The 56,777-nt window shown below is 74.5% G+C and carries 49 protein-coding genes (1 of these 49 cut by a window edge); 25 read left to right on the top strand and 24 right to left on the bottom strand.

Going from position 1 to position 56,777, the window contains the following annotated elements:
- From ACZ7BZ_RS05865 to ACZ7BZ_RS05845, 5 genes are all read left to right on the top strand, one after another.
- On the top strand, positions 1-377 hold the 3' portion of the coding sequence (locus ACZ7BZ_RS05865) for an ATP-binding cassette domain-containing protein (protein WP_470357281.1). Its footprint begins 436 nt before the window's first position; only the last 377 of its 813 coding nucleotides appear in the window; its start codon lies off the left edge, out of view; its stop codon occupies positions 375-377.
- Entirely contained in the window at positions 374-1,480 is a 1,107-nt protein-coding gene (locus ACZ7BZ_RS05860) for an ROK family glucokinase (protein ID WP_380456399.1), read from the top strand. Before ACZ7BZ_RS05865 ends, ACZ7BZ_RS05860 begins: the two co-directional genes overlap by 4 nt.
- 257 nt (positions 1,481-1,737) lie before the next feature.
- A complete protein-coding gene (ggt, locus tag ACZ7BZ_RS05855; protein WP_470357280.1) occupies positions 1,738-3,525 on the top strand; it encodes a gamma-glutamyltransferase in 1,788 nt (595 codons plus the stop codon).
- 192 nt (positions 3,526-3,717) lie between these two features.
- Positions 3,718-4,521, top strand: coding sequence for an exodeoxyribonuclease III (locus ACZ7BZ_RS05850; protein ID WP_470357279.1), 804 nt, complete (start codon positions 3,718-3,720; stop codon positions 4,519-4,521).
- A gap of 168 nt (positions 4,522-4,689) precedes the next feature.
- Complete coding sequence (locus ACZ7BZ_RS05845) at positions 4,690-5,277, top strand: hypothetical protein (RefSeq protein WP_470357278.1); 588 nt, start codon at positions 4,690-4,692, stop codon at positions 5,275-5,277.
- 71 nt (positions 5,278-5,348) lie between these two features.
- Here ACZ7BZ_RS05845 and ACZ7BZ_RS05840 read toward each other — a convergent pair whose 3' ends face one another.
- The gene (locus tag ACZ7BZ_RS05840) at positions 5,349-6,074 is read right to left on the bottom strand and encodes a lysoplasmalogenase (protein ID WP_470357277.1); all 726 of its coding nucleotides are present in this window, start codon (positions 6,072-6,074) and stop codon (positions 5,349-5,351) included.
- Positions 6,075-6,304: 230 nt separating this feature from the next.
- Between ACZ7BZ_RS05840 and ACZ7BZ_RS05835 the strand changes: the two genes are divergently transcribed.
- A complete protein-coding gene (locus ACZ7BZ_RS05835; protein ID WP_470357276.1) occupies positions 6,305-8,104 on the top strand; it encodes a DUF2398 family protein in 1,800 nt (599 codons plus the stop codon).
- A gap of 53 nt (positions 8,105-8,157) precedes the next feature.
- Here ACZ7BZ_RS05835 and ACZ7BZ_RS05830 read toward each other — a convergent pair whose 3' ends face one another.
- The 5 genes from ACZ7BZ_RS05830 to ACZ7BZ_RS05810 form a co-directional block, all read right to left on the bottom strand.
- Positions 8,158-9,531 (bottom strand): NAD(P)/FAD-dependent oxidoreductase, encoded by a 1,374-nt coding sequence (locus tag ACZ7BZ_RS05830; RefSeq protein WP_470357275.1) that lies wholly within the window; start codon positions 9,529-9,531, stop codon positions 8,158-8,160.
- A 185-nt stretch (positions 9,532-9,716) separates the two neighbouring features.
- A complete protein-coding gene (locus tag ACZ7BZ_RS05825) occupies positions 9,717-9,896 on the bottom strand; it encodes a hypothetical protein (RefSeq protein ID WP_380456412.1) in 180 nt (59 codons plus the stop codon).
- A 157-nt stretch (positions 9,897-10,053) separates the two neighbouring features.
- Positions 10,054-11,706, bottom strand: coding sequence for a BCCT family transporter (locus tag ACZ7BZ_RS05820; protein WP_470357274.1), 1,653 nt, complete (start codon positions 11,704-11,706; stop codon positions 10,054-10,056).
- Positions 11,707-11,832: 126 nt separating this feature from the next.
- Positions 11,833-12,204 (bottom strand): MerR family transcriptional regulator, encoded by a 372-nt coding sequence (locus tag ACZ7BZ_RS05815; protein ID WP_470357273.1) that lies wholly within the window; start codon positions 12,202-12,204, stop codon positions 11,833-11,835.
- 97 nt (positions 12,205-12,301) lie between these two features.
- A complete protein-coding gene (locus ACZ7BZ_RS05810; protein ID WP_470357272.1) occupies positions 12,302-13,084 on the bottom strand; it encodes an alpha/beta fold hydrolase in 783 nt (260 codons plus the stop codon).
- 180 nt (positions 13,085-13,264) lie between these two features.
- On the opposite strand from ACZ7BZ_RS05810, the gene ACZ7BZ_RS05805 reads away from it, so the two are divergent.
- Positions 13,265-14,491 (top strand): sulfite oxidase, encoded by a 1,227-nt coding sequence (locus ACZ7BZ_RS05805; RefSeq protein WP_470357271.1) that lies wholly within the window; start codon positions 13,265-13,267, stop codon positions 14,489-14,491.
- Between the two features lie 16 nt (positions 14,492-14,507).
- Here the strand turns inward: ACZ7BZ_RS05805 and ACZ7BZ_RS05800 are convergent, their stop codons facing one another.
- Both ACZ7BZ_RS05800 and ACZ7BZ_RS05795 read right to left on the bottom strand, forming a co-directional pair.
- Positions 14,508-15,188, bottom strand: coding sequence for a TetR/AcrR family transcriptional regulator (locus ACZ7BZ_RS05800; protein WP_380456420.1), 681 nt, complete (start codon positions 15,186-15,188; stop codon positions 14,508-14,510).
- A 159-nt stretch (positions 15,189-15,347) separates the two neighbouring features.
- Positions 15,348-16,259, bottom strand: a complete 912-nt coding sequence (locus tag ACZ7BZ_RS05795) for an acyl-CoA thioesterase (protein WP_470357270.1) — start codon at positions 16,257-16,259, stop codon at positions 15,348-15,350.
- A 261-nt stretch (positions 16,260-16,520) separates the two neighbouring features.
- On the opposite strand from ACZ7BZ_RS05795, the gene ACZ7BZ_RS05790 reads away from it, so the two are divergent.
- Entirely contained in the window at positions 16,521-17,477 is a 957-nt protein-coding gene (locus ACZ7BZ_RS05790; protein ID WP_470357269.1) for a DUF389 domain-containing protein, read from the top strand.
- Between the two features lie 61 nt (positions 17,478-17,538).
- On the opposite strand, the gene ACZ7BZ_RS05785 is transcribed toward ACZ7BZ_RS05790, so the two are convergent.
- From ACZ7BZ_RS05785 to ACZ7BZ_RS05775, 3 genes are all read right to left on the bottom strand, one after another.
- On the bottom strand, positions 17,539-18,717 hold the full coding sequence (locus ACZ7BZ_RS05785) for an MBL fold metallo-hydrolase (RefSeq protein ID WP_470357542.1): 1,179 nt from the start codon (positions 18,715-18,717) through the stop codon (positions 17,539-17,541).
- Positions 18,718-19,111: 394 nt separating this feature from the next.
- Complete coding sequence (locus ACZ7BZ_RS05780) at positions 19,112-19,564, bottom strand: MaoC family dehydratase (RefSeq protein WP_465747718.1); 453 nt, start codon at positions 19,562-19,564, stop codon at positions 19,112-19,114.
- Positions 19,565-19,714: 150 nt separating this feature from the next.
- Positions 19,715-20,188, bottom strand: a complete 474-nt coding sequence (locus tag ACZ7BZ_RS05775) for a pyridoxamine 5'-phosphate oxidase family protein (protein ID WP_470357268.1) — start codon at positions 20,186-20,188, stop codon at positions 19,715-19,717.
- Between the two features lie 149 nt (positions 20,189-20,337).
- Between ACZ7BZ_RS05775 and ACZ7BZ_RS05770 the strand changes: the two genes are divergently transcribed.
- The 13 genes from ACZ7BZ_RS05770 to ACZ7BZ_RS05710 all read left to right on the top strand — a co-directional run bounded on the left by ACZ7BZ_RS05770 (position 20,338) and on the right by ACZ7BZ_RS05710 (position 34,763).
- Positions 20,338-21,207, top strand: a complete 870-nt coding sequence (locus tag ACZ7BZ_RS05770; protein WP_470357267.1) for a hypothetical protein — start codon at positions 20,338-20,340, stop codon at positions 21,205-21,207.
- 282 nt (positions 21,208-21,489) lie between these two features.
- Positions 21,490-21,969: a hypothetical protein gene (locus tag ACZ7BZ_RS05765; protein ID WP_470357266.1), complete on the top strand. Its 480-nt coding sequence runs from the start codon at positions 21,490-21,492 to the stop codon at positions 21,967-21,969.
- Positions 21,963-22,895 carry a hypothetical protein gene (locus tag ACZ7BZ_RS05760; RefSeq protein ID WP_470357265.1) on the top strand — a complete coding sequence of 311 codons (933 nt, stop codon included), beginning with the start codon at positions 21,963-21,965 and terminating at the stop codon, positions 22,893-22,895. The genes ACZ7BZ_RS05765 and ACZ7BZ_RS05760 overlap by 7 nt, the downstream gene beginning before the upstream one ends.
- A gap of 119 nt (positions 22,896-23,014) precedes the next feature.
- Positions 23,015-23,818, top strand: coding sequence for an SAF domain-containing protein (locus ACZ7BZ_RS05755; RefSeq protein ID WP_470357264.1), 804 nt, complete (start codon positions 23,015-23,017; stop codon positions 23,816-23,818).
- Positions 23,818-25,266 carry a CpaE-like family protein gene (locus ACZ7BZ_RS05750; RefSeq protein WP_470357263.1) on the top strand — a complete coding sequence of 483 codons (1,449 nt, stop codon included), beginning with the start codon at positions 23,818-23,820 and terminating at the stop codon, positions 25,264-25,266. The genes ACZ7BZ_RS05755 and ACZ7BZ_RS05750 overlap by 1 nt, the downstream gene beginning before the upstream one ends.
- On the top strand, positions 25,256-26,893 hold the full coding sequence (locus ACZ7BZ_RS05745) for a CpaF family protein (protein WP_470357262.1): 1,638 nt from the start codon (positions 25,256-25,258) through the stop codon (positions 26,891-26,893). The genes ACZ7BZ_RS05750 and ACZ7BZ_RS05745 overlap by 11 nt, the downstream gene beginning before the upstream one ends.
- A complete protein-coding gene (locus ACZ7BZ_RS05740; protein ID WP_470357261.1) occupies positions 26,893-27,867 on the top strand; it encodes a type II secretion system F family protein in 975 nt (324 codons plus the stop codon). The genes ACZ7BZ_RS05745 and ACZ7BZ_RS05740 overlap by 1 nt, the downstream gene beginning before the upstream one ends.
- Positions 27,864-28,742: a hypothetical protein gene (locus ACZ7BZ_RS05735; RefSeq protein WP_470357259.1), complete on the top strand. Its 879-nt coding sequence runs from the start codon at positions 27,864-27,866 to the stop codon at positions 28,740-28,742. The genes ACZ7BZ_RS05740 and ACZ7BZ_RS05735 overlap by 4 nt, the downstream gene beginning before the upstream one ends.
- A gap of 49 nt (positions 28,743-28,791) precedes the next feature.
- Positions 28,792-29,076: a hypothetical protein gene (locus ACZ7BZ_RS05730; RefSeq protein WP_470357258.1), complete on the top strand. Its 285-nt coding sequence runs from the start codon at positions 28,792-28,794 to the stop codon at positions 29,074-29,076.
- Positions 29,073-29,495, top strand: a complete 423-nt coding sequence (locus ACZ7BZ_RS05725) for a TadE/TadG family type IV pilus assembly protein (RefSeq protein WP_470357257.1) — start codon at positions 29,073-29,075, stop codon at positions 29,493-29,495. The genes ACZ7BZ_RS05730 and ACZ7BZ_RS05725 overlap by 4 nt, the downstream gene beginning before the upstream one ends.
- A gap of 182 nt (positions 29,496-29,677) precedes the next feature.
- Positions 29,678-30,106, top strand: coding sequence for a TadE/TadG family type IV pilus assembly protein (locus ACZ7BZ_RS05720; protein ID WP_470357256.1), 429 nt, complete (start codon positions 29,678-29,680; stop codon positions 30,104-30,106).
- Between the two features lie 173 nt (positions 30,107-30,279).
- Entirely contained in the window at positions 30,280-30,738 is a 459-nt protein-coding gene (locus ACZ7BZ_RS05715) for a TadE/TadG family type IV pilus assembly protein (protein WP_470357255.1), read from the top strand.
- Positions 30,738-34,763 (top strand): LysM peptidoglycan-binding domain-containing protein, encoded by a 4,026-nt coding sequence (locus tag ACZ7BZ_RS05710; protein WP_470357254.1) that lies wholly within the window; start codon positions 30,738-30,740, stop codon positions 34,761-34,763. Before ACZ7BZ_RS05715 ends, ACZ7BZ_RS05710 begins: the two co-directional genes overlap by 1 nt.
- A gap of 113 nt (positions 34,764-34,876) precedes the next feature.
- On the opposite strand, the gene ACZ7BZ_RS05705 is transcribed toward ACZ7BZ_RS05710, so the two are convergent.
- On the bottom strand, positions 34,877-35,401 hold the full coding sequence (locus ACZ7BZ_RS05705; protein ID WP_470357253.1) for an HAD domain-containing protein: 525 nt from the start codon (positions 35,399-35,401) through the stop codon (positions 34,877-34,879).
- A gap of 171 nt (positions 35,402-35,572) precedes the next feature.
- Between ACZ7BZ_RS05705 and ACZ7BZ_RS05700 the strand changes: the two genes are divergently transcribed.
- Positions 35,573-37,789: a hypothetical protein gene (locus ACZ7BZ_RS05700; RefSeq protein ID WP_470357252.1), complete on the top strand. Its 2,217-nt coding sequence runs from the start codon at positions 35,573-35,575 to the stop codon at positions 37,787-37,789.
- Between the two features lie 258 nt (positions 37,790-38,047).
- Here ACZ7BZ_RS05700 and ACZ7BZ_RS05695 read toward each other — a convergent pair whose 3' ends face one another.
- From ACZ7BZ_RS05695 to ACZ7BZ_RS05680, 4 genes are all read right to left on the bottom strand, one after another.
- Positions 38,048-39,454 carry a S53 family peptidase gene (locus ACZ7BZ_RS05695; RefSeq protein WP_380456455.1) on the bottom strand — a complete coding sequence of 469 codons (1,407 nt, stop codon included), beginning with the start codon at positions 39,452-39,454 and terminating at the stop codon, positions 38,048-38,050.
- Positions 39,455-39,732: 278 nt separating this feature from the next.
- Entirely contained in the window at positions 39,733-40,491 is a 759-nt protein-coding gene (gene fabG / locus ACZ7BZ_RS05690; protein WP_470357251.1) for a 3-oxoacyl-ACP reductase FabG, read from the bottom strand.
- Between the two features lie 110 nt (positions 40,492-40,601).
- The gene (locus ACZ7BZ_RS05685) at positions 40,602-41,801 is read right to left on the bottom strand and encodes a thiolase family protein (protein ID WP_470357250.1); all 1,200 of its coding nucleotides are present in this window, start codon (positions 41,799-41,801) and stop codon (positions 40,602-40,604) included.
- A gap of 28 nt (positions 41,802-41,829) precedes the next feature.
- Complete coding sequence (locus tag ACZ7BZ_RS05680) at positions 41,830-42,993, bottom strand: acyl-CoA dehydrogenase family protein (protein WP_470357541.1); 1,164 nt, start codon at positions 42,991-42,993, stop codon at positions 41,830-41,832.
- Between the two features lie 126 nt (positions 42,994-43,119).
- Between ACZ7BZ_RS05680 and ACZ7BZ_RS05675 the strand changes: the two genes are divergently transcribed.
- Positions 43,120-43,764, top strand: coding sequence for a TetR/AcrR family transcriptional regulator (locus ACZ7BZ_RS05675; protein WP_470357249.1), 645 nt, complete (start codon positions 43,120-43,122; stop codon positions 43,762-43,764).
- A 97-nt stretch (positions 43,765-43,861) separates the two neighbouring features.
- On the opposite strand, the gene ACZ7BZ_RS05670 is transcribed toward ACZ7BZ_RS05675, so the two are convergent.
- From ACZ7BZ_RS05670 to ACZ7BZ_RS05635, 8 genes are all read right to left on the bottom strand, one after another.
- Positions 43,862-44,977, bottom strand: coding sequence for a nitric oxide synthase oxygenase (locus tag ACZ7BZ_RS05670; protein ID WP_470357540.1), 1,116 nt, complete (start codon positions 44,975-44,977; stop codon positions 43,862-43,864).
- Positions 44,978-45,317: 340 nt separating this feature from the next.
- On the bottom strand, positions 45,318-46,742 hold the full coding sequence (locus ACZ7BZ_RS05665; protein ID WP_470357248.1) for a sugar porter family MFS transporter: 1,425 nt from the start codon (positions 46,740-46,742) through the stop codon (positions 45,318-45,320).
- A 188-nt stretch (positions 46,743-46,930) separates the two neighbouring features.
- The gene (gene egtD / locus ACZ7BZ_RS05660) at positions 46,931-47,902 is read right to left on the bottom strand and encodes an L-histidine N(alpha)-methyltransferase (RefSeq protein ID WP_470357247.1); all 972 of its coding nucleotides are present in this window, start codon (positions 47,900-47,902) and stop codon (positions 46,931-46,933) included.
- Between the two features lie 45 nt (positions 47,903-47,947).
- Positions 47,948-48,697, bottom strand: coding sequence for an ergothioneine biosynthesis protein EgtC (egtC, locus tag ACZ7BZ_RS05655; protein WP_470357246.1), 750 nt, complete (start codon positions 48,695-48,697; stop codon positions 47,948-47,950).
- Complete coding sequence (gene egtB / locus ACZ7BZ_RS05650) at positions 48,697-50,073, bottom strand: ergothioneine biosynthesis protein EgtB (RefSeq protein WP_470357245.1); 1,377 nt, start codon at positions 50,071-50,073, stop codon at positions 48,697-48,699. Before egtB ends, egtC begins: the two co-directional genes overlap by 1 nt.
- Entirely contained in the window at positions 50,070-51,356 is a 1,287-nt protein-coding gene (gene egtA / locus ACZ7BZ_RS05645) for an ergothioneine biosynthesis glutamate--cysteine ligase EgtA (protein ID WP_470357539.1), read from the bottom strand. The genes egtB and egtA overlap by 4 nt, the downstream gene beginning before the upstream one ends.
- A gap of 264 nt (positions 51,357-51,620) precedes the next feature.
- Positions 51,621-52,880: an aminotransferase class I/II-fold pyridoxal phosphate-dependent enzyme gene (locus ACZ7BZ_RS05640; protein ID WP_470357244.1), complete on the bottom strand. Its 1,260-nt coding sequence runs from the start codon at positions 52,878-52,880 to the stop codon at positions 51,621-51,623.
- Positions 52,877-53,359: an SRPBCC family protein gene (locus ACZ7BZ_RS05635; protein ID WP_470357243.1), complete on the bottom strand. Its 483-nt coding sequence runs from the start codon at positions 53,357-53,359 to the stop codon at positions 52,877-52,879. The genes ACZ7BZ_RS05640 and ACZ7BZ_RS05635 overlap by 4 nt, the downstream gene beginning before the upstream one ends.
- Positions 53,360-53,629: 270 nt before the next feature.
- Here ACZ7BZ_RS05635 and ACZ7BZ_RS05630 point away from each other — a divergent pair, with 270 nt between their 5' ends.
- Together ACZ7BZ_RS05630 and ACZ7BZ_RS05625 are read left to right on the top strand one after the other, a co-directional pair.
- On the top strand, positions 53,630-54,436 hold the full coding sequence (locus ACZ7BZ_RS05630) for an SAM-dependent methyltransferase (protein ID WP_470357242.1): 807 nt from the start codon (positions 53,630-53,632) through the stop codon (positions 54,434-54,436).
- Positions 54,437-54,608: 172 nt separating this feature from the next.
- Positions 54,609-56,729, top strand: a complete 2,121-nt coding sequence (locus tag ACZ7BZ_RS05625) for a putative bifunctional diguanylate cyclase/phosphodiesterase (RefSeq protein ID WP_470357241.1) — start codon at positions 54,609-54,611, stop codon at positions 56,727-56,729.
- The last annotated feature ends 48 nt before the right edge of the window (positions 56,730-56,777 follow it).

Genomic DNA, 56,777 nt, shown 5'->3' with positions numbered 1-56,777 from the left:
CCCTCTCCGGCGGGCAGCGCCAGTGCGTGGCCATCGCCCGGGCCGTGCACTTCGGCGCCAAGGTGCTCATCCTGGACGAGCCGACGGCGGCGCTCGGCGTCAAGCAGTCCGGGGTGGTGCTCAAGTACGTCACCGCGGCCCGTGACGCCGGGCTCGGGGTCGTCCTGATCACCCACAACCCGCACCACGCCTACCTGGTCGGCGACCACTTCACCCTGCTGAAGCGGGGGCGGATGGCCGGCAGCCACCCGCGCGACGCGATCAGCCTCGAACAGCTCACCACCGAGATGGCCGGCGGCTCCGACCTCGCCGAGCTCTCGCACGAGCTGGCCCGTCCGAACACCACCATCTCCCGTGAGGAGCGTCCGCAGCCGTGAACAGCCCCCAAGGCAGCACTCGGCCGGCCGTCCTGCCCACCCTGCTCGGCCTCGGCCCGCGCGCCGAGCGCCGCCGCCGCGCCCTGCCCGCGGGGATACTGCGGCTGCCCACCATCGGCGTCGACATCGGCGGCACCAAGGTGGTCGCCGGGGTCGTCGACGGCGAGGGCAAGGTGCTGGAGAAGCTGCGCACCGACACCCCGCACAAGAGCAAGAGCGCCAAGGTCGTCGAGGACGTGATCGTCGAGCTGGTGCTCCAGCTCGCCGACCGGCACGACGTCCACGCGGTCGGCATCGGCGCGGCCGGCTGGGTCGACGCCGAGCGCTCCAGGGTGCTCTTCGCCCCCCACCTCAACTGGCGCAACGAGCCGCTCCAGCAGGCGCTCAGCGAGCGGCTGCGCTTCCCGGTGATCGTCGAGAACGACGCCAACGCGGCCGCCTGGGCCGAGTGGCGCTTCGGCGCCGGGCGCGGCGAGGACCACATGGTGATGCTCACCCTGGGCACCGGCATCGGCGGCGCGGTCGTCCGGGACGGCTACGTCGACCGCGGCAAGTACGGCCTGGCGGGCGAGTTCGGGCACATGCAGGTGGTGCCCGGCGGCCACCGCTGCCCGTGCGGCAACCGGGGCTGCTGGGAGCAGTACTCCTCCGGCAACGCGCTGGTGCGCGACGCCCGGGAGTTGGTCGCCGAGGAGTCCCCGGTGGTGCAGCCGCTGCTGGCCCGGGCCGGTGGCACGGTCGAGGGCATCACCGGGCCGCTGGTCACCGAGGCGGCCCAGGACGGCGACCCGACCGCGACCGAGCTGCTCTACGAGGTCGGCACCTGGCTGGGCGTCGGCATGGCCAACCTGGCGGCCGCCCTGGACCCGGGGCGCTTCGTCATCGGCGGCGGCGTCTCGGAGGCCGGCGACCTGCTGATCGGCCCGGCCCGGGACACCTTCCGCCGCACCCTGACCGGGCGCGGCTTCCGGCCCGAGGCCACCATCGTCCACGCCGCCCTCGGCAACGAGGCCGGGCTGGTCGGGGCGGCGGACCTCGCGCGGCAGGTGGCGCGGCGGTTCCGCACCATCAAGCGGCGGCGGGTGGAGCGCAGCGCGCTGTAGCGGGGGGCGGGGGACGGCTTCCGGCTGACAGGTTTCAGCAAACAGATTTCGTTATCTGTTTTCTGAAACCTGTCAGCTGTTTTCTGTTCGCTGCTCTCCGTTCGCTGGCTTGTGTTCGCCGCCGCCCGGCCGCCCGCCGCCCGCCCGCCGCGCCTTCCCCCGTCGCGTCAACTACCCATTGGTAGCCGCGCGGTGTGGTTGTCGGATTCATACCTCCTGTGGAACAACTGACATGACGTCGACTCAGGAGGACTCGGATGAGAGCTCTGACTCGCTTAGCGCCATCACTGCTGCTCGCCACCGCACTGGTCTGGGCCACCACCGGACCAGCCGGGGCAGCGACGCCGCCGCCGAAGGCGCCGGAGGCGGTGGGGTGGGGCGGAGCGGTGGCGTCCGTGGACGCCGACGCCACCGCCGCCGGGATCGAGGTGCTGCGCAAGGGCGGCAACGCCGTGGACGCGGCCGTGGCCGCCGCCGCGGCGCTCGGGGTGACCGAGCCCTACTCCTCCGGGATCGGCGGCGGCGGGTACTTCGTCTACTACGACCACGCCACCGGCCGGGTGCACACCATCGACGGCCGCGAGACGGCCGGTCACACCGCCGACACCGGACTGTTCCTGGAGGACGGCAAGCCGCTCGCCTTCGCCGACGCCGTCACCAGCGGACTGTCCGTCGGCGTCCCCGGCACCCCTGCCACCTGGGACTCCGCACTGCGGCAGTGGGGCACCCGCTCCCTCGGGCAGAACCTCGAACCCGCCGAGCGGATCGCCGAGAACGGCTTCGTCGTCGACGGCACCTTCCGCGGCCAGACCTCCGACAACTACAACCGGTTCAAGGACTTCCCGGCCACCGCCAAGATCTACCTGCCGGGCGGCAAGCTCCCCGAGGTCGGTTCCGTCCTGCGCAACCCCGACCTCGCCGCGACCTACGAGCTGCTCGCCAAGGACGGCGTGAAGGCCTTCTACCAGGGCGAGTTGGCCAAGGACATCGTCAACACCCTGCAGCACCCGCCGGTCGACCCGGCCTCCGGCCGCAACGCCCGCCCCGGGAAGGTCGACACCGCCGACCTGGCCGCCTACCGGGTCCGCGACCAGGCGCCCACCCACGTCGCCTACCGCGACTACGACGTCTACTCGATGGCCCCCTCCAGCTCCGGCGGCACCACCGTCGGCGAGGCGCTGCACATCCTGGAGGACGGAGACCTCTCCGGGGACAGCGGCACCCAGTACTACCACCACTTCCTGGAGGCCTCGCGGATCGCCTTCGCCGACCGCAACCGCTGGGTCGGCGACCCGGCCTTCGAGGACGTCCCGACCAAGCAGCTGCTCTCCGAGCGCTACGCCGCCTCCCGGGCCTGCCTGATCAGCCCCGACCACGCGCTCACCAGCCCGCTCGCCCCCGGCGACCCGCGCCACCCGGCCGACTGCGCCGACACCGGCCAGGCCGTCCCCGAGCCGTACGAGGGCCCCAACACCACCCACCTGACGGTGGCGGACCGCTGGGGCAACATCGTCTCCTACACCCTCACCATCGAGCAGACCGGCGGCAGCGGCATCACCGTCCCCGGCCGGGGCTTCCTGCTCAACAACGAGCTGACCGACTTCGACTTCACCCCGCTCGCGGCCGGCGTCCCGGACCCCAACCTGCCCGGCCCGGGCAAGCGGCCGCGCTCCTCGATGTCCCCGACCGTCGTGCTGCGCGACGGCGAGCCGCTGCTGGCCACCGGCAGCCCGGGCGGCGCGACCATCATCACCACCACCCTCCAGGTGCTGCTCGGGCGGCTGGACCGGGGGCTGAGCCTGGAGCAGGCCATCGCCGCGCCGCGGGCCAGCCAGCGCAACAACGCCGTCACCCAGGCCGAGCCCGGCTTCCTGGCGCTGCCGGAGCGGGCCGCCCTGGAGGCGCTCGGGCACACCTTCGCCGACGGCGGCGAGATCGGCGCCGCCACCGGCGTGGAACGGCTGCCGGACGGCCGCTGGGTGGCCGCCGCCGAACCGGTGCGGCGCGGCGGCGGCTCGGCCGCGGTGGTCCGGCCCACCGGCTGAGGCTCGGCCGCAGTACCCGTCGTGGCGCCGCCCGTGGCACCGGCCGCAGTGCCGGTCGGGGCACTGGCCGTGGCACCGGCCGCAGTGCCGGTCGGGCCGGGTTGTCGGTGCCGGACGGTATGTTCGGGGTGGGCCTCCCCAGGGGGCCCACCCCCGTCCGCACCGACCGAACCACCGGGAAGGCCGCCCGCCGTGACCGTCCGCATCGCCACCTGGAACATCAACTCCGTCACCGCCCGGCTGCCCAAGCTCCTGGAGTGGCTGGAGAGCGCCAAGCCCGACGTGCTCTGCCTCCAGGAGCTCAAGTGCGCGGCCGACGCCTTCCCGTACGAGCAGGTCCGCGAGCTCGGCTACGAGACGGCCGCGCACGGCACCGGCCGCTGGAACGGCGTCGCGGTCGTCTCCCGGCTCGGCCTGGAGGACGTCGTGCGCGGACTGCCCGGCCAGCCCGGCTACCTCGCCGACGGCGCCCTGCTGCCCGAACTCGAGCCGCGCGCCATCGCCGCCACCTGCGGCCCGGTCCGGGTCTGGTCGGTCTACGTGCCCAACGGCCGCGAGGTCGACCACGCCCACTACCGCTACAAGCTGGAGTGGCTGGAGGCGCTGCGCAAGGCCGCCGCCGAGGACGCGGCCGGGCCGCGCCCCTTCGCCGTCCTGGGGGACTTCAACATCGCCCCCACCGACGAGGACGTCTTCGACGTCGCCGCCTTCGAGGGCCTCACCCACGTCACCCCCGTCGAGCGCGCCGCCCTGGCGGCCCTCGACGAGATCGGCCTGCACGACGTGGTGCCGCGCCCGCTGAAGTACGACCGTCCCTACACCTACTGGGACTACCGCCAGCTGGCCTTCCCGAAGAACCGGGGCATGCGGATCGACCTCACCTACGCCAACAAGCCCTTCGCCGACGCCGTCACCGACAGTTATGTGGACCGCGAGGCCCGCAAGGGCAAGGGCACCTCGGACCACGCCCCGGTCGTGGTCGACCTGGACCTCTGAGCCCTCAGGCGAGCCTTCACGCTGGGTGACGGGCCGTCGCTCGAACGGTCCTGAGCGGTGGCCGGGCCGCGGGCTCCTGCCTACCGTCGGTGAATGACCGGGTGCAGTTGACACACCACGTGGACATGGGAGTCCCCGGCTGCGCCCGAGAATCCCGGAGGTTCCGGCATGCGCCCCATGCGTACGGCCGCCGCCGCCCTGATCGGCGCGACGGTACTGACCGGTCTGACGGCCCCCCTCGCATCCGCCAGGGACGGCGCGGCCTCGGTCAGCCCGTCCCAGGCCGCACCGGGCCAGACCGTGACGGTCACGGTCTCCTGCGAGAAGTCGGACAAGCCCGACGCCAAGACCATCACCGCCCACTCCGCCGCCTTCGAGGGCGGCCCCGCGACCCTCACCCTGGGATCCGACGGCAAGCACAGCGGCTCCGCCCGGCTGGCCTCCCAGCACGGAGGGGACAGCAAGGTCGACGGCACCTGCCCGGACGGCGGCGCCTTCTCGACCACCGTCAAGGTGACCACCGTGGCCGCCGCCGGCTCCGACAAGGGCCTCGGCGACTGGGGCAAGGCGGCGGGGGAGTGGGCCGGCTCACTCGGCCAGTCCGGTGCCGGCAGCCAGCAGGTCGCCCCGCACGGCGCGGTGAAGACCGGCCTCGGCGGCTCGGTCGCGGCGGACCCGGCGGAACTGGCCGGAGGGCTGGCCCTGGTGGCCGGCGGCGTCGGCGGTTTCTGGCTGCTCCGGCGGCGAGGTGCCTGACGGGCCCCGCACCCTCCCCAGCCGCGCCCCGCACCGCCGGACCCCGACCGGACCGGCGGTGCGGTGGTGCGTCAGACGGCCGCCGGCTCCAGCCACTCCCGGTGCTCCGGCCGCTCCTCGTGCCGGAGGGTGCCGCTGGCCAGCAGGTACTGGGCCAGTACGTACGTCGCCATGATCCAGAACTGATGCCCCGGCAGCTCGCGCCACTTCGCGATCTGGGTGGCGATCAGCGTGTCGGAGAGCAGGAACAGCGCCCCGCCCAGCCCGGTCCGCCAGTTCAGCCCGGCCGCGGTGACGGCCGTCGAGGTCAGCAGCAGGCTGTAGCCGGCCACCGGTACCTGGAGGTCCCCGAGGTCCGGCCAGAGCTGACTGACCAGGCCCGCCCAGGCCGTCGCGTACGCGGCCGCGACCACCAGGGCACGACGGCGGTCGGTGAGCGCCCCGCGCTGGACGAACATCGTGACGTAGCAGACGTGCGCGGCCGCGAACGAGCCCATGCCGGCCAGGAACGCGGTGTCGTTCTTCAGCTGGAGCAGCACGTCCCCGCCCGCGCTCGCCAGCAGCGCCGGGGCCAGCAGCTTCGGCGCCTCGCGCTCGGCGCGGGCCGCCGCCGCCACGCTGTGCGCGGCCAGCAGCGGCATCAGGGCCGGCTTGGTGGCGTTCTGCAGGACGGACGCGCCGGACAGGATCGAGCCCAGGTGCGCCGCCGAGGTGGCCGCGAAGCCGCCGAGCAGGCCGGTGGCCGAACGCAGGCGCCCGGTGAGGCCGGTGGCGCGGGTGGTCGTACGGATACTCATGCGGCGTGTGCCTCCGCAGTCGTTCGGGGTGGGGAGACCGACCCTATGGGAGCCGACCGGGCGGCGGAAGACCGGGTTACCGGCGCGTAACCCGGTCGGGCGGCGGGGAGTGACGGCGCGGCCGGGGGAGCGGAGCGCGGGCGACCGCTTCGGCGGCTCCTGCGGAGAGTTCCTCAGGAGGGCGGTAGCTGCCACCGGGTGACCGGTCACCGTCTAGTCTGGATCCCGACATGGAGCAGCAGGACTACGCGGTCGGCGCCACCCGGGTGGCCACCGGCAGGCCGGACGGATGTACGGGCGGGGCAGGACGGGGAACCGCCGACGCCGCCCTCGCCGTACGTGGAGCCGAACCGGCCGCCGATGCCGAAGCCCACGTCGGGACCGATGCCGCAGCCGCCGCCGAAGCGGCTGTCGCAGCCGATGCCGGAGCCGATGCCGGAGCCGATGTCGGAGCCGATGTCGGAGCCGTGGCCGGGTGCGGTACTGACGGCCCGCAGGCGCCCGCCCAGAGGCTCTCCCCCGACCCTGGGCTGCTGCGGCTCGCCCACTGGTTCGCCGCCGCCACCCCCGGCGCCGCCGACGACCTGTGCACCGCCTCCTTCGGCCTCTACCCCGCCCGGCACCTCGGCACCGCCGCCGAGCCCGCCGACCCCGCCGTCAGCTGGTGGCACGGCCCGACCGCCCACGCCGCCGCCGCGCCGCGAACCCGCGAGGCCCGTACCGAGGGCGGTCTGCGCCGGGCCCGGCGGGACGCCGCCGCACTGCCCGTCGTCCGGTCGGGCGCCAAGCCCGGCGGGCCCGGCAAGCACCGCCGGCCGGAGCACGGCCGGGCGCTCCCGGAGGTGGCCCGCGAGGTGCAGGATCGTTCCGGTGCGGAACTCCTGGACGCCGAACGCCGGATCGCCGCCCGGCTGTTGCTCGCCCACCCGCTGGTCACCGCCTCCGGCCCGCACGCCGACGGCTTCCCGCTGATCCGCCGTCACCGCGACTGGCTCATCGAGCGCTTCGACACCCTGCTCGGCTACCGCCTGGTCGTCGGTCCGTGGCACGCCCGGCTCTGCAAGGCCGGCCTCGGCCGCGGCGCCGCCCGCCGCCTCGAACACCCCACCACCGGCGCCCCGTTCACCCCGGCTGGCTACGCCAGGCTCGCGCTCGCGCTGGCCCTGCTCGTCGACGCCCCCGAGCAACTCCGGTACGGGCGGCTGCTCGACGCGATGCGCGAGGCCGCACCCGACCTCGCGGCCGACCCGGCCGCCCTCGGGATGGCGCTCGCCGCGCTGGCCGACTGGCAGGTGCTGGGCGACCTGCCGGCCGACCCGGCCGACACCGCCTTCGTGCTGACCGTCGACCGCGAACTCGCCCGCGCCGTCCCGGCCGGCCCCCCCGCGCTCGCCGACGACGCCGCCGACCTGATCCACCGCGCCGCCGAGGCCGAACCCGGCACCGCCGTTCGCCGGCTGCTCGCCGAGACGCCCGCCGTCCTCGCCGCCGACCTCCCCGAGGACCACCGGGCATGGCTGGAGGAGCACCGGCTCAGCGGCCCGGCCGCGCTCGCCGAGTTCCTCGGGCTGGAGGCCGAAGTGCGCGCCGAGGGCGTCGCTCTGCTCGACCCGGCCGCCGAACTCACCGACCTCGCCCTCCCCGGCACCGGCACCCTGGCCCAGGCCGCCCAACTGCTGGTCGAGCGCCTGGTCGAGGAGGTCCGCCCGCTGCCCGGCGAGAGCGCCGAGGGTGACGTCCCGATCTCCGACGCCCTGATAGACGGCCTGCTCGGCGACATCGCCGACGACCACGGCCTTCCCGCGCGCTACCTCGCCGACCGCACCGCGCTGCGCCGCGACGCCCTCGCCCTGCTGCACGGCCTCGGCCTGATCACCCCCACCCCCCGCACCACCTGGCTGCTGCGCCCCCCGGCGGCCCGCTACGCCCCGGCCCCCGACCTCCTCCCCACCCCGGGCACCGGCCGGCACTCCCGCCCCGCCGTCCCGCCGCCGGCCCCCGCCCCGGCCCGCGAGGGCCTCCGGGCGTAGGGCCTGTCCGGCGGACCTTGCCCCGGTGGCCGGGAGGCGGGCCGGGATGAGGTTCAGGCCGGGATGAGCGCGTCCCACTGGGCGCGGGTCGGGCCGTCGTGCTGCGGGCTGAAGTCCGGGTTGGCGGCCAGCCAGGCGGTGACGGCCTGGTCGATCTCCTCGGTGCCGTAGGCCTCCTTGGCCGGCCGGACGAGGTGGCGGGTCTGGGCGCGGGCGCGCATGACCACGGGGTCGTCGAAGGCGCTGGCGGCGAGGGCGGCCGCGCGGAGCTCGGGGAGCGGTGAACTGCCCTTGAGGCGCTGCTCGTTGGCGCGGTCGGCGGCCACCTGCTCGTCGAACAGCGGCCGGAGGTTCCGGGCGGTCCAGGTGTGGTAGCCGGTGGGGTCCGCGGCGACCTGGTCGGCGTGGGCGGCGAGGTACTGGGCGGTGCGCAGGCCGAGGGCCACGCCGTGGCCGAGGGTGGGGTTGGTGTGGATGAGGCTGTCGCCGGTGTTGACCAGGCCGGTGACGACGGGCCCGGCGTCGTCGGCGAGGGAGGTCCAGCGGTTGTCCAGGCCGGCCATCGGCAGGACGGCCGACCGGGGTTCGGGGTCGAGGTCGAGCCAGGCCGCGCAGGCGGGGAACCGGCGGGCGACGGCCTCGAACACGGCGGGGTCGACGAGCGAGCCGCGGGTCGGGTCGCCGGTGGAGATGATCATGCTCAGCGCGAAGGTGTCGTTGTCGGAGGGGAAGACGCCGGCGAGCGCGAAGGCCGAGGCCGAGCCGGTCCGCACCCGTCCGGGGTCGCGCGGCCCGTCGGCGCGCAGCCGGTACCAGCGGCACAGGTAGGTGATCCCGGTGCGGTGGCTGTCGACCACGGGCGGTCGGCAGCCGGCCCGGGCCAGCCAGCCGGGCACCGGCGAGCGGCGCCCGGCCGCGTCGATGACGAGGTCGGCCGGGTGGGTCTCGCCGCCCACCCGTACGCCGGTGACCCGGGGCGGGACGCCGTCCCGGACGGCGAGGCCGGTCACCCGTCGACCGAGCCGGACCTCGACGCCGGGTTCCCGCCGTACGCCTTCGGTCAGTGCGGCCTCCAGCACGATCCGCCGGGTGCGCAGGGTCACCAGCTCCTCGTCGCCGGGCCGGTGCGGCGGGTGCTCGTCGAACCAGTCGAAGTCGTGGTACTCGTGCGCGCCGCGGGCCAGCAGGTCGGCGTAGACGTCGGGCGCCTCGGCCCGCAGCACCGTGCGGACGGGGGCGAGGAAGGAGTGGGGCTGGTCGGCTTGGGGGACCCTCGGCCGGTTCCAGCGGAAGAAGTCCTGGTCGAGGTCGTCCCCGGCCTGCCGCGTCTCCTGTTCGAACAACGTGACCTGGTGGCCCCGCCGACCGAGCAGGAGCGCCGTTCCCAGCCCGCCGATACCGCCACCGATGATCGCAACCCGCGCCACTGCGTCCCCTTCGCGTCGTGTTGCGAAACGATCTTAGGGCTTGCCGATCTTCGCATCGGAACCGCCCCCGGCCTCCCGCCCCCGGTTCCGGCTCCGGCCTTCCCCCGGTTCCGGCGCCGGAACGACGGAAGCACCGCGTCCGGGGTCGGACCGCGGTGCTGGAAGGGTGGTGCGGGTCGGGTCGGCTACTTGCTCGCGGTGGCGGTGGCGACCGGGCCGTGCTGGACGGTCTCCACGGTGGCGCCGACCCCGAGGGTACCGAGGGCGATGGAGGCGAGGACGGCGGTGCAGGCGAGCAGACGGCGGTGGCGCTGGGGGAGCGGGAAGCGCGGTTCCTGGTAGGGCGCCTGAGGGCTGGCGTTCATGACAGGGAGGCTCCCAGGGCGGTGTGAACGGTCGGTACGCGCGGGTGAAGTCCGGACGGGGATCCGGCGTCGGTTGGCCGGATACGCCCCACCGGACTGGCAGGTGGGGCGTATCCGCTGGTCAGCGCCGTGCCCGGGAGGGCCTGCGGTGCCCGGTTCAGCGGCGCCGGCCGTGCTCGGCGAGGGCCTCGCCGACGGCGACCCGGACGGCGTCCCGCAGGCCGTGGGCCGGGTGGAAGCGGGAGGGGCCGGCCGCCGGGTCCTCCCGGAGCTCCTTCACCAGGGAGAGGCACAGCAGCAGCATCACCACCACGAAGGGCAGCGCGACCAGGATCGTCGCGTTCTGCAGCGCCGTCAGCCCGCCGGCCAGCAGCAGGGCGGCGGCGACCCCGCCCATCAGGACGCCCCAGACCACCACCAGCGGGGTGCGCGGGTGCAGCGAGCCGCGGCTGGAGAGCGAGCCGAGCACCAGGGAGGCGGAGTCGGCGCTGGTGATGAAGAAGGTCATCACCAGCAGCACCGCGACCACGCTGGTGACCGAGCCGAGCGGCAGTGAGCGCAGCATCTCGAACAGCGAGGCCTCCGGGCCGCGCGGGATCGTGGCGACCAGGTCGGCGGCGCCGGTACCGGCCAGCCGGATCGCGGTGCCGCCCATCACGCAGAACCAGACGACGGTGGCCCCGCTGGGCACCAGCAGCACGCCGAGCAGGAACTGCCGGATGGTGCGGCCGCGCGAGATGCGGGCGATGAAGGTGCCGACGAAGGGGGCCCAGGAGAGCCACCAGGCCCAGTAGAAGATCGTCCAGGAGCCGAGCCAGCTCTCGTCGGTGAAGGCGCCGGTCTGGGTGGACATGCCGAGCAGGCCGGAGAGGTAGCCGCCGACGGTGGCCGGGATCGAGTCCAGGGCGAAGACCGTCGGCCCGAACACGAAGACGAACAGCATGATCAGCGAGGCCAGCACCACGTTCGCGGTGGAGAGCCACTTGACGCCCTTGTGCACGCCGGAGAAGGCGGAGAGCACGAAGGCGGCGGTCAGCGAGCCGATGATGACCAGCTGGGCGTTCTGGGTGTTGCGGACGGAGGTGATGTACCCGAGCCCGTCGGCGACCTGGAGGGCGCCGAGGCCGAGGCTGGTCGCGGAGCCGAAGACGGTGGCGAAGACGGCCAGCAGGTCGATGGTGCGCCCGGCCCAGCCGTCCGCGCCGCGCTGCCCGATCAGCGGGACGAATGCGGCGGAGATCCGGTTGCCCCGGCCCTTGCGGAAGGTGGTGTAGGCGAGGGCGAGCCCGCCGACCGCGTAGATCGCCCAGGGGTGCAGGGTCCAGTGGAAGAGTGAGAACTCCAGGGCCTGCTGGGCGGCGGCCGCGCTCTGCGGTTCCAGTCCGGAGCCGGGCTGCGGGGCGGCGAACAACTGCAGGGGCTCGCCGACGCCGTAGAACATCAGGCCGATGCCCATGCCGGCGCTGAACATCATGGCCACCCAGGCGAGGGTGGAGAACTCGGGTTCGTCGTCGTCGCGGCCGAGCCGGATCCGGCCGAAGCGGCTGAAGGCGAGCAGCACGGTGAGGACGAGGAAGACGTCGGCGGCGACCACGAACAGCCAGCCGAAGTTGTGCAGCACCCAGCCGAGCGCGGTGCTGGAGGTCCGGCCGAGGGAGTCCTCGGCGAACACGCCCCAGGCGACCACCGCCAGCACCAGCACGGCGCTGATGCCGAACACCGCCCGGTCGGTGGGGAGGGTGGCGGCGGGCTCGCCGGGTTCGTCGGGCTCCCGCACACGCGGGGAGGGCTGCGGCGGCTGGCTGTGCATCGGGCGGGACCTCTCGACATACTCGGAATACGGGGATTCAGGATGTATGTCGCACTATGTCCAGTCGGCGGCCCTCGGGGCCGGGCGGCGCGCCGGGGGGCGGGCGGGGGCGGGACCAACGTCCCGTCAGGCCGCCTCCTCCTCGCCCGGGGTGTGCGCGGTCGCCAGGTAGTGGCTGAGCACCCGGCGGCTGCGGGTGAGGTCCTCGATCCGGGCGTCCAGATCGGCGAGTTCGCCGCGCAGGGTGGCCAGCAGGTCCGGGCAGGACTCCAGGACGGGGACCGGGCCGGTGGCGCAGGGCAGGATCCCGGCGATGACCCGAGTGGGCAGGCCGGCCGCGAGCAGGCTGCGGATCTGCCAGACCCGGACGGTGTCCTGCTCCTCGTACTCGCGGTAGCCGGCCGTGGTGCGGGCGGGCCGGAGCAGCCCCTGCTCCTCGTAGTAGCGGAGCAGCCGGGCGGACACCCCGGTCAGCCGGGCGAGTTCTCCGATGCGCATGACCGGGCCAACGCGGGCCGGGGCGGGGGTGTTCCCGGCGGGCCCGGCCCGCTGCGGTCCGTTCCCGGCGGGCCCGGCCCCGGCCCGCTGCGGTGTGTCAGCTCTTCACGAACTCCATTACCGTCTCACGCAGTTGGGGCAGCGACTCGACCATCGGCAGGTGCCCGCTGGGGAGTTCGACGTAGCGGGCGCCGGGGATGCCCTCGGCCAGCAGCCGGTGCTGGGCCGGCTGGACGAGCATGTCCTCAGCAGCGCCGACGACCAGGGTGGGTACGCCGATCGAAGCCAGCTCGGCGCGGACGTCGGTGCGCGCGGCGAGCCGGAACTGCTGCGGGAACCCGGTCGGCAACGGGGACTTGAGGCCCTCGCGCAGCGCCGCGAGCTGATCGGCGGGCAGTGCGTCCACCCAGCTGTGGCCGAGGACGACGGTGAGCATCAGGTCGGCGAGCTCGGCCGGCCGGTCGCGGAGCCGGACCATCAGCTCGGACAGCGCGCTCTGCCGCGCCGAGCCGCCGGCCAGGCCGGCGATCAGCAGCAGCGAACGGACCCGCCCGGGGTGGCGGCCGGCGATCCGGACGGCCACGGCGGCGCCCAACGAGAAGCCGGCCAGGTCGAAGGTGTCGAGGCCCTCCTCGTCGGCGGCGGCGACCAGCCGGTCCGCGTACTCGTCCAGGGTGGGCTCGCCCGGCTCGTACGGGCTGTCGCCGGAGCCGGGGTAGTCGGGGGCGACGACGGTGCGGTGCGCGGCGAGGTCGGGCAGCAGCGGGCCCCAGTTGTCCCGGGCGCTGCCGCCGGCGCCGTGCGCGAGCAGCAGGCCGGGGCCGGAGCCCTGGACGATCCGGGCGAGCGGGGCGGGGCGGGCGGTGGCGGTGGACGGCACGGGTGCTCCTCGGTGTTCGGTGCGGCGGGGCTTCCTCCGACACCGGGAACGCTAGAAGTTCACACCGGTGAGAAGGTCAATCCCGGGTTCGGGCGCAACCCCTGCCCGCCGCCCTGGTCACGGAACGCGCCGGAGCGCCTACGCTGGGGAGAGGAGCGCCATCCGGACAGTGCCGTCCGGATGCCGCTGCGCTCCGCCGCCGGGGTGCCCACTCGCCCGCGTTGGCCGCCCCGGTGTGGCCCCGGGCCGGACGGCCGCCGAGGAGGTGCCAGGCCCGTGCCCGGAAGCGTCAACCTGCCCGGGATCGTCAAGCCACTGCCTGCCAAGTGGTTCGTCCAGCGCGACACCAACGCCGAGATGCGCTGGGAGGCGCTGCGCGACGCCGACGGCGGGGCCGCCGTCGGCCGGCACGTCCCGGTGGAACGGTTCTTCGTCCGCAACCACACCAGCACCCCGCTGATCGACCCGGACACCTGGCGGCTGCGGCTGTTCGGCAGCGGACTGCGCGGCGCCCCGGGGCCGGAGCGGGCGGTCGAGTTCGGCCTGGCCGACCTGCGGGCGCTGCCCGCCACCCGGACCGACGCGCTGATCGAGTGCGCCGGCAACGGCCGCAGCTACTTCCACCGCCAGCAGGGCCAGCGCGTCCCCGGCACCCCGTGGACGCTGGGCAGCGTCGGCTCGGCGGCCTGGCGGGGCGTACGGCTGGCCGAGGTGCTGCGGGCCGCCGGGCTGACCGACGGCGCGGTGGACGTGCTGCCGACCGGCCTGGACCCGGACTACGTCGTCGACGGCGTCAACCACGGCCCGGTGCGCCGCCCGCTGCCGATCACCAAGGCGCTGGACGACGCGCTGCTCGCGTACGAGATGAACGGGGAGCCGCTGAGCCCCGACCACGGTGCACCGGTGCGGCTGGTGGTGCCCGGCTGGGTCGGCATCGCTTCGATCAAGTGGGTCGGCGACATCGAGGTGGCCGACCACCCGCTCCACTCGCCCTGGAACACCGAGTTCTACCGGATGTTCGGCCCGGACCAGCCGCCCGGCGGCGGCGCCGCGCTCACCACCCAGGTGGTCAAGTCCGCCTTCGAACTGGCCGAGGGTGCGTGGCTGGAGGCCGGGCGCGAGCACCGGCTGCACGGCCGCTCGTGGTCCGGCACGGCTCCGGTGCGGCTGGTCGAGGTGAGCACCGACGGCGGCCGGAGCTGGCGGGCCGCCGAACTGGACGAGGAGCCGTCCGCCGGCGGCTGGACGCGCTGGAGCGCCACCTGGCGGCCCGACCGGCCCGGCCGCTACGAGCTTCGCGCCCGCGCGACGGACCAGCGGGGTGCCACCCAGCCCGAGCGGGCGGCGTTCAACCGCGAGGGCTACCTGTTCGGCGCGGTGGTGGCGCACCCGGTGACGGTCGGCTAGGCCCCTGCCCGGCCGCTCAGCCGGTGGACCGGACCTCGTACGGGGCCGGTCCGGTGGTCTGGACCTCGTACGGGGCCGGGTAGTGGGTCTCGTACGGGGTCAGCACCAGCCGCACCACGTCCTCCAGCCGCCGCCGGGCGTCCCCGAGGGTGGTGCGGCCGGTCACCCAGGCGGTCAGCTCGCCCTGCCAGGCGTGCGCCACGATGTGCCGCACCAGCTCGCTGGCCGCCGCCGGCACCTCGGCCGTCACCGCCTGGAGGGCAGTGCTGTCGGCCCGGGCCATGCCCTGCAGTGCCTCGCTGGCGAAGGGGTCGGTGGAGGCGGCGACGGCCACCCGTAGCCGCGCCAGTTCGGGCTGGCGCTGGTAGGCCCGCATCCCGCCCCGGACGAACCGGACCGCCCGGTCGGTGGCCCCCAGCCCGGCGCGCGGCCCCCGCAGCTCGGCCACCAGGTCCGCGAGCAGCAGGCGGTGCCACTCGGCGATCGCCGCCGCCAGGAGGTGGTCCTTGGAGGAGAAGTAGCGGTACGCCGTCCCCAGGGCGACTCCGGACCGCTCGCATACCTGCTTCATCTGGAGCCGCTCGACGCCGATCTCGTTCACCAGGGCGAGCGCGGCCGCGATCAGGCTTTCGCGGCGTTCGAGCTGACGCGGAGACATCGTCTCCACCGGCCGTGGTGACAGGTCAACCTTGGTCACCCGCACCATGATACGGGCCGGGGCCGCTCAGGAGTATGACGCCGACCGGCCCCCTTCCGTTCGCCCGGCGGCCACCGGGGTTCCGCCGGGGGCTCGTCGGGGCGCCCGGAGGTGTTGGTGGGGGCCTCCCCGGGGCCTCCCCGGGGAGGCCCCGGGGAGTTACGGCATCCTCCGGATCAGCGCCTCCTGGACGGCGGACGCCACCAGTCGGCCGTCCCGGTCGTAGAACTCGCCGAGCGACAGGCCCCGGCCGTCCGAGGCGGACGGGCTGCGCTGGGCGAACAGCAGCCACTCGTCGGCCCGGAACGGGCGGTGGAACCACATGGCGTGGTCCAGCGAGGTCATCAGCAGCCGGGGCGGCTCGGTGCGCTGGAAGAAGTTCGGCTGTTCGTGCAGCCCGGCGGTGGAGGCCAGGGTGAGGTCGGACAGGTAGGCGAGCGCGCAGGTGTGCAGCAGCGGGTCGGTGCCCGGCAGCGGGGTGGCGATGCGCAGCCAGACGAACTGCTGCGTCATCCCCGGGGTGGCCGGGGGCATGCCCGGGGCGTCCGGCGGCACGAAGCGCAGTTCGAGGTCGCGGAAGCCGTCGGTGGCCTTGATCGCGGTGCGCAGCTCCTCGTCCCAGTGCGAGAAGGCGTCCGGCAGGGTCTCCGGGCCGGGCAGCGGCGGCATCTCGCGGTGGCGGTCGCCGGCGGCCGGCTCGGGGAGCTTGAAGGAGGCGGTGAGGTCGAAGATCTCGTTCCGGTCCTGCACCGCGCGGACCCTGCGGGTGGCGTAGGTGAAGCCCTCGCGCAGCCGGTCGACCCGGTACTCGATCGGCCGGGTCGGGTCCCCGGGCAGCAGGAAGTAGCCGTGCAGCGAGTGCACCGTGCGCCTGGCGGCGCAGGTGCGCCCGGCGGCGGCGAGCGCCTGGGCGGCGACGTGTCCGCCGAAGGCGCGCATCGGTGCGCCGGCGTGGCAGTGGCCCCGGAACGTGTTCTCGTCCAGCTGCTCGATCTCCAGCAGTTCGGCGAACGGGGTGGCCGGGGCGGGCGCCTGCTCGGTCGGTCTCTGCTGTTCTGTCAGGTCGGTCACCGGCCCATAGTGGCAGAAGCCAACCGTGCGGTGGTGTGACTTGGGTAACGCTCTCCGCCTGTAGAACGTGTTCCAGTCTGGTGCCGGCCGGTCGGGATGTCGGAGCGGTCACCCGGGGTGCTCCGCACGACGTGGCCGAGGAAGCCCGGGAACTGCGGGACGTCTTCGCGGGCCGAGTAGGGGTGCTCGCGGGTCGAATGGGGCGTCAGGGCCTAGGGTGGGCGGGATTTCGGCCCCACCGCCCGTTGCCCCGGAGTACCCGTGCTGCACCTTCGCCTGATCGTCCCGCCCGACCTGCGCGGGCCGGTGCTCAACCGCCTTGACGACTCGGTCGGGGTGACCCACGTGGTGGTCCTGCCGGACGCGGCCGTCCGGCCCACCGGGGACGTGGTGCTCTGCGACGTGGCCCGGGAGTCGCTGGACGAGGTGCTGGGCGCACTGCGCGGGACGGGCCTGGTCGAGCGCGGGGCGATCGACGTCTCGACGCTCGACCTGGCCCTCTCGGCGGCGGCCGACGAGGCCGAACGGCTGGCCCCGGGCGACGGGGCCGACGCCCTGGTGTGGGAGTCGGTCTCCGAGATCACCCACGAGGAGTCCACCCTCACCTGGGTGTTCCTGGCCTTCCTCACCGTCGCCACCATGCTGGCGGCCTGCGGCTCGGTGCTGGACAGCGCCATCCTGGTGGTCGGCGCGATGGCCGTCGGCCCGGAGTTCGGACCGCTGGCCGGGCTCTGCGTGGCGCTCGTCCAGCGCCGGACCCGCCAGGCGCTGCGCTCGCTGAACGCCCTGGTGACGGGCTTCCTGGTGGCGATGGCGCTGACCGTGTGCTTCGCGCTGCTGATGGACGCTCTGGGGCTCTTCTCGGAGGCCAGGTTCGACGCCGCGCGCCCGAACACCTCCTTCATCTGGCAGCCGGACGCGACCTCGTTCGTGGTGGCCTTCCTGGCCGGCATCGCCGGACTGCTCTCGCTGACCTCCGCGAAGGCGGGCACCCTGGTGGGCGTCGCGATCTCGGTGACCACCGTGCCGGCCGCCGCCAATGCGGCGGTCGCCCTCGGGTACGGCAAGGTCGACCAGTTCTGGGGCTCCAGCGTGCAGTTGCTGCTGAACCTGCTGGGGATCGTGTTGGCCGGGGTGCTGACCCTGCTGGTGCAGGAGGCGGGCTGGGCGGTGATCCGGCGTCGGCGGGGGAGGGTGGAGCGATCGGAGGTCAACTGACAGAGTTCGACTGACAGCTTCAGCGAACAGATTTCAGCTTTCAGATTTCAGCGAACAGATTTCAGCTAACAGAATTTGAGATCTGTTCGCCTGGCTCCGCCGCCGGCTCCCGCACCTCCATCCGCCTCGCCACCAGCGGCTCGATGCCGCGCGGGGTGGCGGCGACGGCGCGCCACCACAGTCGCAGGGCCGGCGGGGCGGCGGGTTCGAAGGGCTTGCCGGGGCGGGGCACCGCCAGGTGGGCGCCGAGCGCCTGGGCGGCGGTGACCACGCGTTCGGCGGGCTCCTCCCAGGGGTGGATCGCCAGGTTGAAGGTGCACCAGTGGATCGGCAGCATCAGCTCGCCCCCCACGTCCAGGTGGGCCCGGACACCCTCCTCCGGGGTCATGTGCACCTCGGGCCAGAACTCGCTGTACGCGCCGACCTGCATCATCGTCGCGTCGAACGGACCGAGCCGGCGCCCGATCTCCGCGAAGCCCGGGAAGTAGCCGGTGTCCCCGCTGTGGAAGATCCGGTGCTCGCCGCCCGCGATCACCCACGACGCCCACAGGAACAGTGCGCTGGTACGCGGCCCGCGGCTGCAGTAGTGCCGGGCGGGCGTGGCGGTCAGGGTCAGCCCGGCGACCTCGGCCGACTCCCACCAGTCCAGTTCGACGATCCGCGCGGTCGGCACCCCCCAGTGCTCCAGGTGCGCCCCGACTCCGAGCGGGACCGCGAACACCGCGCCGCTGCCGATCAGGGCCCGCACGGTGCGCATGTCGAGGTGGTCGTAGTGGTCGTGGGAGATCACTACCACGTCCACCGGCCCGAGTTCGGACAGCGGCAGCGGCACCGGGTGCAGCCGCTTGGGCCCGGTCCAGTCGAACGGGGAGCAGCGCTCGCCCCAGACCGGGTCGATCAGGACGCGCCGTCCGCCGATCTCGGCGAGCACGGTGGCGTGACCGAGCCAGGTGAGCCGCAGGCCGGAGGCGGGCGGGGTGGCGAGGTCGACCGGGAGCAGCCGGTGCACAGGTACGGCGGCGGCCGGTGCCCGCCGGGACTTGTCCCCGCTCAGCTGGGCGAGGGTGATCTCCAGCGGGCTCCGTTCGTAGACCAGGCGGCGGGTCGGCACGGGGTTGCGGAAGGCGCCGTCGGCGAACTGGGGCGAGCGGAGGATCCGGGCCAGCCGCTCGCCCCGGGGCTCGGCCCCGAAGGCCTCGGTGCGGACCCGGTGCCAGGCGGCGCGGGGCAGCCCGGCCAGGCCGGGGACGGCGCGCTCCGGGCCGACGCGGCCGCGCACGGCACTGTCGGCGGCGGGTGCGGCGGGTGCGGCGGGTGCGGCGGGTGCGGCGGGTGCGGCCGGGCCGGCGGGCGGTGGGGCGAACTGTGCGGTCAGACCGGCGAGACGGGAGAACCACGAGACGGGGCGGGGCACGGCTCCTCCAGGGACGGTCACGGCTACCGGGCTGGCCGGGGCGCGTACCCCGGGGGCGAATGAGCCCCCTGGGGTACGACAACCATCTCGTCGGACGTTACTCGCCGTGGGCCGTTCGGACTCGGTGGAGGGCTCGGCACGGTCCAATCGGCGTACCCGGCGCCTGATGGACCGCCTGCCCGGCGTCCAGGCGCCCGGCCCACCCGCCCCCGGCGCGCCGCTACACGTAGAAGCGGGTGATGGCCTCCGCGACGCAGTGCGGCTTGGCGCTCTGCTCGCTGGTGATGGTGAACCGCACCACCGCCTGGACCCCGCCCGGTACCTCGGTGGCCGAGAGCAGTTCGGCGGTGGCCCGGATCGCCGTGCCCACCGGCACCGGGGCCGGGAAGCGCACCTTGTCCGAGCCGTAGTTGAGCGCCATCCGCACGCCCTCGACGCCGTAGCACTCCTTGGCCAGCACCGGGATCATCGACTGGGTCAGGTAGCCGTGCGCGATGGTCGAGCCGAACTGGCTCTCCTTGGCGCGCTCCGGGTCCACGTGGATCCACTGGTGGTCCCCGGTGGCCTCGGCGAAGAGGTCGATGGTCCGCTGGTCGATGGTGTGCCACTCGCTGGTGCCCAGTTCGGTGCCGACGGCGGCGGTCAGCTCGGCGAGGGAGGCGAAGGTCGTCACGGTGCGCTCCTGGAGGGGGACGGGCCCCGGGGCGGGGCCAGGACGCCGGAAGCGTATGCCTACCCGCCGGTACCTGTCAGGAGCGGAGTGCGAATCACCGGAGTGCGAAGCACCGGTGCGCATCACCGGAGCACGCACCGCGGGCTCGGGTCAGGGTCGGAGCAGCGGGCGCCCGAGCGGGCCGGGTGCCCCCGCGCCCCGGCCGGTCGGGCCCTGGCCGCCGGGGAACAGCCGCCGACCGCTGACCAGTTCCGGCACCAGCGCGATGAACAGCGGCTCCGGGTCGCCCACCCACGGCCGCAGCCCGGAGCGCAGCACCCGCCGCACCTGCTCGGGCTCGCTGACCGCCTCGGCCCGCCCGTGCACCAGCACGCTCCACCCGGTGCGGGTGACCGGGTCCAGCATGTCCGCCTGGAAGGCCACCACCGTGCCGTCAAGCCCGCGCGCGGTGGCACTTCCCCGGCGTACGGCGAGCACCAGCCGCCCGTCCAGGACCTCGAAGGAGACCGGCAGGACGGCCGGCAGTGCGTGCTCGGTGTACACCACGCGCCCGACGGGCACGGTGCTGAGCAGCCGCAGGCACTCGGCCTCGCTCAGGGTCTCCACACGGTCCTCACGCTCCATGCGTCCGATCGTCCTCGGTCGGCGCGTGCGTCGATAGGGCCCATGGTCCCTGAGCGGACGGGTCGGGAGCCCCGTCGGCGCCCGCCCGGAGCGGTAGCCTGCCCGGCGTCGGGATCGGTGGAGGGGCGGGCGGAGGAGGGGGCGGACGGATGGCCGGCGGGGTCGATCTGGTGGTGATCGGGGCGGACGGGGGGCCCGACCGGGCCTACGGCGGTTCAGCGCACGCTCCGGCGGGTGCCCGGCTGCTGGCCGAGGTGCTGCCCGGGATGTGCTTCGACACCGGCGCCGCGGGCTGCCGGGTGAGTGCCGTGGCGCCGGACGCGGACGCCAACGCCATGCTCACCGCCGTCCGGGACGCCGCCCAGCACCCCGGCCGCTGGCTGGTGGTCTGCCTGGTCGGCCAGTTGGTGGCCGACCCGCGCGGGCGTCGGCTCGCCCTGGTCACGCGCGGCAGCACGCCGGACAACGCGTACCGGCGCGGCCTGGCCTGGGACTGGGTGGTCAGCGCGATGGTGCACGGTGACCAGGAGGAGGCGCTGCTGCTGGTCGACGCGGTGGCCGATCGGGACACCTGGACGGCGCTGGAGCGGTCCGGTGAGGACAGCGCGGGTGAACTGCTCAGCTACTCCAGGGTCCCGCTGTGGGGCAGGATCGGCCGCTACGCCGTCGGCAGCCGCTACGCCCCGGGCAGACGCGGCCGGGACGCCGTACTGCCGGGCGAGGAGGGCTCGTTCAGCCGGGCGCTCACCACCGTCCTGCGGCAGGGTGTCCCGGGTGCCCCCGCGGCCGTCGGCCCGCTGGACCTCCAGCCCGCCGTGGCCGGGCTGCTCGACGGCGGTGATCCGTCCGGTAGTTCGGGTGCGCCGGGCGTGTGCCTGCTCGTTCCGCCGCAGGGCGGGCGCCTGTTGATGCGCAATCGGGCCGCCGTTCGGGGTGCATTGGCCGGATTGTCGCTTTCCGAAGAACTGTTGGCCGTTCTGTGGCGGGAAAGTGCCCCGACGGAACCGCCCTCCGCGTAAGGTCAGGGGGCCTGAGGTGTTGCCGTGATGGGGTGGGTTGGCGAAGAATCGATCCCCAGTGGAAACACCGGCGGGACTTCGGAAATTCTCCTGGCGGCCGTGGATCACGGATCGGCTCGGTCGCGACGAGGTGGGGCGATGCGGCAGCGCGGAAATGTGTTGCGCCCTGGGGCGGTTGGGACTGGCGGGGCGGTACTGGTGTTACTCCTCGGCGCTTGTGCGAGCGGTGGTGCCGGTGGTTCCGTCGATCGTCTGGGGTCGCCCGCGCCCACGGTTGCGGGAGTGGGCCCGTTAACTCCTTCGGGTGGTCCGGTAAACACCGCGATCGCGCCGACCGACGGCCCGGAAGGGGCGATGGGGCGGCTGGCCCTGAACACGTATCAGGACTGGTGGCGGGCGCAGACCGAGGCTTACGGGCGTACGGATTCGGACGGATCGGCGCTGGAGCAGTACTCCTCCGGGCGGGCGCTCTCGGACGTCCTGGTCGGCCTTCACCGACTCCACGACGCCAAAGTGGTGATGACCGGAGCGCCGCGCAATTCCGCGGTGGTGAAGGCGATCGATCTGAATGCCGATCCGCAGACCGCCGTGATCGAGGACTGCATCGATCTCTCGGGCTGGCACCGCGTCGATGCCGTCACCCGGGCGGCGAAGGATCCGGGCGGACGGTTGGACCGCTACGTCGCGACCGCCTCCCTGCGCAGGTTCCAAGCACATTGGCTGATCTACGAGTTCACACGGGAGGTGGACCGGACATGCTGAACGCGCGGAAACCGGCCGGACGATTCGCGGCCGTAGCGTCCTTGTCGGCCGGGTTGCTGCTGTCCTCGGTGGTGACGGCGACGGCGGACGAGCCGCCGAGCGGCGGGGCCGAACAGTGTTTCCCGAACGTGATCTGCGCGCACGCCGATTCCGGTGGATCGACCGCCACCGGGAATCCGGGCGGAAGCGGCGGAGGGTCGTCGGACAGCGGTTCGGACCTGTGCAGCTACCACGGCGTGCAGTGGGCGTGCTACGACCCTCAATGGGGCTCGTTCGACAGCGGCGAGGGCTGCTACTACCGTCAGCTGGACCAGCAGCCCCCGGCGGGCGACTCGGCCTGGGGCACCAACAAGCCCACCGACGGCTCGATCTACTCCAAGGTCTGCCCGCAGACCAACGGGGGCCAGGACGGCGCCCAGTTCGTGTTCGTGCCCACCGGGCAGCGGGTGAAGAGCGTGGCGGAGCTCAAGCGGGAGGCGAGGGACCAGGTCCACCTCCCGGTGCCGAAGGGCCGGATCGCGCCCGGCGGGACGGCGGTGGTCAACGCGCCGGTCTGGCTCTGGGCGGACGACGTGACGCCGCCCAAGGCCGGGTACGCCGCCTCCGGCGGGGTGACCGTCACCGTCACGGCCCGACTGACCGGCACCAGCTGGGACTTCGGCGCCGGCGGGACCAAGCAGTGCGCGAGCGCCGGGACGCCGTACGACCCCAAGTACCGGGGTGCCGAATCCCCGGACTGCGGCTACCTGTTCAAGGTCGGCTCGGGCACCCGGCAGAACGGCGTCTTCAGCGCCACGGTGTCGACCCACTGGGTGGCCGACGTGGTCGTCACGGGGCCGAAGCCGGAGAGCTACTCGCTCCCGCCCATGCAGCAGGACAGCGAACCCTTCGAGGTCAAGGTCGCCGAGGTGCAGGTCCTCAACTGACCGCGCTGAGCGAGCCGTTCGGCTACTGACGATCCGGAAAGCGTACGAGGGAAGGGCGGAACCCGGTGGAGAACCGTACATTCGCGACGCCGGGATCCGGCACACCGGCGGGTGCCGCGGTGTCCGTGGCGGTACCGGAGCAGCAGGAGCAGGGCCGGGGACGTGCCACGCCGCACACCCCCGGGCGGACCATGCGGGCCCGGCGCCGCCGCCCCGCGGTGCTGGCGATGGCCGTCGCGCTGATCGCGGCCGGCGGCCTCGGCGGCGCGGCGCTCTACAACAGCACCGGCCAGCGGGTCGCGGTGCTGGCGCTGGCCCGGGACGTGCCCTGGGGGCAGGTGATCACCGATGACGACCTGGTGGTCGCCCGGATCGCCGGCGACCCCGCGCTGCACCCCGTCTCCGCCCAGGACCGGGCCAAGGCGGTCGGCCTGCGGGCCGCCACCGACCTCAAGCGCGGCGCCATGCTGACCGGCGCGGACCTCGCCCAGGGCCTGACGGTGCAGCCCGGTCAGATCGTGGTCGGCGTCTCGGCCCGGCGCACCCAGCTGCCCGCCAGCCGGCTGCTGCCCGGGGTGCAGATCGTCGTGGTCAACACTCCCGACAACGGGCGGCCCGACTCGCTGGCCGCGACGGTCATCACGGTCGGCCGGGTGGACACCGACGGCAGCCAGGTGATCGACGTGGCGGTCGGTGCGGCGGACGGGCCCCGGTTGGCCCAGTGGGTGGCCGGCGGACGGATCCAGGTGCTGCTGGCGCCGCGGGCCACCACCCCGGGCGGGGCCTCGCCGGCCGCGCCCTCGGCGGCCCCCACCGGCACGGCGCCGTCCGGCGCGGCCACCACCGGGACGGCACCCACCGGGGCGGCCCCCACCGGCGGGGCCGGAGCGCCTTCGGCCCCGGTCGGAACGGGTGGCGCCTGATGGCGGTGATCGCGGTGGTCGGCGGCCCGGGCGCACCCGGGGCGACCACCACCGCCCTGGCGCTGCTGCTCGCCTGGCCGCTCCAGCCCGGCCGGCGGATCGTCCTGGTCGAAGCCGACCCGGACGGCGGCGCGGTGCTCGCCGGAGCCCTGGAGGGCCGGGTCGAGGCGGTGTACGGGCTGCGCAACCTGGCCGTCGCCGACCGGCGCGGGCTGCTCGCCCAGACCATCTGGGAGCAGCTGATCGACCTCTCGCCCGAGGGCAACGCCGAGCGGCTGCTGCTGCCCGGCCTCACCGACCCCGCCCAGGCCTCCGGCCTCACCTACACCTGGGAGCCGCTCGCCGAACTGCTGCACGGCATCGAGCAGCAGGGCTACGACGTCATCGTCGACCTCGGCCGCTCCGGCGCCACCGGGACCAGCGCGGTGCTCGCGCGGCGCGCCGACGCGGTGGCGGTGACGGTCCGCAGCACACTGCGCGGGCTCAGCGCCGCCCGCCCCAGGCTCGCCGCGCTCGGCGAGGACCTCGCCGCCGCCGGGACCGGCACGGACGCCCTCGGGCTGCTGCTGGTCGCGGAAGGCCCCTACTCGGGCGCGGAGGTGTCGCGCGAGTTCGGGCTGCCGCTGCTCGGGGTGCTGCCGCACGCCCCCCGCACCGCACGGGTGCTCTCCGACGGCGGGGACACCACCGACCGGCGGTTCATCCGCTCGGAGCTGATGCGCACGGCGCGCTCGGCGGCGGACGAGGTGCAGCTGCTGGTCCGCCGCCGGCGGGAGCGGCTCGCGCCCGGCGCGACGGCCGGGGCCGGGGCCGTCGCCGCGACGCTGGGCGCTCCCGTCGCCCCGGGTGGGTCGGGCGGGCCGGGCGGGGCTGGCGGGCCGGGCGGGGCTGGCGGGCCGGTTCCGGTCGCCGCGCCCGTACCGGTCGGGCCGGCGCCGGTGGGGCCCGTCGCTCCGGTGCCGCCCGCGCCGCAGGTGCCGGTGCCGGCGCCGTACGGGCAGGGCGTCCACGGGCAGTCGGCGTACGGGGAGGGCCAGGGCCAGCCGTCCTTCGCCCAGTCCGGCTACGGACAGCCCGGTTACGCCCAGTCCAGCCACACCCAGCCTGGTTACCCGCAGCCCGGTTACCCGCAGCCCGGCCACGCGCAGCGCGGCTACGGGCCGACGGCCCAGGGCCCGGGGGAGGGCGAGCCGCCCTCGTACGTCCCGCCGGTGATCACCACCGGCCCGGTCGCCCCGCTCGCCGGACTGGCGCCGCAGCCCGCCGCTCCGGCACCGTTCCCGGTGCACGTCCAGTCGGCCGGTCACGCCTCCGGTCAGGCGTCCGGTCACGGTTCCGGACCGGTGGACGAGGACGGCCAGTACCAGTTGCGGCAGCCGACGGTGACGAACCGTCAGGACGATGACCAGTACCCGAACAACCCCGGGGAGGTGCTCCGTGCGCGGTAGCCCCCTGCATCAGCGCCCGACGGCCGACCCGGCCGCCCTGCCCTGGGCCGCACCCGTACCGGCCACCGGGCAGCCGCAGTCCCATCCGCAGTCGCATCCGCAACAGCAGCAGGCGTACCAGCCCGTCGCCCCCGGGCCGGTCACCCCGGCCGCCGCCGGCTCGACGGCCGGGTCGACGGCCGGGCCCACCACGGTACCCTCCCAGCTGCCCTCGCTGGACGTGCGCGGCGCCGCCACCCGGCCGGCCGTCGATCCGCAGGTCGCGCGCGAGCTCAAGCGCCAGGTCGCGGCCGAACTGCACCAGCAGATCACCCGGTTGACCACCGCCTCCGGGGCCGAGCCGGACCGCGCCACCCGCCGCCAGCGCGGCCGGGCGCTGATCGAGGAGGCGGTCGCCCGCTGGTCCGACGCCTACGCCCAGACCCATGGCATCCCGCCCACCCGGGAGCAGGACCGCGCGCTCGCCGAGGCCGTCTTCGACCTGTTGTTCCGGGCCGGCCGGCTCCAGCCCTACCTGGACGACCCGGACATCGAGAACATCCTGGTCAACGGCTGTGACGACGTCTGGGTCTCCAAGGTGCACCAACCGCTGCGCCAGGTCCCGCCGGTGGCCGACAGTGACGCCGAACTCGTCGAGCTGCTCCAGGACTTGGCCCGGCAGCACGGCGGCGGCGAGCGCAGCCTGTCCACCGCCAGTCCGACCCTCGCCCTGCGTCTGGAGGGCGGCATGCGACTCCAGGCGCTCACCGAGGTGACGCCCCGCCCGTACGTGGCGATCCGGCGCCACCGCGTGGCCTCGGCGACGCTGCCGGAGATGGTCGAACTCGGCACCCTGGACAACACCTTGGCCGCCTTCCTGGCCGCCGCGATCAGGGCCCGGAAGAACGTGATGATCACCGGCACCCAGGGCGTCGGCAAGACCAGCCTGCTGCGCGCGATGGCCGCCGAGATCCCGCCGGACGAGCGGATCGGCACCCTGGAGTCGGAGTTCGAGCTCTGGCTGCACACCCTCGGCCACCTGCGCCAGGTCGTCCCGATGGAGGCCCGCGAGGGCAACGGTGAGCGCGTCGAGGGCCGCCTGGCCGGGGAGTTGACGCTCGGCGACCTCATCCCGGCCGCGCTGCGGATGACCCTCTCCCGGATCATCGTCGGCGAGGTCCGCTCCGGCGAGGTCGTCCCGATGCTGCGGGTCATGACCAACGGCGAGGGCGGCTCGATGTGCACCCTGCACGCCCGCGGCCCGCACATGGTGGTCGACCGGATCGCCGAACTCTGCCTGGAGTACGGCTCGCACATGACCGACGCGCTCGCCTACCGGCTCACCGCCAACGCCCTGGACCTCATCGTGCACGTCGCCATGGTCGACGAGACCGCCGTCGGCGGCCGCCGGCACCGCTTCGTCTCCCACGTCCTGGAGGTCACCGGCCTCGGCGAGAGCGGCCGGCCCGCCCTGAACACCGTCTTCGGCCCCCGGCCGGACCTCGGCGAGCCGCGGGCCGTCCCGCACACCCCGCCGCAGTGCCTGGACGACCTGCGCCGGGCCGGCTTCGACGCCTCCCTGCTCGGCTCCCGGTACGGGAGTTGGGCCGCCCCGCTGCAGCTGCGGATCGGCGGTGGCGCCCGGTGATGCTGCTCTTCGCCCTGTGCGGGCTGGCGGTCGCCGGCGGCCTGGTCGCCCTGGTGGCCTGGGCCCGCGGCAGCGAACCCGCCGCCGAGGACGGGCCCGCCCGCCGGGAGAACCCGCTGGCCGGCCGCGCCCACGTGTTCTGGTACGGCGCCCCCGGCAGCGCCTCGCTGCGGATGGTGCGACTGCGCCGGATCCAGCTGCCGCTGGCGCTCGTCGGCGGGCCGCTGGCCTGGCTGTTCACCGCCGTCCCGCTGACCGCGCTGCTGGTGCCGCTGGCCGTCTTCGGACTGCCCTGGCTGTTCGACACCACCCGCCCGGACACCCATCGGATCGAGCGGCTGGAGGCGCTCTCCGAGTGGACCCAGCGGATCGCCGACGTGCTGCTGCTCGGCGTCGGCCTCAACCAAGCCATCGTCACCAGCCGCCGCACCGCCCCCGCCGCCCTGGAGGACGAGATCGGCGAACTCGCCGCCCGGCTGCAGGCCCGCTGGCGGCCCGAGGAGGCCCTGCACGCCTTCGCCGACAGCCTGGCCGACGCCACCGCCGACAAGGTGCTCGCCGCGCTCGTGCTGCGGGCGGGGGACAGCGGACCGGGCCTGGCCCGGACGCTCTCCGACATGGCCGACTCGGTGCGCGAGGAGGTCCGCCAGCGCCGCGCCATCGAGGCCGACCGGGCCAAGCACCGCACCACCATCCGCTGGCTGGTCGGCATCATCGTGCTGGTCGTCACCGTCGGTTCCTTCAACACCGAGTACACCCGCCCGTACGGGACCTTCCTCGGTCAGATCGTGCTCGCCGTGGTCGCCGCCCTGTTCGTCGCGATCATCGCCTGGATGCGGGCCCTGGCCTCGCACCCGCCGGTGCCCCGGCTGCTCACCCCGGACCGGCGCAGCAAGGGCGGGCGCCGCCTCGGCTCCGCCCCGGCCCGCGGGTCCGCGCCGGAGCCGGCCGAGCAGCTCGGGGAGGTCCGGTGATCTCCCCCTGGGCCGTGCTGGCCGGTGCCGTCGCGGCCGGTGGCATCGCTCTGCTGATCGCCGAACTGCGGCCCGCACCACCGGACCTAAGCCAGGCGCTGGACCGGCTGCACCGCACCCCGGCGGACCGCGAACCGGACCCGGACGAGCGGCCGCGCTGGTACGACCGGATCGGCGAGCGCTCGCTCACCCTGCGCGGGATGACGATCCCGCGCCGCGAACTCGCCCTGATCGGCCGCACTCCGGCCCGGTTCATGGTGCACAAGCTGCTGTTCGCCGCGCTCGGCCTGCTGCTGCCCGCCTACCTGGGTGCGATGGCCGTGCTGATGGACGTCGGACTGCCGTTCGCCCTGCCGCTGGTCGCCGGGCCGCTGCTGGCCGGGCTGCTCTGGTTCGTCCCGGACGCCGTGGTGCGCGGCGAGGCCAAGGAGGCCCGCACCGAGTACCTGCACGGCATCGCCGCCTACCTGGAGCTCGTCGCCCTGGAGCGGGCCGCCGACTGCGGACCGGCCGAGGCGCTGCGCCGGGCCGCCTCGGTCGGGCAGGGCGCGGTGTTCCGGCGGATCCGCGACGCCCTGGAGCGGGCCGCCACCGACCGGCTCCCGCCGTGGGCCGGACTCGACGCGCTGGCAGAGGAGTTGGGACTCAGCCCGCTCCAGGACGTGGCCGACATCATGCGGCTGTCCGGCACCGACGGCGCCGCCGTGTACGACACCCTGCGGGCCCGCTCCAAGGGCCTGCGCGGCGAACTGCTCGCCGAGGACCTGGCCCGCGCCAACGCCGACAGCGAGCGGATGGTCGCCCCCGGCGCGGCACTGACCCTGCTGATGACCGTCCTGATCGTCTTCCCGGCGCTCCACCAGATGCTCAACTGACCTGCCCGATTGAGTAGCTGACACCACATCACACGTTTTGGAGACCCCGATGACCGTACGACTCGTCCAGCTGGCGGGCCGGGTGCTGCGGCCCGTCCTGCTGCCGGTGCAGTTCGCCCTGCTGCTGTTCACCCTGCGGCTGGGCCGGCTGCGCGCTGCCCGGGCGCGCGGCGACCGTGGCGCGATCAGCATCGAACTCGCCCTCGCCATCATCGCGTTGGTGTTCGTCGCGGGGGCCGTCGCGACCGCGCTCTACCTGCTGAAGGACAAGGTGGTCACCAAGGTCGAGCAGGACCCGAACCTGCCCGGCGGCGCGGGTGGCGCCACCAAGTGACCGGCCTGCTTCGCCTGCTCCGCCGCCGCGGCGACCGGGGGTCGATGTCCATCAGCCTGGCCATCGTCTTCCCGGTCGTCCTACTGCTCCTGCTGCTCGTCGTCCAGGCCGCGCTGATCTGGTACGACCGGCAGGTCGCGCTCACCGCCGCCCGCGAGGGCGTGGACGCCGGCCGGGTGCAGGGCGTCGCGAAGGAGCAGGTGAAGAACGAGGCCGCCCGGCGGCAGGCCGGGGACTTCCTGGATCGGCAGGGCGTGCACGGGTACCGGGTGTGGACGGACGGCAGCACGGACGAGACCATCAAGGTCACCGTGGAGCTGACACCCCCGCTGCTGATACCGGGGCTCACCGGCCCCAGCCTCCGCCAGTTCGCCGAGGCGCCGCGCGAGCGCTTCGTCCCGCCGGTGGTGACGCCGTGAGGCGCGCGGATGCCGGCGACGCGGGCCGGGGACGGCCCCGCGACGCCGCGCGGTCGGGGTCGGGACGGCGGTCGGGCCGGGGGCCGGGACGGCGGACGGATGAGCGGCTGGGCGAGCGGTCGGGACGGCGGACGGATGAGCGGCTGGGCGAGCGGTCGGGACGGCGGGCGCGGTGGTGGCGGTTGCTGCGTCGGCCGGACCGGGGCGGGATCGCGATCGAAGCGGCGATCGTCGTCCCGGGTGTGGTCGGGCTGGTCCTGCTGGCGATCGCCGCCGGACGGGTGCAGACCGCGGCCGGCACCGTGGAGGCCGCGGCCCGCACCGGGGCCCGGACCGGCTCGCTGCAGCGCAGCGACGCCGAGGGGGACAAGGCGGCCAAGGAGTCCGCCCTCGCGGCGCTGGGCCAGCAGGGCGTGGCCTGCCGCACCTCGCGCGTGGACGTCGAGCGGGGCGTGTTGGACCTGACGGACGGCCAGGTGCGGACCATCAGAGTCACCGTGTACTGCGAGGTCGAACTCGCCGACCTGGTCGGCGGACCGTCCGGTGTGCCGGTGACGAAGCAGCTCCGGGGGGAGTTCACCTCCGTGTTGGACCGCTACCGCGGCACATGACGGCGGCGACCGGCGGCGCGCGGCCCGCAACGGGCGCGGCAGGGGGATTGGGGACGGCCCGTGCGGGGGAGACGCAAGCGGAGAGCGCTCGGGGGATGACACAACGGCACCGAAGGGCGCCCGGTGGGGAGCCGGTGGGGAGGCATCGTGCGGATCGGGGGGAGGAGGTGCGCGTGTTGAGTCGACTGCGGGGTCGTGGTCCCCGCCCGGCCGGGCGGCGGTCCGACCGGGGCGCGGTCGCCCTCTTTGTGGCGATCTGCGCGGCCTACCTGGTGCTCGTCATCGCGCTGGTGATCGACGCGGGCGGCCGACTGCGGGTCGCCGAACGCACCGACGCCTGCGCCCAGGAGGCCGCGCGGGTCGGCGGACAGCAGCTCGACCAGGCGGCGGTGCTCCAGGGGAAGGGCTTCAAGGTCCAGCGGGCCTACGTCCAGCAGGCCGTCGACGCCTATCTTCGCACCTGCGATCTGCGGGGCGGCGACGTCACGTTCTCCAGCGAGGACGAGGTCGTCACCGTCACCGTGCAGGCCGACTACCGGCCGGTGCTGCTGGGCGCCCTCGGGGAGCGGAAGGTAACGGGCAGGGGCAGTGCGACCCTCGTCCACGGAGTCGAGAAAGCGGAGACCGACTGATGGCCGCGCCACGTGCCAAGGACAAGGCCCGTACCGCCCAGGCCCGTACCGGCGGGCCCGGCACCGGCCCGGGCGGAACCGAGAAGGACGGGATGCGAACCGTGAGGGGGCACGCCCGCGGGCGCCGGGCCGGACGCGGCCGCAGCGGCGCGCTGGTCACCGCGCTCGCCGCGCTGGTCACCCTGCTGGCCCTGCTGATCGGCGTCCCCGCCCTGCTGCTGTACGGCACCCAGGCGGTCGCCTCGATGGGCGAGGTGGCCACCGGCGGGGTGGGCGAGGCGCTCACCAGCCCGGACGACGGCCGACTGTTCCTCTGGCTGCTGGTGGTGGTCGGCTGGCTGGCCTGGGCGTGCTTCGCGCTCTCCGTCCTGCTGGAGGTTCCCGCCCAGCTGCGCGGCCGGATCGCCCGCCGGATCCCGGCCTTCGGCTGGAGCCAGCGGCTCGCCGCCGGGCTGGTCGGTTCGGTGCTCGCGCTGCTGCCGGTGGCCGGCTCGGCCTTCGCGGCGGTGCCCGAACTGGCCCACGCCCCCGCCGCCCAGGCGCAGTTGACCCCCGGGGTGCAGCGGGCCGCGCTGCCCGCAGCCCAGCCCGCACCCGCCCTCGCCCCGGCGGCGGACCAGCACCCCACCTACACGGTGCGGGACAGTCGGCCGGCGGACAGCCTGTGGTCCATCGCGGAGCGCCAACTGGGCTCCGGGGAACGCTGGGTGGAGATCGCCAAGCTCAACGAGGGCCGGGCGATGGACGATTCCGGCGTCCGCTTCGACGCGGAGCGGCCGATCCAGCCCGGCTGGGAACTGCTGATGCCGGCCGACGCCAAGCCGGACGGCGCCCGGGCCCCCGCACAGGCGCCCGCCCCTGCCCCTGCCCCTGCCCCGGCGCCCGGCCAGGCGCAGACCCCGGCTCCGGCGCAGGTGCCGCAGGCCGGGACGGAGCCGACGGCGGGCGGCCCGAAGACGGTGACCGTCCAGTCCGGGGACAGCCTGTCCGCGATCGCCCAGCGGGAGCTGGGGGACGCCGAGGCCTGGCCGAAGCTGTTCGATGCCAACAAGGGCGTGCAGGCGCCGGACGGGGAGCGGCTGACCGATCCGGACGTGTTGGAGCCGGGAATGCTGCTCACCGTGCCCGGTACGGCCGCACCGGCCGACCAGACGCCCGCGCCCGCACCTTCGGCCACTCCCGCACCGGCCACCACGCCCGAGCAGGCGCCCGCGCCCGCTCCGGCCGCGACACCCGCTCCGGCCACCACGCCCGAGCAGACCCCGGCCACCCAGGCCCCGGCGCCGAACCACACCCCCGCCCACACCCCGGCGCCCGCCCCCGCCGCACACGCCGACCCGGCGCCCAGCGACGACTACAGCGTCGCCCTCGCCGCCTCCACCGTGGGCGTACTGCTCGCCGCCGTCATGGTCGGCACCGTCGCCTACAAGCGCGGCACCCAGCTGCGCGGCCGCCGCCCCGGGCACCGGATCGCGATGCCCGACGCCGAGGCCGCCGCCTTCGAGAACGAGCTGATGGTCCGCCAGGACCGGGCCGGCCTGGAACTGCTGGACCGCGCCCTGCGCACCCTGGCCCGCAACACCCTGCGCGGTGGCAAGCGGCTGCCCGCGATCGTCGCGGCCCGGATCACCCCCGACCACACCATCGAGCTGCACCTCTCCGGCCCGGCCACCCCGATCGCCCCGTTCCGCGCCGCGCACGCCGCCAACGTCTGGTGGTGCAGCGAGGAGTCCGGCGACCTGCTGAGCCCTGCCCAGGCCCGCAAGACCGCCGCGCCCTACCCCGCGCTGGTCACCCTCGGCACCTCGCCGGACGGCTCGGTGGTGCTCGCCGACCTGGAGGCCGTCCGGCTGCTCCACCTGTCCGGGCACCCCGACGACGCCCGCGCCGTGCTGCGCACCCTCGCCATCGAACTCGCCCACAGCCCGCTGGCCGACCGGCTTCACCTGCACCTGGTGGACCTCGCTGAGGAGGTGCCGATCAGCGGACCGGCCGCCGAGCGGGTCCACCGCCACCCGACCCTGGAGGCGGCGCTCGCCGCCCTCGGCCCGCGCACCGCCAAGGCCCGGGCCACCCTGGTCGCGGCCGAGGCCGCCAGTCCGCGCGAGGCCCGCAGCCGGGGCCAGGCGGACGAGTCCTGGGTGCCCGAGATCGTCCTCTGCGCCCAGCAGCCCGGCGGCGACACCCCCGCCGAGCTCGGCCGCCTGCTGGACGCCCGGCCGCGCACCTGCGTCGCCGTGATCACCCGCGCCCCGGAGCGCGGCACCGGACCGGTGGCCCGCTGGACCCTGCCCACCACCGGCCAGGCCGCCGTCCCCGGCCTGCATCTGACCGTCGAGCTCCAGCGACTGGACGACCACCAGTACGACCAGGTCGCCGAACTGCTCCGGGCCGCCGACGACACCACTCAGCACCCGGCGCCCGCCTGGACCCTGGACGGTCCCGGACTCGACCCGGACGAGGACCCTGACACCACCGAACTGCCCTACGCCGTACCGGTGCTGGCCGCCGTCGGCGCCCCGGGCGGGACGGCCGAGGAGGGGACCGGGGCGGCTGCCGGGCCCCGGCTGCCGGCCCGGGTGATCGGGACCGGCGCCAGCCCGTTCGCGGGCACTGACCCGGTGGCGCCCGCGCCCGTGCCCGGTCCCGCGCCTGCTGTGCCTGTTCCCGGTCCCGCGTCCCTGCCGGCTCCGGTGCCGGCCGGGTCGACGCGGTCCGCCGTCAACGGACAGGGGCGGCAGGCGGCCACCGGGACGGAGCAGCCCGCCGACGAGGCCACCCGGGACCTTCGGCTGCCGGGCGCACCTGCCGAGTCGGCCGAGCCGGAGCCGGCGGAGGACGCCGCGGAGGACGCCGCGGAGGCGGTCGGGGGTGGCGAGGCGGCCCCGGCGGAGGCATCGGCCGCGCTGCTTCCCGTCCAGCCCGTGCAGCCGGTGGCCCCGCAGATGTCCGCAGCTCCCGCGGTGCCGGTGGTGCCGATGGTGTCGGCGGTTCCCGCGGCGCGGGTCGAGCCCGCGCCGACGCACCAGAGCGCGCCCGCGCCCACCGGCACCGATCCGCGCGTGCCGACCCGTCCGGAGGCCGCCCCCGGCCCGTCCGGCTCCTCCGGTTCGTCCGGCTCCTTCGGCTCCTCCGGTGCTGATCAGGAGGCGACGGTCGAGCCCGGCCCGGCCGCCACCGCGCCGGTCGCCCGGGCCACCGCCGGCCGCAGCGACTGCGACGACCTGCTCGCCATCCTCCGCTCCCCGGAGGCCCACACCCCGCGCAACGCCCCCCGGATCCGGCTGCTCGGCCCGGTCGACGTGGCCGGCACCCCGGGCGCCGTCGAACCCGGCGCGCTGCCCCGGCTCACCGAACTCGCCGTCTACCTCGCGCTGCGGCCCGGTGCCGACCACCACGCGCTCGACCACGACCTCCACCCGGGCGCCGCCCACCTCGACCCGCACCCCACCGCGTCCGATGCCAAGAGCCCGCTCCCGGCCAAACTCGCCGACCTGGCGGCCTGGTTCGGCACCACGCCCGACGGTCGCGCCTACCTGCCCACCGACACCACCGACGGCTACACCTTCGCCCCGACCGTCACCTGCGACTGGGACGAGTTCCGCAGCCTCTACCGACGCGGCATGCGCAGCACCAGTGCCACCGCGGACGCCGCCCTCGCCCACGCCCTGGCCCTGGTCCGCGGCGCCCCGTTCGCCGAGGCCCCGCCCGCGTCCTTCGGCTGGGCCGAGGCGGAGCGCCAGGACATGATCGCCGCGATCGTCGACACCGCCCACGAACTGGCCGCCCGCCGCCTCCAGTACGGCGACCACCGCAGCGCGGAGGCCGCCGTCTTCCGCGGCCTGGCCGTCGCCCCGGACGTCGAACTCCTGCACCGGGACCTCTTCTACGCCTACGCCTCGGCGGGCGCGCGGGACCAGCTGCTGCGCGCCGTCAACCGCCTCGACGCACTGAGCCGCCGCACCGGCCGGGACCTGGACGCCGACACCGTCGCCCTGCTGCGCGACCTGCTCGCCGGGTCCTGAACCGGCCCGCCGCCCGCCCGGTCACCCCTGATCCGTTGATCCGTCCGATCCGGTAGGGGTGACCGGGTGGTCGTCATTCCCGGGGCGTCGTACACCAGGGCGCGGGAGTGTGGTCAGGCGCTGCGCAGCCAGGCGTCGAGCGTGCTGAAGTCGGCTTCAGCGAGGCCGACTTGGTGGTCGACGCGGAGGAGCAGGGTGGGGGCGGGGGAGTGGGCCTCGATCCAGCGGCGGTCGGCCCCGGTGATCTCGTCGTCCACCCAGGCGAACGGACGGCCGGCGGCCCAGTCGACCAAGGCGCTGGTCTTCCAGTGCAGTTGGGCTCCTCTTCCGATGCCGTTGCCCGGTTCATCCGCTTCGTCCGCCGCCGGCCGGTCCAGGTACGGCAGTCGGGGCAGGCCCAGCCGGGGTGAGAGGCAATCGTTGGCGTCCGTCAACCAGGTGGTGGCCCAGACCAGTTCGCAGGGCAGGGCGAGCAGCCGCCGGCCCAGGCCCGGGTCCACCCGGGCCGCCAGCGGATTGCCGTCCGGCCCCGCGCCGGGGCCGGGGTAGGTGGGGTAGCCGCCCGGGGGCGGGGCGCCGAAGGGGATCAGCGGGCCGTCGACGTCGAGGAACAGCAGGGGCGGGCCGGAACCGGTCATGACGGCACGATAGCCACCGGTGCGGGGGGTGCGGCGCGTCGATCGGCACCCGGCCTGGCTCGGGTGTGCCGGGATCTCGTAGGGTGGCGCGCACGGGACGTGGTGGCAGGCACCACGAGAGCAAGGGCATCAGACGCCGCGGCAGCGGCGGGGCGGGGCGGTGACCAGAAGATGGCGGAGACGACAGCTGTTTCCGGAGGTCCCGAGCCGGCCGCGGACTCGGGCCCCTGGGACGCCGTACCGCCGCCCGTCCACCGGCCCGCGGAGGAGCACCCGCCCGGGCCCGCCGCGCTGTACGAGCCGCCGGTGCCCCCGGCCGTGCCGCCGGCCCCGCCGGTCGCGCCCACCGGCTGGACCCTCACCGGCCTGCCCGCCGCCGGCGCCCCCGCCCAGGCGGCGCCGCAGCAGCCGCCGGCCCCCGGTACGGCCGCGGCCCCGGCCGCTCCGGGCGGGCTGGGCGCCTCGCCGCGCGGCCGGATCCTGGTGATCGAGGGCGGCTACGGCAACGCCGGCCGCCGCACCTGGGGCCGGGGCGGCCCCACCCAGGCGCCGGTGCTGTCGGCGATGCTCGCCGCCGTCTCGCCGCAGGTGCTGCTCGCCGCGGACGCGGTGGACGCCGTCCACCTCCCCGGCGCCAGCGACCCGCACACCGTGCTCGCCCACCTGCGCGCCGCCTCCCGGCACCCCGGGCCGCTGCTGGTCCACCTGGGCGGGCACGTCGTCGCCGACAAGCGCGGCGGGCAGCTGCAGCTCACCCTGCGCGACTCCAGGCAGGACGGTCTGCCCTGGCAGGCCCTCGCCGCCGAACTGAGCCACCGTCCGGCCGAGTGGCAGACCCTGGTCATCGCTGACCTGAGCGCCGACCAGAACGCCTGGCCGTACCTCCAGGGCACCATCTCTCCGCTCAGCGAGGGCCTCCCGCTGTGGGCCGTCGTCAGCCCGGACCCGGAGCAGATCGGCACCTTCACCCGCGCCCTGATCGAGGCCCTGCACGGCGGACGCCCGGGCGCGGGCGAGGTGCTCGCTCCCGAACAGCTGCGCCAGCAGGTGTACTCGGTGCTGCGGCCGGACGTGGTCATCCTGGCCACCCACACCCCGGACCGCCCGGTCTTCCGCAACACCGCCCGGCGGGGCGAGGCCCCGGCCGCCGACGTCGTGCTGCCGGTGCCGGACCCGCATCCGGTCATGGACGCGGGGCCGGCCGAGCCGGCGCTGCCCGTCGCACCGCCGCTGCCGCGCCAGGCGGAGCCCCGGGACGCCGTGGTCGAGCGGGCCCCGGTGGCCGAAGTCCCGTCAGCCGGGGCCCCGGTGGCCGAAACCCCGGTCGACGCCCCGGTGCCGGTCACGCCCGTCGGCGGACCGGTGAACCTGGTCAAGCCCGGCGTGCCGCCCACGCCGCCGCGGCCGGCCCGCCCGGTCAGCCTGCGGAAGGCGGGCGAGCAGCCTGCCGAGGCACCGTCGAGCGTCAGCCTGCACAAGGCCGCCGGTGCCGGTGCCGTGGTGCTGGCGGAGGCGGCCGTGCCGTCGACGGGTGTCACCCTGCGCAAGGCCCGGCCGGAGCCCGTGGACGCCGTTCCGGAGGCGGCTGAGGCCGGTGACCTGGCTGTGGCGGCCGGGGAGTTCACCGAGGAGCCCTGGGACGCCGTCCCGGCCGAGGCACTGCCGACGGCCGTGGAGCCGCAGGACGAGGTGCCGACCGGTGAGGTGCCGGACGACGCTGTCCCGGCAGACGAGGTCCCGGCCGATGAGGTGCCCGTCGCGGAGGTGGCGGAGGTGTCCGTCGCGGAGGAGCCGCAGGTCGAGGTGCCCCAGGACGAGGCTCCGGCTGATGAGGTTCCGGTCGACGCTCAGCCCGCTCAGCCGGCTCGGCCCGAGGCACCCGCTCAGGCCCAGGCACCCGCCGACCGACAGGCGGGCGCCCCGGCTGCCAGCGCGCCGCGCGAGGACTACCGCGAGGTCATCGGACGGATCGTCCGCAGCGCCGACGCCGGGGACCACGCCGGCGCCACCGACCTCGCCTTCGCCCTGGAGCTGGAGGCGATCGCCGAGCACGGGGCGGTCTCCGAGCCGGTGCTCCAGGTTCGTCAGGTGCGCGCCCACGTCTGCCGGCTGGCAGGCCGGACCGCCGAGGCGGCCAGCATCTACCGCGAGGTGGCGCTGACGCTGCTGCGCTCGCAAGGGGCGGAGGACCCGGAGGCCCAGCGGGCGGCCACCAACGCCGAGGCCTGCTGGCGTTCGATCACGGACCGGGCTGAGGCCATCCGTATCGCCCCGGAGATCATCGAGCTGCGGGCCTTCCTCCCGGGCCGGGACAACCGCAAGCTCCGGGCCGCCGAGCGCTACCTGGCGCAGCTGGCGGCGGCCCCGGCGGGCGCCGACCAGGCCTGAGCCGGGCGGCTCCCGGCTCCCGGCTCCCGGCTCCCGGCTCCCGGCTCCCGGCTCCCGGCTCCCGGCTCCCGGCTCCCGGCTCCCGGCTCCCGGCTCCCGGCTCCGTCGGAGAGCAGCGAACGGCGAACAGATAACAGCGAACGGATGACAGATGTTGAAATCTGTCATCCGTTCGCTGTTATCTGTCAGCTGTCACGTGTCGGCTCACTCGTCAGCCGCCACCCGAGCACGGCCACGAGCGCCCACCCGACCGGCTGCTTACTGCTCGTCGCCCTGGCTGTCGTCGTTGCCCAGCAGGTCGCCCGCGAGCGCGTGGACGAACTTGGCGCCGTCGATGGTGCCCAGGCCGCTCGAGAGGTCGTAGCCCTCGGTGGCGTTGTAGCCGGTGACGCCGCCCCACCCGTTGTCGCCGTCCTTGACGTCGACGATGCCGCTCCACTTGCTCGGCAGCAGGCTCAGGCCGTACAGGCTCGGGTTGATCTGGCCGAGGCGGTGGCCGGCGAGCTGGTCGGCGAGCGCGACGATGCCCGAGAACAGCGGGGTGGCCTCGCTGGTGCCGCCGGTGAGGTGCCAGCCGACCGCGGTCGGGTCGTAGGACTCGTAGGTCCAGGCGGCACCGTCGACGGCCGCGCTCATGCTGATGTCCGGGGTGCCGCGGTGCGCACCAGTGACGTTCGCGACGCCGGCCTGGTACCACGGGCGCTGGAAGATGCCGGACACGCCGCCGCCGCCGGCGCCGGACTTGTCGTGCCACACCTTGTCGGCCGCGGTGCGCTTGCCGCTGTCGTCCAGGGTCAGCTGGGTGCCGCCGATGGAGGTGACCAGCGGGTCCGAGGACGGCCAGGAGTTGACCTTGAACGGGTACAGGTCGGTGCCGTTGGTCTGCGAGTCGGTCGCGCCGTTGTCGCCGGAGGCGGCGAGCACGGTGACGTTGCGGTCGGCGGCGGCCTTGAAGGCGTAGCGCAGGTCGGTCAGCGACTTGAAGTCGCCCTTGTCGTAGCCCGGGAAGGTGTTCTCGGTGGCACCGAAGCTCTGCGAGATGACGTCGCCGACGCCCTTCTTGATGAGGTCCTTCTCGGCGTCCATCATCTCGGGCAGGCCGGTGGTGCCCTCGGTCTCGGCGACGCCGGTCTCGACCAGGACGATGTGCGCGTCGGGGGCGATCGCGTGGGCGTACTCGACGTCCAGGGTGGTCTCGCCGGCCCAGCCGGTGTGGTCGGGGTTCTTCGGGTCGAAGGCGGGGACGTTGCCCCACTTCCGCACCTCGACCTGGGTGTCCTTGATGCCCCACTGCTTGTCGAAGACCTCCAGGTCGTGCTGGATGGTCGGCGAGCCGAAGGAGTCGACGATGACGATCGTCCGGCCCTTGCCGGTGACGCCCTCCTGGTAGAGCGGGCCCAGGTTGTAGGCGGCCTGGTACTGGACCGGCGAGTAGCAGTGGATGCCGATCTGGCTGACGCACTGGGTGGTGCTCAGCGGCGCCGGGCGGGTGGTGGCGAGGTGGTGGCCGAAGGAGGCCGGGCGGACGTGGACGCCCGAGAGGTCGTGCGCGGGGGCGGCGGTCGCGGCGCCGACGGCCGGAACGGCAACGGTGCCGGCGGTGAGGGCGGTGGCCCCCACGGCGAGCAGAGCCAGGGCACGGCGGAGGGTGGCGGGGCTGCCCATGGGACTCCTTGGGACGCAGAGGGCCCGACCTGAGGTGGTCGGGTCGGTTTCGGACATCCCATCGAGAGCCGCATGATCATGCCATAGTCATTTGGTGGGGTCGGCTGACCAGGTGCATGGTCATGATCGGCCACGCGAAAAGGTAAAGGCCGTCCCAGGGAAAAGTAACCGCGCACCTGGGACGGCCATATGATGACACGTCAGTAATATTCAATGAATATTAACCGTATCTACCCAGCACCCCCGTACTTCAATCGAAGTCGTCACAGTCGGGGCGACTACCGGGCGCCGCCGTTGACGTACAGCGTCTGCCCGCTGACGTACGAGGCCTCCTCGCTCGCCAGGAAGGCCACCACCGAGGCGACCTCCTCCGGCTGCCCGACCCGGCGCAGCGGCGTGCGGGCGGACACCTCGGCCTGGTGGTCCTCGGCGGTGGCGCCGACCCGCTCGGCGGTGGCCGCCGTCATCGCGGTGGCGATGTAGCCGGGGGCGACGGCGTTGACGTTGATGTTGAACGGCCCGAGCTCGATCGCCAGGGTCGCGGTGAGCCCCTGGATGCCGGCCTTGGCGGCCGCGTAGTTGGCCTGACCCCGGTTGCCCAGCGCGGAGCGCGAGCTGAGCGAGACGATCTTCCCGTACTTCTGCGCCACCATGTACTTCTGCGCCACGTGGCTGCAGTTGTACGCGCTGGTCAGGTTGACGGTCAGGACGGCGTCCCAGTCGGCCTTGGGCATCTTGAAGAACAGGTTGTCCCGGGTGATCCCGGCGTTGTTCACCAGGACGTGCAGCCCGCCGAGGTCCTCCGCGATCCGCGCGAACACCTCCTCGACGGCGTCGTAGTCGGCCACGTCGCAGCCGTAGGCCCGGGCGGTGCCGCCCTTGGCGGTGATCTCGGCGACCGTCCCGGCCGCCCGTTCGGCCGTCAGGTCGACCACCGCGACCGTGGCGCCCTCCTCCGCCAGCCGGCGGGCGGTGGCCGCCCCGATGCCCTGCGCCGCGCCGGTCACCACGGCGACCTTGCCCGTGAATCGAGCCATGTCAGTTCCTCCGCTCATGTGGAAACTCCCTCGGACGTCCTCGGCCGCAGCCGTTCCGGACGTCAATCGCTCCGGGCGCCAGCTGCTCCGGACGTCAACCGACCCGGACGTCAGCCGTTCTCGACCAGCACGGCCGTACCCTGCCCCACGCCCACGCACATCGTGGCCAGGCCGCGCCGGGCGCCGGTGCGGCGCATGCGGTGCAGCAGGGTGGTGAGGATGCGGGCGCCCGAGCCGCCCAGCGGGTGGCCGAGGGCGATCGCCCCGCCGCTCGGGTTGACCACCTCGTCGGCCCGCTCCGGGCTGAACCCGATGCCGTCGGCGGAGGCCAGCGCCTGGGCGGCGAAGGCCTCGTTGAGCTCGGCGGTGTCCAGGTCGGCGAGGTCCCAGCCGGCCCGGCCGAGCACCTTGGCGGTGGCCGGCACCGGGCCGATGCCCATGACGTCCGGGTGCACCCCGGCCGAGGCCCCGGCCACGTAGCGGCCGAGCGGCTGGAGTCCGAGGTCGCGCAGCGCCTCCTCGCTGACCAGGACGAGGCCGGCCGCGCCGTCGTTCATCGGCGAGGCGTTCCCGGCCGTGACGGTGCCGTCCGGGCGGAAGGCGGGCTTGAGCCGGGCGAGCTTCTCCAGGCTGGTGTCCTCGCGGATGCCCTCGTCCTGGCTCACCGTCACCCCGTCCGGCCGCTCGACCGGCACCAGTTCGGCATCGAAGTGCCCGTCCTTGCGGGCGGCGGCGGCCCGCTGGTGGCTGCGCAGCGCGAAGGCGTCCTGGCGCTCGCGCCCGATGCCGTACCGGCCCGCCACCTCCTCGGCGGTCTCGCCCATGCTGAGCACGCCGTGCAGTTCGGCCATCCGGGGGTTGGTGAGCCGCCAGCCGAGCCGGGTGTCGTGGGTCTCGATCCGGTGCGGCAGCGCCTCGTCGGGGCGGGGCAGGACGAAGGGCGCGCGGGTCATCGACTCGCAGCCGCCGGCCAGCACCACCTCGGCCTCGCCGGAGCCGATGGCCCGGGCGGCGAGGGTGACGGCCTCCAGGCCGGAGGCGCAGAGCCGGTTGACGGTGGCGCCGGGGACGGTCTCCGGCAGGCCGGCCAGCAGGACGGCCATCCGGGCGGCGTTGCGGTTGTCCTCGCCGGCCTGGTTGGCGGCGCCCCAGTAGACGTCGTCGATCCGGGCCGGGTCGAGGGCGGGTACGTCGGCGAGCAGGGCGCGCAGCACGGTGGCCGAGAGGTCGTCCGGCCGGACCGTGGCGAGCGCTCCGCGCAGTCGGCCGATGGGTGTGCGGCGGGCTGCGGCGAAGTAGACGGGACGCACGTCGTGCTCCTTGTCGAAGGGGGGTGGGTCAGAAGGCGTTGACGCCGGTCAGGGCACGCCCGATGAGCAGTTGGTGGATCTGGCTGGTGCCCTCGTAGAGGGTCATCACCCGGGCGTCGCGCAGGTACTTGCCGACGGGGTACTCGTCGATGAAGCCGTAGCCGCCGAAGACCTGGAGCGCGTTGTTGGCGGCCCGGACGGCGGCCTCGCTCGCGTAGAGCTTGGCGACGGAGGACTCGGTGGCGAACGGGAGGCCGCGTTCGATGTGGTCGGCGACCTTCCAGGTGAGCAGCCGGGCCGCCTCGACGTCCACCGCGATGCCGGCCAGCAGTTCCTGGACGAGCTGGCGCGAGGCGATCGGCTTGCCGAACTGCTCGCGTTCGCCCGCGTAGCGGACGGCGGCCTCCAGGCAGGCCCGGGCGATGCCGACGCAGCCGGCCGCGACCGACATCCGCCCCTTGGCCAGGGCCGCCATCGCCACCGTGAAGCCCTTGCCGAGCTCGCCGAGCCGGGCGCTGTCGGGCACCCGGACGGCGTCCAGGGTGAGTTCGGCGGTGGCCTGGCCGCGCAGGCCGAGCTTCCCGTGGATCTCGGTGCGGCCGAAGCCGGGCAGGTCGGTGGGGACGAGGAAGGCGGTGATGCCCCGGTGGCCCTGCTGTTCGGGCCGGTCGCCGCCGGTGCGGGCGAAGACCAGGGCGACGTCGGCCCAGGTGCCGTTGGTGATGAAGGTCTTGGTGCCGCTGATCAGCCAGTCGTCGCCGTCCCGGACGGCCCGGGCGGTGAGGTTGGCGGCGTCCGAGCCGGTGCCGGGTTCGGTGAGCGCGAAGCAGGCGAGTGCCTCGCCGGAGGTGAGCCGGGGCAGCCAGTGCCGCTTCTGCTCCTCGGTCCCGAAGCCGTTGACCGACTTGCCGACCAGCCCGAGCGAGACCGAGACGATGCCGCGCACGGCGGAGTCCCCGCGCCCGAGTTCCTCCAGCACCAGGCAGTACGCGAGGTGGTCGCCGCCGCTGCCGCCGTACTCCTCGGGGATGGTCAGGCCGAGGAAGCCGACCTTGCCGAGCTTGCCGATGATCGCGCGGTCCACCTGTTCGGCGCGGTCCCACTCGGCGGCGTACGGAGCGATCTCGCGGTCGGTGAAGGAGGCGGCGAGGTCCCGGACGGCGGCCTGCTCCTCGGACAACTCCAGGTTCACGACGGTGCCCACCTCGGTAAACTAGCGCTGCAAGTTTTACGAGGGGACTGTAGCTCCGACCCGCCGTACTGGGAAGGGGCACCTGTCAGAATCGGTCCCCACCCACCCGACCGGAGGTACCACCCGATGGCCCGCCCGCGCACCCCGCTGCTCAGCCGCGACCGCATCGTCGCCGCTGCTCTGCGGCTGATCGACGGCGAGGGGCTTGAGGTCCTCTCCACCCGCCGCCTCGCCGCCGAGCTGTCGGTCAGCGGGCCGTCGCTCTACAACCACTTCGCCACCAAGGACGAACTCCTGGACGCGGTGGTGGACAGCGTCATCGGGGAAGTCGACCTGTCGATGTTCAGCGCCCCGGGCATGCCCTGGCCGCAGGCGCTGCGCGACTGGGCGCGCTCCTACCGTGCCGCGCTGGCCGCCCATCCCAACATCGTCCCGGTGCTGGCCCAGGGCCCGGGGCGCCGGCCCAACGCGCTGCGCCTGGCCGACGCCGTCTTCGGACACCTGGTCGAGTCCGGATGGCCGCGCGGCCAGGCGACCCGGATCGGCGCGCTGATGCGCTACTTCGTCACCGGCTCCGCGCTGGCCTCCTTCGCGGCCGGCTTCCCGGCGGACGCCGAGGTCTACGACGCGGCCGACTACCCCCACCTCGGCGAGGCGCACCGGCTCGCCGGGCACCGGGGGACCGTCGACGAGAGCGCCTTCGAGACCGGCCTGGAGGCGCTGCTGGACGGGCTCGCCCTGCGCTTCGAGCGCCTCGCCGTGCGCTCCTGACACGCGGCAGCGGGCGCGCGGGACCGGACCGGGCGCGCGCGTGGGCCGGGTCTGCGGGACCGGGTGCGCGCGGGACCAGGTGCGCCGGGGCCCGGGGCTACCAGGGTTCGCGGGCCAGGAAGGCCGGCCGCTGCTCCGGGTCCACCGGGTCGTAGTACCGGTGGTAGACCGGCGTCAGCCCACCGGAGACCGGGGGCACGATCCAGCTCCAGTCCGCCGGGGTCGGACGGCCGAGCCGCTGCTCCTGGGCGACGTGCTTGAGGAAGCGCTCCGACTCGGTGTGGTGGTCGGCGATCGTCACCCCGGCCTCCTGGAAGGAGTGCAGCACCGCCAGGTTGAGCTCGACCAGAGCGCGGTCGCGCCAGAGCGTGCGGTCATTGGAGGTGTCCAGGCCCAGCCGGTCGGCGACGGTGCCCAGCATGTCGTAGCGGTCGGCGTCGGCGAGGTTGCGGGCGCCGATCTCGGTGCCCATGTACCAGCCGTTGAACGGCGCGGTGGGGTAGCGGACGCCGCCGATCTCCAGCGTCATGTCGCTGATCGCGGGCACCGCGTACCAGCGCAGTCCGAGGTCGGCGAACCAGGGGTGCTCGGGGTGGCTCAGCGGCACCTCCAGGGTGGTGTCGTCGGGGAGTTCGTACCAGCGGGGCCGTTCACCCGGCCGTTCCTGGATCAGCAGCGGGAGCGCCTCGAAGCGGTCCTCGGCGCACTTCCAGCCGAGGTCGCGGGCCCGGGCGGTGAGCGCTGCGCCCGCCGGGTCGCCGACCACGGTGGCGCCCCGCGGGCCGTCGTCGACCCGGTGCCCGGCGTAGCGGACCAGCTGCTGGTTGAGGATCCGCGCGGCCGGGCGGCCCGGGCGGTCGGGGGCGAACACCGAGACCACCGGGCGGATCCGGCCGCCGTTGCCCGCCAGGCGCAGGTGCTCGAAGCACTCGGCGGCGATGTCGTCGGCGGCGGACAGGTGGCGCAGGTCGCGAACGACCAGGCTGCGCCAGTACAGCCGGCCGATGCAGCGGGCGGCGTTGCGCCAGGCGAGCTTGGCGCCGTAGGCGAGTTCGGCGGGGGTGTGCCGGTAGCCGCCGGTGCGGTCGATCTCCTCCCGCACGGCCCGCAGCCGGGGCTCCGGGGCGCCGGCCGCGGGCTGCTCGCGGTGGAACTGCCGGATGAAGTCGGCGGCCTGCTCGGGATCGGTGAACGGCGCTGGCGCGGGCGGCAGTTGAGACTGCGGCCCCGGGGGTGCGGGCGGCGTGGCGAATTGACCGGTGAGTCGGCCGACGGGTGGCGCGACGGGTTCGGCGGCGAACGGCGCGACGGGTGGCGCGAAGGCCGTCGCGGTGTGGGTGTGGGCGTACGGACAGCCGCCGCTCGGGGCGGTGGCGGTTCTGCGGGTACGGAGCCGGTTGAAGATCAAGGACACATCCCTCCTGCCGCCCAGGAGTACCGGAGGTGTCCGGCCCGGCGCAGGGAGTGAACGATTCGGCCCCCGCACCCGCGCTGAGCGCGCTAGGGTGCGGGGGCCGAAGGTCAGACTGTACGACCGGTTGCTGCGGGGCAGGTCAGCCCATGTCCTCCAGCCGGACGCCCTTGGTCTCCTTCATGAACTTCGCCACGAAGACCAGCGACAGGGCCGCGAAGGCCGCGTACACCAGGTAGGTCGCGGAGAGGTTCCAGCGCGACAGCGACGGGAACGAGACGGTGATCACCCAGTTGGCGATCCACTGCGCGGAGGCGGCGACGGACAGCGCGGCGGCGCGGATCCGGTTCGGGAACATCTCGCCGAGCATCACCCAGACGACCACGCCCCAGGACATCGCGAAGAACAGCACGAAGGCGTTGGCGGAGATCAGCGCGACGGTGCCCTGGAGGTCGGGCAGCGAGACGTTGTCGCCGGAGCCGGTGGCGGAGGAGAACGCCCAGCCGGCCGCGGCCAGGGTGATGGCCATGCCGGCCGAGCCGATCAGGGCGAGCGGCTTGCGGCCGATCCGGTCGACCAGCAGGATCGCGATCACGGTGCCGAGGATGTTGATGACCGAGCCGATGAAGCTGATCAGCAGCGAGTTGCTCTGGTCGATGCCGACGGACTGCCACAGGATCGACGAGTAGTAGAAGATCACGTTGATGCCGACCAGCTGCTGGAAGACCGACAGGCCGATGCCGACCCAGACGATCGGGAGCAGGCCGAAGCGGCCGCCGAGCAGGTCGCGGAAGCGGGGGCGGTGGTCGGAGGCGATCAGCGACTGCACCTCGGCGATCCGGGCGTCGGCGTCCACGCCCTCGCCCTCGACCTCGGCCAGCACCTTGCGGGCGTCGTCCAGGCGCTCGGCCTGGATCAGGTAGCGCGGGGACTCGGGGATCACCGAGGCCAGCACGAAGTAGACCACGGCGGGGACGACGCAGACGCCGAGCATCCACTGCCAGGCCTCCAGGCCGAGCAGCCGGCCGCGGGTGTCACCGCCGGCGGCGTCCGCCAGCACCCAGTTGACCAGCTGGGATATCGCGATGCCGAGCACGATCGCGGCCTGCTGGAAGGAGGCCAGCCGACCGCGGTACTTGGTCGGCGCGACCTCGGCGATGTAGGTCGGGGCGATCACCGAGGCGATGCCGATGGCCGCGCCGCCGAGGACGCGCCACAGGGCGAGGTCCCAGGGCGAGAACGGCACCATCGAGCCGACGGCGCTGACCGCGAACAGCAGCGCGCCGGCCTTCATGACCTTGATGCGGCCGTAGCGGTCGGCGAACCGGCCGGCCAGCGCGGCGCCGACCGCGGAGCCCAGCAGTGCGGAGGACACGATCAGGCCGGTCTCGCCGCTGCCGACCCCGAACTTCCCCTGGATGCCGGAGACCGCGCCGTTGATCACGGAGCTGTCGTAGCCGAAGAGGAAGCCGCCGAGGGCTGCGGCCGCGGTGATGAAGACAACGAAGCCGAGGCGGCCGGGCGCGGTGGCCTCGGTCGCCCCGGAGGGCTTCTGGGTGACGCTCACGATCTTGACTCCTGGTACTCAACGCTGAGCTCGGTAGCCGAGATCGTAACCCCTGTTCGTTCAAGGCTTGTAGACGGGGAGCCTCAATTTTTGCTCTGAGAATTCGTAAGGTGAACAAGCAAATTGAGGGCCCCCGCTGCTGTCGCCGCTGCGGCCGGGCGGCTTCGGCCCGTTGCGCCCGGGCGGGCTCACGCCGGGGCGGACAGTGAGAGCCCGAACCGGCCCTCGGGGTCGGTCCACCAGTGGGTCAGCCGCAGTCCGGCCGCCGCCAGCTCCCCGCTCACCCGCTCCCGGGTGAACTTGGCCGACACCTCGGTGCGCAGCTCCTCGCCCCGGTCGAAGTGCACCGGCAGGTTCAGGGCCGGGATCTTCACGGTCTGCGAGCGCAGCGAGCGCAGTCGCATCTCGATCCACGCCTGCTCCCGGTCCCAGAGCGCGACGTGCTCGAACGCGGTGGGGTCGAAGTCGGCGCCCAGCTCGCGGTTGAGCACGTTGAGCACGTTGCGGTTGAACTCGGCGGTCACCCCGGCGCCGTCGTCGTAGGCGGCGACCAGCACCGCCGGGTCCTTGACCAGGTCGGTGCCGAGCAGCAGGAAGTCGCCCGGGTCGAGGGCGGCCCGCAGGCCGCGCAGGAAGACCGCGCGCTCCTGCGGGAGCAGGTTGCCGAGGGTGCCGCCGAGGAAGGCGACCAGGCGGGGGCCGCCGTCCGGGGGCAGGCCGAGCCGGGCGGTGAAGTCCGCCAGCACCCCGTGCACGGCCAGGCCCGGGTACTCGGCGGCGAGCGCGGTGCCGGCCGCGACCAGCGCGCTCTCGCTGACGTCCACCGGGACGTACGCCTCCAGGTCGCCGGTCGAGCGCAGCGCGTCCAGCAGCAGCCGGGTCTTCTCGGAGGAGCCGGAGCCCAGTTCGACCAGGGTGCGGGCGCGGGTGGCGGCGGCGATCGCGTCGGCCCGGGCGGCGAGGATGGCCCGCTCGGCGCGGGTCGGGTAGTACTCGGGCAGCCGGGTGATCTCCTCGAACAGCTCGCTGCCCCGGGCGTCGTAGAACCACTTCGGCGGCAGCCATTTCGGCTCGGCGGTCAGCCCGTGCCGGACGTCGTGGTGCAGTGCCGTGCTGAAGTGGTCGGCGGGCAGCAGTCGGGTGAGATCGAAGGTGTCCATGACAGGGTGGGTCCTCTGTTCAGAAGATGAAGGGAGAGTGGAGGGTCAGTAGTGGCGGGGGAGCGGCCGGACGGAGACGCCCGCGGCGTCGGCCAGCAGCAGGGAGCCGTCCGGGGCGAGCGTCCAGCCCGGATCGTCGTCGTACGGCTCGGAGGCCACCACGGTGCCGAGGCCGGGCAGCTCGCGGTGGTGCAGGGTGTCGCCCCAGGTGGTCGCGGCGAGCGCGGTGCCGTCGGTGAGCAGCAGGTTGAGCCGCCCGGTGGTGTGCGCGGCGACGTCGGCCACCGTGCCGGCCAGCGCCTCGCCGAGGTCCGCGCCCCGGCGCAGCCGGTGCAGGGTGAGCGCCCACAGCAGGGCCGAGTCGGTGCGGGCCTCCAGCTCCAGCAACTCGGCGGGCGGCAGCAGGGCGGCGAGGGCGTCCAGCTTGCCGGGCCACCCGGCCACCGCGCCGTTGTGGCTGAACAGCCAGCGCCCGGCGGCGAACGGCGCGGCCGCGTTCTCGCCCGCCGCGCAGCCCTCGGTCGCGGAACGCACGGCCGCCACCAGCGCCCGGGTGCGGACCACCCGGGCGAGATCGGCGAAGGTCGCGTCCGCCCAGATCGGCCCGGCCCGGCGGTAGCGGGCGGGCTGTTCGTCGCCGTCCGCGTACCAGCCCAGGCCGAAGCCGTCCACGTTGACCGTCCCGTACTGCTGGGTCCGGGGCGCCCAGGACTGTCGGTACAGCGCGTACGGCGGATTCACCAGGAGCTCCTGTGGCGCCACCGGGCCGCCCAGGTAGGCGAGGTGGCGGCACATCAGGCCTCCCCCGGGGCGGGGTCCAGGCTGCGGGCGGTGCGGAAGCCCGCGAAGATCTGCCGCCGGACGGGATAGTCCCAGTTCCGGAAGGTGCCCCGGCAGGCGACCGGTGCCACCGCGAAGCAGCCGCCGCGCAGCACCTTGTACTCGGGCCCGAAGAAGACCTCCGAGTACTCCTGGTACGGCCAGGCCCGGAACCCCGGGTAGGAGTGGAAGTTGCTGGCCGTCCACTCCCACACATCGCCCATCAACTGGCGTACTCCATAGGGTGATTGGCCGCCCGGGTAGCTGCCGGCCGCGGCCGGGCGCAGATGCCGCTGGCCGAGGTTGGCGTGCTCGGGTCCGGGCGGGCCGTCGCCCCAGGGGTAGCGGCGCGAGCGGCCGGTGGCCGGGTCGTGCCGGGCAGCCTTCTCCCACTCGGCCTCGGTCGGCAGTCGGCGCCCGGCCCAGCGGGCGTAGGCGTCCGCCTCGTACCAACTGACGTGCAGCACCGGCTCGTTCGGCGGGACTGGCTCGACGGTGCCGAAGTGGCGGCGCAGCCACTGGCCGTCTTCTCGTCGCCAGAACAGCGGGGCGGTCAGGCCGGCGTGCAGGCGGTGCTCCCAGCCCTCCGGCGTCCACCAGCGCGGTTCGTCGTAGCCGCCGTCGGCGATGAAGCGCTGGTAGGCGGCGTTGGTGACCGGGGTGGTGTCCAGGAAGTAGCCCGGCAGCTGCACGGTGTGCGCCGGGCGCTCGTTGTCCAGCGCCCACGGCTCGATGTCCGTGCCCATGGTGAACGGGCCCGCGGGAATGAGGACTTCGGCCGGCAGGGTGGCCACGTCGGCGGGCGCGGGCGGCGGCGGGGGAGCGGCCAGAGCGGGCTCGCCCCGGCGGAGCTGATGGGTGATCAGCATCGTTTCGTCGTGCTGCTGTTCGTGCTGGGCGATCATCCCGAAGGCGAACCCGGCCTCCAAAAGCGGTGCGCCCTCCAGCGGGCTGGCGGCCAGCAGGTCCAGCACCCGGCCGCGCACCTCGTGGGCGTAGGCGCGGGCCTCGGCGGGCGGCAGCAGCGGCAGGCTGGGGCGCTCGGCCCGGGGGTGCTGGAACGCGTCGTACAGCGGGTCGATCTCGGGGTGCATCGGGTCGCGGCCGCCGACGTTGCGCAGCAGCCAGAGTTCCTCCTGGTTGCCGATGTGGGCGAGGTCCCAGACCAGCGGGGACATCAGCGGCGAGTGCTGGGCGGTGAGGTCGGCGTCCTCGACGCAGTCGGTCAGCGCGGAGGTCCGGGCGCGGGCGGCCAGCAGCTCGACGGCGATGCTCCCGCGCAGCGCCTCGCTGCCCGCGGACGGCTCGGCGGAGCCTTCCCCCGGGGTGGCGGGCGGTCGGACGTCGGTCATGATGCCTCCTCCGGGGGAGTGCGTCGGGTGCCGGAGCGCAGGGCGTCCAGTTGGTCGTCGGCCGGGCAGCGGCCGCGCGCGGGGTAGCGCTCGGCGAACTCGGCGACGGTGGCGCGCAGCCGCCCGGCGCCGGGCAGACGGCCCAGTGCGGCATCGGCGGCGGCGAAGCAGGTGAGGGCGGCGCGGCGCAGCTCGGGGTCGGCGACGCCCTGGGCGGCGGCGCGGCGCCAGACCTCGCTGCGCGGCGGGCGCGGGCCGCCGGCGCGATCGAGCGGCTCCAGCGCGGCGAGTACGGTGTCGGCGGCCACCGGGTCGTCCAGCAGTGCGGTGACCAGCGCGGTGGGCACCACCCAGCCGTCCCCGGGCTGGGCGTCGATCATCCGCAGCTCCAGGTGGCCGCGCGGGCGCACCGGCGGGAACAGCGTGGTGCAGTGGTACTCCAAGTCGGCCAGCGTGGGCGGGCGTTCGTCGGCGCCGCGGATCCAGTCGCGGAAGGTCAGACCGGGCGCCGCCGTCCACGGCTGGCCCTCGGGCCTTTGCACGCAGAGGACTTCGGCGTCCAGCACGTACTGGGTCCAGGCCTCGCGCGGGTCGCCGTGGTCCGGCTCGGGGGCGAGGGTGCGGCTCGGGTCCATCCGGGACCAGACGGTCTGCCGGGTTGACCGGTGGCCGGTCGGCCTGCCGTCCAGGATCGGGGAGTTGGCGAAGGCGGCGACCAGCACCGGGCCCAGCCGGTGGACCAGCTGCCAACGCCGTTCGGCCGCGTGCGGACCGGCCGCGTCGCCGGCGTCCAGGCACACCTGCACCGACGCCGTGCCGGTCATCATGACCCGACCCCAGGGCCCGGCAGAGTCGAAGAAACGCTCCATGGCGAGGTAACGGGGGTGGTCCAGCACCATCCGGCGGGGGCGGGCCAGTGGGTCCGTCCCGGTACCGGTGAGTCGAAGGCCCTCGGCCGCGAAGGCGGCCCGCAGGGCGGTCAGATCGCGTCGGGTCTCATCGACGCAGGCCAGGAGGCCGGTGGCGGGCGGGGAGCTGAGCTCGACCTGTCCGCCGGGTTCGAGCGTGAGGCGCGAACCGGAGGGGAGCGTGTCGCCGTCCGGACCGCCCAGGGGCAGCGACTCCAGTGCGGCGTGGAGCAGTTCCGGTGGAACGGGTCGGCTCGGACATCGGTCGTCATGGACGAACCACTCGACCTCGACCCCCACCAGGCGGGGCGGTCCGATCTTGAAACAGACGCCCGACACGTGGCTGCGCGCCCCCGATTCGGTCAACGGGGTCACCCCGGTGGGGGGCGGTGGCGCGCTCTGCCGGTCGGGCGGAGTGGTGCGGGATATCGGCATCGCCGGACTCACCATCCTCGGGATCACGATTGCGGCCCGGTCTACCTTGCCCAGTCTGCTACGGAGCATGCGGGGCCGCTTCGCAAATATCGCGTGAATGTTCGTTTCCGCAGGTCAGGGGGGTGGCGAACGGGTGAATGCGGAGGTTTCGAGGCAGTGGGAGGCGGGGCGCCGCCAGGGGCTGGCCGACGGCACGTGCCGGGGTCACAGACGGTCGAGCCGCTCCAGGACGATGTCCAGAACGGGGCCCGGCAGGGCGTAGTTGAGGCGCAGTGAGCCGGCGTTGCCCATGCCGCCCGTGCCGCCCGTGCCGAACTCGGCGCCGTCGGAGGTCTCCAGGCCGCAGCGCTCCAGCAGCGCCGCGCGGGCGTCGGCCGGCGGCAGGCCGAGGGCGGCGGCGTCCAGCCAGAGCAGGTAGGAGGCGCTCGGGATGGAGCGGACGGCCGGGCCGAGGCGGTCGGTGAGCCGGGCGCGGGCGGCGGCGAGGTGGGCGAGCAGCGCGTCCAGCCAGGGGCCGCCCTCGCCCAGGGCGGCCCGCTGCACGGTCTGCTCCAGCAGGCCGCCCTCCCAGAGGCCGTAGCCGGCCATGGTGTCGGTGAGCCGGGCGCGCAGCCCGGGGTCCGGGACGAGGGCGAAACTGCTGGGAACGCCGGAGCAGTTGAAGGTCTTGCCGACGGAGTTGAGGGTGATGACGGAGCGCCGGTGCGCCGGGTCGGCGGTGGTGACGGCGACGGGGTGGAGGTGACCGGGGTGGGTGAGGTCGCCGTGCACCTCGTCCGAGACCAGCAGTGCGCCGCTCTCCGCCGCCCAGGCGGCGAGACCGCGTACCGCGCCGGTCGGCCAGACCATGCCGGAGGGGTTGTGCGGGTTGCTCAGCAGTACGGCGGCGGCCGGGCTGGGTAGCGGGCCGCGCGGCAGGCGGTAGCCGTTCGGGGCCAGGTGCAGCGGCAGCTCCTGGTGTCGGAGCCCGGCCGCACGGCAGAGCTGCGCGAAGCCGCCCCACTCGGGGGTGGGGAAGAGGACGGGGGCCTGCGGCCGGACCGTCTCCAGGAGGAGGCGGAGTGCGGTGCGCGGACCGCAGGGCAGCAGTAGGACCCAGTCGGGGTCGACCTCGACGCCGTGCCGGGCGCGGTACCAGTCGGCGACCAGGGTCCGTCCGGATGGGTCGCAGACGGTGTAGCCGTACGCGCGGTGGCGGGCGCGCCGTTCCAGCGCCTCGGCGACGGCGGGAGGGCCGGGCAGGTCCATGTCCGCCAGGCCCATCGGGATCACCCCGGGGGCGGCGGCCCGAGCCCACTTGCTGCTGCCGGTGCCGGTGCGGTCGAAGGGGGTGTCGAAGTCGAAGTCGAAGTCGACGTTGGCATCGGCATCGAAGGGAGTGGTGGGGCCGGGGGTCGGCGAACAACTGACAGGTGACAGATTTCGAAATCTGTTATCTGTTCGATGAAAGTTGTCGTCTGTCATCCGTTCGCCGTCCCTTGCTCGCCGCCGCCACCCGCCAGGTACCGCTCCAGCCCCCGTCGGCCCCGGTGCATCATCACCGCGTGGTTCGCCCGGAACAGCGGGTGCAGCGGCAGGGCGAGCCGCCGCAACAGGGGCTTGCCGGGCCGGGCATCCTCCTCGAACAGCACCCGGCACCCCGCGCCGCCCGGGCCGTCCGCCGTGATGGTGAACCGCGACCACCCGTGGAGGTCGCCGCGCATCTCCGCCTCCAGCACCCCGGCCGCCGGGTCGTGCCGGCGCCGTTCCAGGCCGATCACCAGCCGGTACGGCAGCAGCGCGCGGAGCACCACCTGCCCGGAGTCCGGGCCGGTCTGCCGGGCCTCGCGGATCTCCGGCCACCACAGCGGGTAGCTCCGGACGTCCTCCAGTGCCGCGTACGCCGCAGCGGCCGGGGCCGTGAGCCGCCACGCGCCCCGGAAGTGGTAGTGGTTGGGATCCACCCGCCTACCCTAGGGCCTGGGGCCACGAGGGTAGGGGTGAACGGGCGCGGTCCGCGGCCGAGTTGGCGCCCGTCCGGCGGGCCCCACCGGCGGCAGGGTTCGAACGCCCCGTGGATACCGGGCGAAGAACGCAGTTCGTGGGGAGGGGTGCACTCCGCTTGCACCCGTTCGGGGTGGCGAGGGAGGATCTTGTGTGCTTGTAGTCTCATCAGTCACGGCAGCACCTCCAGGGGCTGCGCCCCCCGGAACCGGAGTGAAGGAGTCACGGGCATGCGGCGACCGAGCTGGGTACCGGAAGGTACGGACCTGGACAAACCGAACGCCGCACGGGTCTACGACTACTACCTCGGGGGTTCCCACAACTTCGAGGTCGACCGGGAGATGGCCCGCAGGGCGATGGCCCTGTGGCCCGAGCTGCCCCAGATCATGCGCTCCAACCGGGCCTTCCTGCGCCGCGCGGTGACCCACCTCGCCGAGAACGGTGTCACCCGCTTCCTGGACATCGGCTCCGGCATCCCCACCTTCGGCGCGGTGCACGAGATCGCCCGCGCCATCCGGCCCGGCGCCGAGGTCGTCTACGTGGACCGCGACCCGGTCGCCGTCGCCCACAGCCGCCTGCTGCTCGAGGACGACCCGCACAGCGCCGTCGTCCAGGCCGACCTGCGGGACGTCGAGGACCTGTTGGACCGCCCCGAGGTGGCCGAGCTGCTCGCCGCCGGTGAGCCGGTGGCCGTCCTACTGGTGGCCGTCGCCCACTTCGTCGGTGACGAGGACGACCCCTGGAAGCTGATCGCCACGATCCGCGACCGGCTCCCGGCAGGCAGCGCCCTGGTCCTCTCGCACGCCTCCCTGGAAGCTCGTCCGGACCAGGCCGAGGACCACCAGGAGCTCTACCGGATGACCCCGACCCCGCTGACCATGCGCACCCACGATCAGGTCACCGCGATGTTCGAGGGCTTCGAGCTGGTCGAGCCGGGCGTGGTCCACCTGCCGCAGTGGCGCCCCGACCAGCCGGGCACGGTCGGCGAACACCCCGAACGGATCGCTGGGGTGGCGGGCGTGGGGTTCCGCCCTTGAGTGGTCTCACCCGGCGCGCCACCGGCGGCCGTACCCGCCACGGGACGGCCGCCGGACGCCCGGCCGTGCGCACCACCGGCCGCAGCACCATGCGCACCACTGGCCGCACCGCCGGTCGTTTCGCCGCGCGTGCCGCCGGGTCCGGCGCGCAGGGCGGAACCGGGGCGGCCGGATGAGCGGCGCGAGCCCGGCGGGCCGCAGCGCCGAGCGGTTCCACGAGGACTGGTCCCGGCTGCTCTCCGCCGACCACGGCACCGCCGTCCACCCCGGCCTGCTCGGCCGGCTGGTCGCGCGCACCGCCGCGCTGCTGCACCGCGCCCAGCAGGACGAGCCGTTCCAGCCCCGGCTGGCCGCCCAGGCCGCCGCCGAACTGGTCGACGCCCACTTCACCGACCCCGTGCTGCTCGCCCGCGCGGTCGAGCTGCTGCACTCCCAACCGGCCCACGACGACCGCGGCCCCGCTCTCACCGGAGCCTTCGCGGCCGGCTGGGCGAACGCCCTGCGCGAGCGCACGCTGCGCGAGCAGGAGGCCATCCGCACCGCTGCCGACGCCGCCCGCAAGGAGGCCGAACGCGCGCTGCGCGCCTCCGAGGCCCGGTTCCGCGCCCTGTTCGAGAGCGCCGCGATCGGCATCGCCATCGGAGACACCGACGGCAACATCCTGGCCGTCAACAAGGCCGTGCAGGAGCTGTTCGGCGCGGGGCCGGACGACATGATCGGCCGCCGGGTCGACGACCTCGTCCACCCCGAGGACACCCCCGGCGTCTGGGAGGCGTACGAGGAGCTGATCAGCGGCAAGCGGGAGTACTTCCAGTTCGACAAGCCGTACTACCGCCAGGACGGTGAGGTGGTCTGGACCCACCTGACCGTCTCGCTGATCCGCGACGACGACGGCGTCCCGCAGTACCAGGTCGCGATGCTGGAGGACGTCACCGACCGCTACCGCCTCCAGGAGCGGCTGCGCCACCAGGCCACCCACGACCCGCTGACCGGCCTGCCCAATCGCGCCGCCTTCTTCGAACGGTTGGAGAAGCTCTTCGAGGAGCCGGCGCCCGGTGACCGCTTCGGGCTCTGCTACGTCGACCTCGACGGCTTCAAGGTGGTCAACGACAGCCTCGGCCACGACATGGGCGACCAGCTGCTGTCAGCCGTCGCCGCCCGGCTGAAGGCCGCCCTCACCCCGCTCGGCCACCTGGTCGCCCGGCTCGGCGGCGACGAGTTCGTCGTGCTGCTGGAGCGCTGCCGGGGCGAGCAGGAGGCGGTGGCCGCCGCCAAGACCGTGCTCAAGGCGCTGGCCGGGCCGGTGCTGATCGGCGACCACAAGCTCGCCGTCGGCGCCAGCGTCGGGGTGCTGGAGCGGCGGGTGTCCACCACCACCCCGGGCGCCGCCGTCCGGGCGGCCGACCTGACGCTGTACCGCGCCAAGGAGGCCGGCCGCGGCCGCTGGACCCTGTTCGACCCCAAGGAGAACGCCCGCGCGGTCAGCCGCTACGCGGTGTCCGTCCGGATGCCGGCCGCCCTGGACCGCGGCGAGTTCTTCATCGACTACCAGCCGCTCTACCGCCTCGCCGACGGCCGGATGGCCGCCGTGGAGGCGCTGGTGCGCTGGCGCCACCCGCAGCTCGGGGTACTCGGCCCGGACGAGTTCGTCACCACCGCCGAGGAGACCGGGCTGATCATGCCGCTCGGCCGCTGGGTGCTGGAGCAGGCCTGCGGCCAGGCCGCGGACTGGATCAAGCGGTACGGCGACGCCGCGCCGCAGCTCAACGTCAACCTGGCCGTCCGGCAGGCGCGCAGCGCCGCGCTGGTCACCGACCTCGCCCGGATCCTGGACAACACCGGCCTGGACCCGGCCCGGCTCCAGCTGGAGATCACCGAGTCGACGGTGGTCGGCCCCGAGGACGAGGCGCTGCGCACCCTCCACGGGCTGGTCGACCTCGGCGTGTCCCTCGCGGTGGACGACTTCGGCACCGGCTGGTCCAACCTCGCCTACCTGCGCGACCTGCCGGTCTCCGGGCTGAAGATCGCCGGCTCCTTCGTCGGCGACCTGCACGACCCGGCCAAGGACGGGGCCACCGGGTGGCGCATCGTCAGCGGCCTGGTGTCGATGGCGCACACGCTCGGGCTGAACGTCACCGCCGAGGGTGTGGAGACCCGCAAGGACGCCGAGCGGCTGCGCGGCATGGGCTGCGACTGGGCGCAGGGCTGGCACTTCGGCCGCCCGGTGCGGCCCGCCGAGATCGCCCGCCGGATCGTCGAGGAGCCGGAGGGGCGGCCGGTCGAGGCGGGGTGATCCCCGCTCCTCCGCCGGCGCCCGTTCCCGTCACGGAGTCGTCGTGAC

The organism is Kitasatospora sp. NPDC036934 (assembly GCF_055608425.1).
The sequence above is the reverse complement of the archived record's forward strand: the minus strand, read 5'-3'. Positions and strand labels throughout refer to the sequence as shown.

What these genes read in the sequence shown, in the direction of transcription:
- ACZ7BZ_RS05840 (WP_470357277.1), bottom strand. Translation starts at nt 6,074, where the DNA reads ATGAGTATCCGTACGACCACCCGCGCCACCGGCCTCACCGGGCGCCTG.
- egtD (WP_470357247.1), bottom strand. Translation starts at nt 47,902, where the DNA reads ATGGACACCTTCGATCTCACCCGACTGCTGCCCGCCGACCACTTCAGC.
- ACZ7BZ_RS05825 (WP_380456412.1), bottom strand. Translation starts at nt 9,896, where the DNA reads ATGAACGCCAGCCCTCAGGCGCCCTACCAGGAACCGCGCTTCCCGCTC.
- ACZ7BZ_RS05625 (WP_470357241.1), top strand. Translation starts at nt 54,609, where the DNA reads ATGAGCGGCGCGAGCCCGGCGGGCCGCAGCGCCGAGCGGTTCCACGAG.
- fabG (WP_470357251.1), bottom strand. Translation starts at nt 40,491, where the DNA reads ATGGCTCGATTCACGGGCAAGGTCGCCGTGGTGACCGGCGCGGCGCAG.
- ACZ7BZ_RS05845 (WP_470357278.1), top strand. Translation starts at nt 4,690, where the DNA reads ATGCGCCCCATGCGTACGGCCGCCGCCGCCCTGATCGGCGCGACGGTA.
- ACZ7BZ_RS05730 (WP_470357258.1), top strand. Translation starts at nt 28,792, where the DNA reads ATGACCGTACGACTCGTCCAGCTGGCGGGCCGGGTGCTGCGGCCCGTC.
- ACZ7BZ_RS05710 (WP_470357254.1), top strand. Translation starts at nt 30,738, where the DNA reads ATGGCCGCGCCACGTGCCAAGGACAAGGCCCGTACCGCCCAGGCCCGT.
- ACZ7BZ_RS05640 (WP_470357244.1), bottom strand. Translation starts at nt 52,880, where the DNA reads ATGACAGACGACAACTTTCATCGAACAGATAACAGATTTCGAAATCTG.
- ggt (WP_470357280.1), top strand. Translation starts at nt 1,738, where the DNA reads ATGAGAGCTCTGACTCGCTTAGCGCCATCACTGCTGCTCGCCACCGCA.
- ACZ7BZ_RS05815 (WP_470357273.1), bottom strand. Translation starts at nt 12,204, where the DNA reads ATGCGCATCGGAGAACTCGCCCGGCTGACCGGGGTGTCCGCCCGGCTG.
- ACZ7BZ_RS05805 (WP_470357271.1), top strand. Translation starts at nt 13,265, where the DNA reads ATGCCGCTGCGCTCCGCCGCCGGGGTGCCCACTCGCCCGCGTTGGCCG.
- ACZ7BZ_RS05630 (WP_470357242.1), top strand. Translation starts at nt 53,630, where the DNA reads ATGCGGCGACCGAGCTGGGTACCGGAAGGTACGGACCTGGACAAACCG.
- ACZ7BZ_RS05700 (WP_470357252.1), top strand. Translation starts at nt 35,573, where the DNA reads ATGGCGGAGACGACAGCTGTTTCCGGAGGTCCCGAGCCGGCCGCGGAC.
- ACZ7BZ_RS05705 (WP_470357253.1), bottom strand. Translation starts at nt 35,401, where the DNA reads ATGACCGGTTCCGGCCCGCCCCTGCTGTTCCTCGACGTCGACGGCCCG.
- egtC (WP_470357246.1), bottom strand. Translation starts at nt 48,697, where the DNA reads ATGTGCCGCCACCTCGCCTACCTGGGCGGCCCGGTGGCGCCACAGGAG.
- ACZ7BZ_RS05750 (WP_470357263.1), top strand. Translation starts at nt 23,818, where the DNA reads ATGGCGGTGATCGCGGTGGTCGGCGGCCCGGGCGCACCCGGGGCGACC.
- egtB (WP_470357245.1), bottom strand. Translation starts at nt 50,073, where the DNA reads ATGACCGACGTCCGACCGCCCGCCACCCCGGGGGAAGGCTCCGCCGAG.
- ACZ7BZ_RS05820 (WP_470357274.1), bottom strand. Translation starts at nt 11,706, where the DNA reads ATGCACAGCCAGCCGCCGCAGCCCTCCCCGCGTGTGCGGGAGCCCGAC.
- ACZ7BZ_RS05695 (WP_380456455.1), bottom strand. Translation starts at nt 39,454, where the DNA reads ATGGGCAGCCCCGCCACCCTCCGCCGTGCCCTGGCTCTGCTCGCCGTG.
- ACZ7BZ_RS05675 (WP_470357249.1), top strand. Translation starts at nt 43,120, where the DNA reads ATGGCCCGCCCGCGCACCCCGCTGCTCAGCCGCGACCGCATCGTCGCC.
- ACZ7BZ_RS05775 (WP_470357268.1), bottom strand. Translation starts at nt 20,188, where the DNA reads ATGGAGCGTGAGGACCGTGTGGAGACCCTGAGCGAGGCCGAGTGCCTG.
- ACZ7BZ_RS05760 (WP_470357265.1), top strand. Translation starts at nt 21,963, where the DNA reads ATGCTGAACGCGCGGAAACCGGCCGGACGATTCGCGGCCGTAGCGTCC.
- ACZ7BZ_RS05770 (WP_470357267.1), top strand. Translation starts at nt 20,338, where the DNA reads ATGGCCGGCGGGGTCGATCTGGTGGTGATCGGGGCGGACGGGGGGCCC.
- ACZ7BZ_RS05740 (WP_470357261.1), top strand. Translation starts at nt 26,893, where the DNA reads ATGCTGCTCTTCGCCCTGTGCGGGCTGGCGGTCGCCGGCGGCCTGGTC.
- ACZ7BZ_RS05835 (WP_470357276.1), top strand. Translation starts at nt 6,305, where the DNA reads ATGGAGCAGCAGGACTACGCGGTCGGCGCCACCCGGGTGGCCACCGGC.